Raw genomic sequence first — 43,750 nt, 5'->3', positions numbered from 1 at the left:
CGGCCGTCGATCCGCTTGCCGGTCTTGATGATGCCGCCGCGGACGATGGAGCTTTCCACCGACTTCAGCACATCTTTCAGAACCGTGCCCGGGATACCGTCGGGACGCTCTTCGGTCAGGGCCAGCTCGGCCACGGCCTTTTCCTTCGCCGCGCCCACCGCCGCATAGCGCTCGGTCTTGTCGGTGATGGTGTAGGCCTGGGCGAGATCGGCTTCGACCAGCTCGCGAACCTTGGCTTCCTCGGCGGAATAATCGGCCGGCTGGTAGTCCCAGGGTTCCTTGGCGGCCTTTTCGGCCAGCTTGATGATCATGTCGATCACCGGCTGGAAGGCCTTGTGGCCCGCCATAACGGCGCCGAGCATGATGTCTTCGGACAGCTCTTTCGCTTCCGATTCCACCATCATCACGGCGTCTTCCGTACCGGCCACGACGAGGTCCAGAGCGCTCTCCGGCATTTCGTCGACATGCGGGTTGATGACGTATTCGCCGTTGATATAGCCCACGCGCGCAGCCCCGATCGGGCCCATGAAGGGCAGGCCGGACAGGACCAGCGCCGCCGAGGCGCCGACCATGCCCACCACGTCGGGATCGTTTTCCATGTCGTGGGACAGGACGGTGATCATCACCTGGACTTCATTCTTGAAGCCCGGCGCGAACAGCGGCCGGATCGGACGGTCGATGAGGCGCGAAGTGAGCGTCTCCTTCTCGGTCGGACGGCCTTCGCGCTTGAAATACCCGCCCGGAATCTTGCCCGCGGCGAAGTATTTTTCCTGGTAATTCACGGTGAGGGGGAAGAAATCCTGCCCCTCTTTCGCGGCTTTGACGCCGACGGCGGTGGCGAGGACCGTGGTCTCGCCATAGGTCACCATGACCGCGCCGTCTGCCTGCCGGGCGACCCGCCCGGTTTCGATGGTGAGCGGGCGACCCGCCCACTCGATCGTTTCTTTTTGAATATCGAACATATCGTCTTTCGTACGGATAGCGTCGCGGATTAGCGGCGCAGGCCGAGCTTCTCGATCAGAGCCGTGTAACGGCTCTCGTCTTTCTTCTTGAGATAATCGAGAAGACGGCGGCGCTGGGAAACCATCTTAAGAAGGCCGCGACGGGAGTGGTTGTCCTTCTTGTGGGTCTTGAAATGCTCGGTCAGGTTGGCGATCCGTTCGGTGAGGATGGCCACCTGGACTTCCGGCGAGCCGGTGTCGGCCTTGCCGCGGGCATTGTCCTTGATCAGCGCGGATTTGCGCTCTTGCGTGATCGACATCGTGTTCTCCTAAAACTCTATGTCGCCCCTTTTCAAGGGGTCAGATTGAAAACCCGCCAGGGCTGGAACTTTCCGGCCCTCGCATCGCCGATCGCCACCGCCTGGTCCTTGCAGGTCGCCAAAGCCGCGAAAGAACAGTCCCGGTCCGCGATGAAAAGCGGACGTCGCTGCGATTTCAGCTCTTGCGCCTGACGCGGGAGCAGGACGATCGGACGTCCTTGCTTCAAGTGGAAGGCTTCCTCCTCGGTCACGGCCAGCGCCGGGATGTCGTCCAGCGCGGTCTGAACCGGGAGCAGAGCTTCCGAAGCGGCGCCCTTATGGGCCATTTCTTTCAACACGTCCAGTCTTGTGGATTCCGCCTCGGAAAATGCGCCCACACGCACGCGCCGCAAGGCGGCCACATGGCCCTCGGTGCCCAGCGCGACCGCGAGGTCGCGCGCCAGGGAGCGCACATAGGCACCCTTGCCGCACCGCATTTCCAGAACCGCCATGTCGGCGGTCGGGCAGTCGAGCAGCCGGAGATCGTCAATACGCACCGTGCGGGCGTCCAGCACCACTTCTTCGCCGTCGCGGGCCAGGTCGTAGGCGCGCTCGCCATCCACCTTGATCGCCGAATAGGCCGGCGGAACCTGTTCGATCTCGCCGATGAAACGCTCCAGCACGGCCTCGATGGCAGCGCGACCGGGCCGCACACCAGAGGAAGCCACGATCTCGCCTTCCGCGTCCAGCGTGTCGGTGCGCTCGCCCCATTTCACGGTAAAACGGTAGACCTTTTCACCCTCCATGGCGAAGGGCACGGTCTTGGTCGCTTCACCCAGGGCAATCGGCAGTATACCCGAGGCCAGCGGATCCAGCGTGCCCGCGTGACCCGCCTTCCTCGCATTGAAAAGGCGGCGCACGGCCGAAACCGCCTGCGTCGATGTCATGTCGAGCGGCTTGTCGAGGATCACCCAGCCATGGATGTCCTCGCCCTTGCGGCGTCGGGCCATCATCATCTCCATCTCTCGCCGGGGTTCGGACCCGGTCGCGAAAGGGCGCGTCACTAACCCAGCCCGGCAGGTCCGGCAAGGGGGCTGGCTGATTGGAAATTTTCCCGGCCGCCCGGCTCGTACAGATCGGGCAATTGACCTAGTCTGTCGCGGTCCAGCCCTGCCCGGTTTCGCTCCATGCCCTTTTTGCGTTTCCTTTTTCTCGCCATCATGCTCCTGCCTGGCCTCACCCCGCCCGCCGGCGCGCGGCAGGTGGACCCGGATCTGGAAACCCGCATCCGCGGCACCTTCGGCCCGCTCGCCGAAAGCCGGGACTTTTCCGGTGCGATCGCCTTTTGCTATGGCGACGGCCCGGTCAGCGTGATCGCTTTCGGTTATGCCGACTGGCAGACGGGTCGCGCCTTTTCCGCCGGCACACCTGTGCCCGCCGGCGCGGTGACAGACAGTCTGACACGAGTGCTGGCACAGCGCCTGGTCGACACCGGCCGTCTGTCCCCGGCCGATCCGCTGCGGCGATACCTGCCGGGCGCCGGTGCCGAGGACAGCGTGGCCGAACTGCTCGATCCTGAGACCCGCAGCGATACCCGGCTGATCGAGGTCATCGAACAGGCCGCCCGCGCCCGCTTCGAAACCTTCGCCGCAACGGAGATTCTCGGTCCGCTGGGTCTCGACAACAGCCGGATCACGCGCCGGCCGGCGGCGCTGGCTGTGCTGGCAGAGGCGTATGAGCCGGGACCGCGCCCGCTGGACCTGCGCCCGGCACCGCCGCGGCATCAGACCGGCAGCCCGGAACTCGTCACCACGGCCCCGGACCTGACCCGGCTGGCCCAGGCCGTGCTGAGCCGGCGGATCGACCTGTTCCGTGCCAACGGCAGCCTGATGGCCGGCTGGAGGGTTATCCAGCGCGAGGGCGAGGTGATCTACACCGTCACGGGCAGCCAGCCCGGTTATTCCGCCGGTGTGTCAATCCTGGCCGGACGGGAACTCGCCATCGCCTATGTCGCCAATATAGACTCCTTTCCCACTCCCCGGATCGATGCGCTGCTTCAGGAGCTGGCGCTGGGCGGGCGGCCTGCCGTGGCCGGCCGGCCGGCCACGGCGGCGCTCGAACCGGGGCATTTCGATGCGCTCGGCCAGTACGACAGCGCCGTGTTCGGATCGGTATCTTTGGTACAATCCGGCAGCGGGCTGGATCTGGTTCTGCCGCAATCGGGACGCCGGGATCATCTCACGCCGATCGGCCCCGGCCGCTTGTTCTGGCGCCGTGCCGGGGCCGAACTGGCCTATGAGCGGGACGAGGCGGGCCGTGTCACAGCCCTGACCGGCCGGCGTGTCACACCGGAACCGGGCATGGCGATCCGGCTTGAACGGACCGGTTTGCCACCCTTGGCCGCCCCGAGCGCGGCTGACCCGGCCGATTAGTCGTCATTGCGATCGAGATCCTGACGGACCTGCGGGCGGTTCAGCAATTCGTCGACATGGCTGGCCGTGTCGAAACTGTTGTCGGGATGGAAGTGGAGTTCGGGCGTGAACTTCATGTCGATTTCCCGGCCCAGCCGGCCGCGCAGGAAGGCGCTTGCGCGGTTGAGCGCCTGGGCGACCTTCGTCTGGTCACCCCGGCCCAGCGGCGCGACATAGACCTTGGCCTGGCGCAGATCGGGGGACGGGCGCACCTCCGTGACCGAGATCAGCACACCGTCCAGCTCGGGGTCGCGCATTTCCTCACGGGCCAGAATATCTACCAGCGCATGACGGATCAGTTCGCCGGCGCGCAATTGACGTTGCGAGGGCGCCTTGGACGGGTTGCGATGCTGATGCCGGGCCATGACGGACTCCATCTCTAGCGAAAGCCAGGGGCGCGCGGATTTACGCCTCTTGCCGAACCGTTGCAAGGGCAGTCCGGAATGCGGGAGAGGCGACTCCGGCAGGAACCGCCCCTCCGATCCGGTCGCGAACGCTATCAAGCGTCGAGCTTGCGGGCCACTTCGACGACCTCGAAACACTCGATCTGGTCGCCCTTCTGCAGATCGTCATAATTCTCGAAGGCCATGCCGCATTCGGTACCGGCGCGGACCTCGGGAACCTCGTCCTTGAAACGTTTGAGAGTTTTCAGCTTGCCCTCGTGCAGGACGGTATCGTCGCGCAGCAGGCGCACGCCGCAGCCACGCTTGACCACGCCTTCGGTGACACGGCAACCGGCCACTTTGCCGACCTTGGTAATGTTGAACACTTCCAGGATTTCCGCGTAGCCGATGAAGTTCTCGCGCTTCTCCGGCGCCAGCATGCCTTCCATCGTGTTCCGCACATCGTCGATCACATCGTAGATGACAGAGTAGTAGCGGATCTCCACACCCTCGCGCTCGGCCAGTTCGCGGGCCTGCTTGTTGGCGCGGACATTGAAGGCAAAGATCGGCGCACCGGAGGACTTGGCCAGCAGCACATCGCTCTCGTTCACACCACCCGGCGCGGAATGGATAACGCGGGCGCGTACTTCCTCATTGCCGAGCTTCTCGAGCGACTGCTTGATCGCCTCGGCCGAACCCTGCACGTCTGCCTTTACCAGCAGCGGCATTTCCTGGGTCTGGTCCTGCTTGAGACGGGCCATCATCTGTTCCAGGGACGCTCCGGCACCGCCGCTGACTGCGCCGGCGGCCTGACGTTCCTTGCGCTGACGGTAGTCGGCGATCTCGCGGGCGCGGGCCTCATTCTCCACCACGGCGAAGACTTCGCCCGGTTCCGGCGCCCCGTCGAGACCGAGAATCTCGGCCGCAACCGACGGGCCGGCCTCGTCGAGCTGCTGGCCACGCTCGTTGACCAGCGCGCGCACCCGGCCCCACTGGGCACCGGCGACGACGATATCGCCACGCTTCAGCGTGCCGCGCCGCACCAGCACGGTGGCGACAGGACCACGGCCCTTGTCGACCTGGCTTTCGATGACCACGCCTTCGGCGGCACGATCCGGATTGGCCTTCAGATCCAGAAGCTCGGCCTGGAGAGTGATCGCCTCGGTCAGTTCCTCAAGCCCGGTCCGGTTCTTCGCCGACACGTTAACCGACTGGACATCGCCCGACATCGCCTCGACGACGATCTCGTGCTGCAGCAGATCCGTCAGCACTTTCTGCGGATTGGAGTCCGGCTTGTCGCACTTGTTCACCGCCACGATGATCGGCGTACCCGCCGCCTTGGCGTGATTGATCGCCTCGATGGTCTGCGGCATTACCGAGTCGTCCGCCGCAACCACCAGGATCACGATGTCCGTGGCCTGGGCCCCGCGCGAACGCATGGCCGAAAAGGCTGCGTGACCGGGCGTGTCGAGGAAGGTGATCTTCTCGCCGCCCTTCAGCTGGACCTGGTAGGCCCCGATGTGCTGGGTGATGCCACCGGCTTCGCCGGCCACGACATCGGTCGACCGCAGCGCATCGAGCAACGAGGTCTTGCCGTGGTCAACATGGCCCATCACGGCCACGACCGGCGCGCGCGGCTTTTGCGCCTCGACCGGATCGTCGTCGGCGATGAAGCCTTCTTCGACATCGGCCTCGGAGACACGCTTCACAACATGGCCGAATTCCTCGACCACCAGTTCGGCGGTATCGGCGTCCAGCACATCGTTCACACGGACCATCTGACCCTGTTTCATCAGGTATTTTACAACGTCTACGGCACGTTCAGCCATGCGGTTGGCGAGGTCGGACACCGTAATCGCTTCCGGAACGATCACGTCGCGCGCGACCTTTTCACGGCCGCCGGACGTGTCCTGGCGCCGCTGCTTCTCGCGTTCGCGCGCCCGGCGCACGGATGCCAGCGAACGCTGACGGTCTTCATCGCCATCGAGAATATTCTGGATGGTCAGTTTGCCGCGACGGCGATTGTCGCTCTTGGCACGTGACGGCTGGGGCTTGGCAGCACCGGGGCCGGAACCGGCGCCCTTGCGCTTGACCCGCCCGCCCATGGCCTCCAGCGCCGACGCGGCATCGTCACCATTGTCGCGCTGCTTGTCGCGGCGCGGCTCGTCCTTATCCTTGGCCGGAGGGGCCTTGCGGCGCGGCTCGTCATCGCCCTTCTGGGGAATGTCGGCACCGCCGGCCAGCGCCGCAGCTTCCTCGGCTTCGCGACGCGCCTTATCCTCGGCTTCCTGGCGAGCGCGCTCCTCGGCTTCGCGGGCCTCGCGCGCCTCGCGTGCTTCCTGCTCGCGCTGCTCCTCGAGCTGACGGCGCTCGTCCTCGGCGCGCCGGGCACGTTCTTCGGCTTCCTGTTTCTTCTGCGCCTCGCGATCGGCGGCCTCGGCCCGGGCCCGGGCAATGGCGCGCTGACGGGCGACCAGTTCTTCTTCGGACAGGCCGAGCTGACGCGCCTTGGCCGCGAGCGCGCTTTCACCGCCCTTGCCGCCTGCGGCAGACTTGCCGGAGGCCGGTGCATTGTCCTTGCCCGGCGCTGCCACGCGCTTGCGCTTCTTTTCCACCACCACGGCCTTGGACCTGCCGCGCGCAAAGCTCTGCTGCACGGTACCCGAACCGGATCGTTTCAAAGACAGCGGCCTGCGGCCGGACTTGTTGTCGTCTGCGTCGCTCATACGAGCCTTCCAAATCGGCTTCGTTCCACGCTTCTTTCCGGTAGCCGAATGCCGGAAAGGCGCACTGTTCAAACCTGTCTCCGGTTCGAAGGCTCGCTAAACTAGCCAGCTCCGGCCCGGACGCAACCGCTCTCGCGGCCTAATCCGCATCTGTCACCGCCGCGGGGGCGGACGGGTCGAGCGGACGGAAGCCTGCCAGCTTCCCCATCACCGTCGAAAAGGCCCGCGCCTGCGGTCCTTCCGACATGGCGGCGTGGACAGTCGGCCCGCGCCCCAGCGCCTGGCCGATCTCCTCCGCCGCAAAACACCCGGCGACCGGGATGTCACCCCAGGCCGCCCGCGCCAGCCGGTCGAGCTTCGACCGGCCGTCTGCCGCGCCGTCCGACGCTTCGATGCGCCAGGCCGGCCTGGCTGCCTTGATGGCCAGGCGGACCGCGTCCTGGCCCGCCGCCAGATCGCCCGACCGCCGCGCCAGACCCAGAAGGTTCAGCGCCCGGCCGGACAGCAGACCCTCGATGCGGTCTGCCAGGTCCTCGGGCACGTCGACCGGGCCTCCGAAAGCGCGGTGAAACGCTTTCTTCTTCACGGCCCGATCGACCGGTTCCCGCTGTGCCGTTACCCAGGCTCCGCGCCCCGGCAGGCGGGCAGCGAGATCTGGGACGACGGCGCCATCCGGTCCCAGCGCGATACGGATGAGGTCGCCCTCATCCTTCACCTCGCCGGTGGCCACACAGCGCCGTTCACGGTCCTTGCCCATCGTGGATCGAAAGCTAGTCAGCCTCCTTCTCCGCTTCGGCGGCCTCGTCGAGATCCAGGCCCAGGGCCTCGGCCTCGGCTTCCAGTGCCGCCAGGTCCATGCTTTCCACGTCTTCGACGCCGTAATCCTCGCCGCTCTCCTCTTCCACCTCGGGCTGGGGCAGATCGTCCTCGGAGATCCAGCCGGCCGCGACGCGGGCGCGCATGATCATCATCTCGGCATCCTCGGCGGAAAGATTGAATTCTTCCAGAATGCCGGGCTCGCGTACGCGCTCGCCGTCACGGGTCTCGAACCAGCCGCGCAGATCATCGGTCACCAGCCCGGCCAAGTCATCGACGGTCTTGACGTCATTTTCGCCGAGCTTCACAGCCATCGCCAGCTCGACGCCTTCAATCTCGAGCACGCCATCCTCGACGCCCAGCTCCTTGCGCCTGGCGTCCTGTTCGGCCGCCAGGCGTTCGAGATAGTCGCGGGCGCGAGCCTGGATTTCCTCGGCCGTATCCTCGTCGAAGCCTTCGATCACGGCAATCTCGCCGAGATCGACATAGGCGATTTCCTCGACGTCGGTGAAACCTTCGGTCGCCAGAAGTTGGGCAATGACCTCGTCGACATCAAGGGCGGAGATGAAGAGCTGGGTCCGCTCGGCGAATTCCTTCTGCCGGCGCTCGGACTCTTCCTCCTCGGTCAGAATGTCGATCGACCAGCCCGTCAGCTGCGAGGCCAGGCGGACATTCTGGCCGCGACGGCCGATGGCCAGAGACAGCTGCTCGTCGGGCACCACAACCTCGATCCGCTGGTCTTCCTCGTCCAGCACGACCTTGGCGACTTCCGCCGGCTGCAGAGCGTTGACGATAAAGGTGGCCGGATCGTCCGACCAGGGAATAATGTCGATCTTCTCGCCAGCCAGTTCGGATACCACGGCCTGCACACGCGAGCCGCGCATACCGACGCAGGCGCCGACAGGATCGATCGAACCGTCATTCGAGATCACGGCAATCTTGGCGCGCGAACCCGGGTCGCGGGCCACGGACGGGATTTCGATGATGCCTTCGTAGACTTCCGGCACTTCCTGGGCGAACAGGGCCGCCATGAAGTCCGGATGGGCGCGCGACAGGAAGATCTGCGGGCCGCGAACCTCTTCGCGCACATCATAGATGTAGGCACGCACACGCTCATTGTTCTGCAGGTTTTCCCGCGGAATGCCGTCGGCGCGGCGGATGATACCCTCGGCACGGCCCAGATCGACAATCACGTTGCCGTATTCCACGCGCTTGACGATGCCGGACACGATCTCGCCGACGCGATCCTTGTATTCCTCGAACTGGCGCTGGCGCTCGGCCTCGCGCACCTTCTGCGTGATCACCTGTTTGGCGGTCTGCGAGGCGACGCGACCGAACTCGATGGGCGGCAGCTCGTCGGAGAACACCGTGCCGATCTCGGCAGCAGGATCGATCTTCTTCGCCTGGTCGAGGGTGAGCTCCTGACTCTCGTTCTCGACCTCTTCCACCACCGTCATGTTACGGGTGAGCGAAAGTTCGCCCGTTTTCGGGTCGATCTTGGCGCGGATGTCGTTTTCGGCGCCGTAGCGCGAGCGCGCCGCCTTCTGGATCGCCTCCTCGATGGCCTCGATGACGATGGCTTCGTCGATCGATTTCTCGGCGGCGACCGCACGGGCGATCTGCAGCAGCTCGAGCCGGTTGGCGCTTACACCAATGCTCATCGGGCAATCCCTTTTGCCGTGTTCAGCGACATCATTCGTCTCCTTCAGTCTGCGCGGAGGCATTGCCGCCCCGCGCTTTCAAATCCGCCTCGATCAAGGCGTCCGTCAAAACCAGTTTGGCCTCCGCGATCCAGTCAAACGGGATCAGCGTGGTCTCGTCCTCGCGGTCCATGTCCAGAAGGACATGGCCGTCCTCAATACCGGCCAGAATACCCTTGTAACGCTTGCGCCCCTCGGCAAGCCGGTCGAGCTCGATACGGGCCTCATAGCCCTCCCAGCGCTCGAAATGCGACAGGGCCGTCAGCGGCCGGTCGATACCCGGCGATGATATCTCAAGATCGTATTCGCCGGAAATGGGATCTTCGACCTCGAACACGTCTGACAGCGCGCGCGACAGCCGGGCACAGTCGTCGACATCGACGCCGGTGCCGTCGAGCCGGTCGATCATGATCTGCAGGCGCTGCCGCTTGCCGGACATCACCCGCACGCGCACCACTTCCAGCCCGAGCTCTTCAGCAAGCGGGTCAGCCAGTGCCGCGATACGATCATCCTGCGGGGTCTTGGTCTTCAAGGCGCCCTCGGCTCCATCAACAAAAAGAGCGGCCGCCGGAAGCGACCGCTCGAAAGCATCATCCGATGCGATCGAACTTGGATAGTGAACCGCTTTATACGCGGCATCGCGCAGCGAAGCAAGAGAAGCGCTCATACAGTGCCGGGAAACCGGATAAAGGCAACTTGAAAGTTGCGTGAATCGCCGCGATGCGCCATACTAGCAACTAAAAGGTTGCTTATGACAAATCGTATCGAGAAATCCGTCGTTTTGGACGCGCCCATCGAACGGGTCTGGCAGGCCCTCACAGACCATGAGGAGTTCGGCCAATGGTTCCGGGTCAAGCTGGACGGACCCTTTGTCGTCGGCCAGCCGACGACCGGGCGGATGACCTACCCAGGCTACAATGATGTGAAATGGGAGAGTCTGACCGAGACAATGGATCCGCCCCGCCTCTTCGTGTTTACCTGGCCTTGTCCGGAAGGTCTCCATACAGCACCCGGCGCCCGGGCGTCCCGCATGCGCGTGGAATTTCGCCTGGAGGCCACCGCCACCGGCACCCGTGTCACAGTAACCGAATCAGGCTTCGCGGGCATGCCGGCGGACCGCCGCACCGACGCGATGCGCCAGATCGAGGAAGGCTGGGAAGAGCAGATGCGGAACATCAAGGCATACCTGGATGCTTGACTTGCGCCGTGCTTCCGTCAACCCGGGCCCGGTTGCCATCTTTGCCGCGCTCGGCGAGCCCACCCGTCTGCATCTTTTCAACCGGCTGAGCGACGGCGCAGCGCGCTCGATTACTTCGCTTTCGGCCGACACGAGACTGACCCGGCAAGCGGTGACGAAACACCTGCGGGTGCTGCAAAATGCGGGTCTGGTAAACTGCGACAGGATCGGCCGCGAGAGCCGGTTCAGCCTCCGGCCGGAACCGATCGACGAGTTGCGCGGATATCTCGAGCGGATCTCGGCCCAGTGGGAGGACGCCCTCGGCCGGCTGAAGCGGCACGTGGAAGACTGATCCGTTCCTGCCGGCCTCGGAACGGAGAATGTCTCACACCCGCACGAAATCCATGAATACCGGCGCGCAGTCGCCCAGCCCTTTTTGCTCATAGCGTGTCGTGATGTGGTCGGCCGGGGGAATGCGCCAGTCGTCGGCCTTGGCGGCCGGCCAGTCGAAGCGCTCGTCGCCGGACAACTCGATCATGCAGTGGTCGGCATAGGACTTTACGTCGGTGGCGATGCGCAATTGCCCGCGCGGTTTGAGGATGCGAGCGAATGCGTCGCGCGTGGCGTGCTGCACGAAGCGGCGCTTGGCGTGGCGCTTCTTGTGCCAGGGGTCGGGGAAGAGCAGGAAGATGCGGTCGAGCGAGGCGTCCGCGAAGCGCGGCAGGATCTCGCGCGCATCGCCGCGCCAGAGACGGACATTGTCCAGCGCCGCTTCCTCGACATAAGTCAATGCCTTGGCCACACCGTTGAGGAAGGGCTCGATGCCGATATAGCCGGTGTCGGGATGGCGCGCCGCCTGAGCGGCGAGGTGTTCGCCGCCACCAAAACCGATTTCCAGAACATGGGCAGAGCTGTCCGGCAGCAGACGCGCCGGATCGACCGGACCCGTTTCGGGCAGGGCGATGCGCGGCAAAAGCCCGTCGACCAGGCCCTGCTGGCGCGCCGACAGAGGCTTGCCCTGGGCGCGGCCGAACAGGCGGAATTCGGGACGGTCTTCAGGTGTGCGGGTCATGCCCGGCATCTAGAGCATTTCACGCCGGCGAGAAAAGCCCGCGATGCGGTCGGGCTCAGTGCGCGACCGCTTCGCCGCCGTCTTCCGCGGCAAGCGTGCGGACCAGTTCCAGCACGCGGCGGCGTACCTTGGCGTCGCTGATGCGTGAAAACGCCTCGGCCAGGGAGACGCCGTCCGCGCTCTGGATGAAATCGTAGACCACAGGCGTCTGATCGCCCTCGGCCATACCGGTTGCCGCCGATTTTTCGCCCAGCCCCTCGAAGAAGAACTGGACCGGCACATCGAGCACGCGCGACAGGCGGTACAGCCGGCTCGCGCCGACACGGTTGGCGCCGCGCTCGTACTTCTGGACCTGCTGAAAGGTCACGCCGAGTTCATCGCCCAGCTTTTCCTGGCTCATCTTCAACAATTGCCGCCTCAACCGGATACGCGCGCCGACATGGATGTCGATGGGGTTGGGTCCGCGGGGGTTCGGCTTCGCCATGCAATCACCTCGATTCCGGCCTGCCAGTGGGTCTTGCCACGCCGTCAGGATAGCACAACCATGGCGTGGGCTCATAATCACTTTCAGTTCATGGCTGCGTAACAAACCTGCGCAGAAGGACGGCACGCCGCTGTACGGCGACCCCGGCCATCATCATGATCAGAAGGGCCAGAAGCGGCGTGTCTCCCCACCACATATAGGGGGGCGGGACCAGCGCGGAGGGCAGGCCGACATCGAAAGCCCCTTCTGTGCGCGGCGGGATCTGCACCCGGGCCCGTCCGGCAGGCCCGACCACGCCGGACACGCCGAATGCGGCCGAGCGGACCATCGGCAGACCGGTCTCGATCGTGCGGTAGCGGGCCTGGTTGAAATGCTGGTACGGGCCCGAGGTCAGGCCGAACCAGGCATCGTTGGAAATGTTGAACAGCCAGGCCGGACGCTCGGGTGCCGAACGCACGAATTCCGGAAAGATCGCTTCATAGCAGATCAGCGGCATGACGGGCGGCGCTCCGGGCACGTCCAGGGTTGCGGCCGCCGGGCCCGGCGAGAACTGATAGCGGGTGAACTCGTCGAACCCGATCGCCTCGAGCAGCCAGGACATCGGCACCATTTCCCCGAACGGTGTCAGGCGCACCTTGTCGTAGAGCGTCTCCACGCGCGGCGAGCCATGCGGGAAGCGCATCACGGCCAGGGCGTTGAAATAGTCGTAGCCATCCTCGCCCCGGGCACGCCGGTTGACCCCGGCGAGCAGGACCTGGCCGCCGTCCAGACGCTCGCCGATCAGTCCCAGTGTCTCGCCGTCCTCAAGCATGAAGGTGGGCAGCGCGCCCTCGGGCCAGATCACGTGGGTGACCTCGTCGAGCCCGTCGCGGGCGGTCAGGGCGAGATAGCGGTCGCGCGTACGCTCGGCACCGTCCGGGGCCCATTTCTCCCGCTGGGAAATGCCGGTCTGTACCAGGCGCAAACGCATGTCGGACTGCCCGTCCACATCGATGCCCGACAGGCGCAGGGCGCCGAAACAGATCAGGATGAGACCGATGGAAATGCCCGCGATCAGCGGCATCAGCCGCCGCACCCGCAGCCGCGGCCCGAGTGCCACGGCCGGCGCCGACAGCATGAAAACGGTCAACAGGGTCAGCCCGTAGACGCCGAACCAGGACGCACTCTGGCTGATCGCGCCCCCGGCGGGCCAGGTATACGCCGGCAGGTTCCAGGGCAGACCGCCGAAGAGATGGCCGCGCACCCATTCCAGCGCCGTGATCGCCACGGCAAACATCAGCACCCGCCATTCCGAGCGCTGGGCGAGCAGGACGTAGAGCACGCCCGCCAGCCCCCAGAACGCGGCCAGGAGAGCCGCAAAGAGCGGCACCGCAACCGGTACCATGGCGGCATAGCCCGAACCGCGGGTGATGAAGGCGAAAGCGAGCCAGAACGTGCCGGCCAGGAAATAGCCCAGGCCGAAGATGAAGCCACGCAGCAGTGCCGAACGCAGCGGACGCCCGGTTCGTCGCGCCCCGTCCAGGCTCCAGAGCAGGAGGCACAGCCCCGCCATCAGGGCGGGCCAGACATGCAGCGGCGCCATGGCAAGGGCGGAGATACCGCCGCCGGCAAACAGGTACAGGCGATGGCGCCAGCCACGACGCGATGCCAGCCAGGCGCGCGGCCGCCATATCGGGAGGCGGCGCCAGTTCATGAAACCGGCCCGCCCCCGTCCTCGCTCGCGGCCGGCGGCGCCTTCGGTTTGCGGCTCGGCGCGCGCACGCGCATATGCTTGATGCGGCGGCTGTCGGCCTCGATCACTTCGAACTCGTAGCCTGTGGGATGCCGGATCACTTCGCCGCGTTCGGGCACGCGCCCGATCAGGGTGAAGACCAGACCGCCGAGACTGTCGACGTCATCGTCCTCGTCTTCCGCCGCGATCTCCTCGCCGACCACGGCTTCAAAATCGTCGATCTCGGCGCGCGCATCCACATCCCACACGCCGGGACCGCGCGCCCGGATGGCAGGCGAATCCTCGTCGTCGTGTTCGTCTTCGATATCGCCGACAATCGGTTCGATCAGGTCTTCCAGTGTCACCAGCCCGTCGGTGCCGCCGTATTCGTCGACGACGAGCGCAAGGTGCATGCGCCGGCCCTGCATGCGACGCAGCAGGTCGGTCGCGGTCATCGAGGGCGGCGCGAAAAGGAGCGGACGGGCGATGTCGGGCAACACCACTTTCTGCAGCCAGCCGGCCGGCCGACGGCCGGTCTGGCCGGGCGCGAGATGGGCGATCACGTCCTTGATGTGGACCACGCCGACCGGATCGTCGAGCGTCTCGCGATAGATCGGCAGGCGCGAATGCGCCGCGTCGGCAAAGATGCGCGCCAGCTCGCCCAGCGGGGTGGAGACTTCCACGCCGATAATGTCGGCACGGGGCACCATCACATCGGCCACGCGCAACCGGTCGAGAGCATCGGCTTCGATGGAATGATGGGTCATGGCCGGGGTGGCGGCAACAGGCAGCGGGGTCACGGTTTCAGCGTCTCGGCCATTGCCGAACAGGCGGCGCAGCCAAGATCGGCCGGCCGGACCTGACGCACTGGGAGTATCAGCCATGTCGGGTCGGATCCGGATTCATGCGTTCATTCGGCATAGGGGTCGCCGACGCCCAACCGGGCGAGGGCCCGGCGTTCAAGGTCTTCCATAATCTCTGCTTCGTCATCGTGTTGATGATCATAACCCTGCAGATGCAGGAATCCATGCACGATCAGATGCCGCAAGTGGTCCTCCAGGGCAATGCCCCGCGCCTCGGCCTCCTGCGCGACGACGCCGGCCGCCAGGGCGATATCGCCGAGATGATTGTCAGCATGCTCACCGGCCGGAAAGGAAAGAACATTGGTCGGCCCGTCCTTTGCGCGGAAATCGCGGTTGAGATCGGCGATGGCCGCATCGCCCGTCAGCAGGATGGCAACGACGCCGGCCCGGCGCTCGTCCAGCTCCTCGCAGGCAGCGGCAATGGCGGTTTCGGCCAGACGGGTTTTTCCGCTGATGGCGGTCCAGGCCTCGTCCTCCACGATCAGATCGACAGCGTTCATTGATCCTGCGTGTCGCCGGCCGCGCGGCGGGCATCGTCCTCATAAGCTTCCACGATCCGGGCGACCAGATCGTGCCGGACCACATCAACACGCGAAAACCGCGCAATGGCAACACCTTTGGTCTGCGACAGGATGCCCAGCGCGTGAGCCAGGCCCGAGGGTTCGCGCGGATGCAGGTCGATCTGGCTTGGATCGCCGGTCACCGCCATGCGCGAGCCTTCGCCCAGACGGGTCAGAACCATCTGCATCTGCGCGCGCGACGTGTTCTGCGCCTCGTCGACCACGATGAAGGCCCGGTTCAGCGTGCGGCCCCGCATGAAGGCGATCGGCGCCACCTCGATACGCCCGTCCTCGCGCATCTTCTCCAGCTGGTGCCGGCCCAGCGTGTCGGCCAGGGCGTCCCAGACCGGCAGCAGATAGGGGTCGACCTTCTCGGTGAGGTCGCCGGGCAGGAAACCCAGCTTTTCACCGGCCTCGACGGCCGGCCGGGTGATGATCAGCTTCTCGACCTTGCGCTGGACCAGCAGCGAAGCGCCATAGGCGACCGCCAGCAGCGTCTTGCCGGTGCCTGCCGGGCCGACGCCGAAGATCAGATCGAACGCCTTGTCATTCTTGAGGGCGCGCACATATTCGCGCTGGCCTTCAGTCCGCGCGATCAGGCTGGAACCCCGGGGCACGCGTATGACGCCGTCATCCGATCCGGTTTCCGCATCTTCCGCATCGCGCATACGCAGCGCCGCGCGCACAGCGGCCTCGTCGCAGGTCAGCCCGTGCTCCAGCGACGCGTAGAGGCGTTTGATGACGCGTTTCGCCTCGTCGCGCGCGGCCGCATCGCCGGCCGAGATAACGATCTGGCCGCCGCCGGGCGCGCTCAGCCGCACGCCGAGTTCCTGTTCGATCAGGATGAGAAAGCGGTCGCCCGCACCCGCGAGACCGCGCAGACGCTCCTTGTCGTCGAAAAAGACGGTCTCGGAGGCTTCCCGCCGGGGCTTGGTCGAGCGTGCACGCGCCGGTGTTTTCGCTGCCGTCACGCCGCGCTCCTCTCCCCGCTCGCGAGGCGGCCGCTCAGGGCATTGCGCGAGGCCGCCTCGATGGTCACGTCGGCGATCTGTCCGACCAGCTCGGCCGGCGCATCCACATGCACAGCCTGCAGATAGGGGCTGCGCCCGTGCAGCTGGCCGTCCATGCGTCCGGGCTTTTCAAACAGCACCGGCAGGGTGCGGCCGATCTGGCATTCATTGAATGCCACCTGCTGCGCATTGAGCAGGGCCTGAAGCGCAGCCAGGCGCTCACCTTTCACGGTTTCGTCGACCTGGTTGAACATCGCCGCCCCCGGCGTGCCGGGACGGCGCGAATACTTGAACGAGAAGCAGGACGCATAGTTCACCTCGCGCACCAGCTCCAGGGTCGCCTCGAAATCAGCATCGCTCTCGCCCGGGAAACCGACGATCATGTCGCCGGAAATGGCGATGTCCGGCCGCGCCGCACGCAGTCGCTCGATGATGGCGACATACTCCTGGGCCGTGTGCTGACGGTTCATCGCCTTGAGGATCTTGTCCGAACCCGACTGCACAGGCAGGTGGAAATAGGGCATCAGCTTGGGCGTATCGGCGAAGGCCTCGATCAGGTCCTCCTCCATGTCGCGCGGATGCGAGGTGGTGAAGCGGATACGCTCGATCCCGCCGATCAGCGCGATATGGCGCACGAGCTGTCCCAGCCCCCAGGGGCCGTCCGCCTCGCGGCCGGCCGGCGGTTCGCCATGGAAGGCGTTCACATTCTGGCCCAGCAGAGTGACTTCGCGCACACCCTTGGCGGCCAGCTGGCGCACTTCTGCGACGACCTGGTCGACCGGGCGCGACCACTCGGCTCCGCGGGTATAGGGCACCACGCAGAAAGTGCAGAACTTGTCGCAACCTTCCTGCACAGTGACGAAGGCCGTATGCCCCTCGACCTGGCGTTCGCCCGCCAGCCGGTCGAACTTGTCCTCGACCTCGAACTCGGTATCCAGCGCTTCGCCGCGGGCGCGATGGGCCTGGGCGATCAGTTCGGGCAGCTTGTGATAGGTCTGCGGTCCGACAACGAGGTCGACGACCGGCGCGCGTTTCATGATTTCCGCGCCTTCGGCCTGGGCCACACAGCCGGCCACGGCGATGGTCATGCCGCCGGATGCCGCCTTGCCGTCCTTCAGCGGGCGCAGGCGGCCCAGTTCGGAATAGACCTTCTCCGCCGCCTTCTCGCGGATATGACAGGTATTGAGGATCACCAGGTCGGCGCCGTCGGGTTCGTCCGCCGGCTCATAGCCCAGCGGGGTCAGAACATCCCTCATCCTCTCGGAATCGTAGACATTCATCTGGCAGCCGTAAGTCTTGATGTAGAGACGTTTGCGCGTCGAACTCATGAAACCTTCGTCGGGCCGCATCTGCGGCCTACCCATGCAGCGGCGTCCGGCCATCGGCCGGGAAGCGGGGCGTTATGATGGAAATGGGGCCGAAGCGCAAGGCCCGCAAGACTAATCCGTCTTGCCCGCGCCGGCGAGCGGCGTTTCGGCAACCGCCGCACCGGCCTCCTCGTCCGCCGCCCCGGGATCGTGCTTCCTGGCACCCAGCGCGATGATCAGGGCAACCGCCGTCATGATCGAGGCCAGGATGAAGGGCGCCCCCGGGAAGGCCAGCGGTGCGTCCGGTCCGGAATAATGCTCGAACACGCGCGACATGAAGAGCGGGCCGATCACCATGGACAGGCTTTGCAGCGAGGTCATCGCGCCCTGCAGCTCGCCCTGCGCATTGGGCGGCACGATGCGCGAGACAACTCCCTGAAGCGCCGGCTGGCCGATCCCGGCCAGCGCACCGACCGCGATGATCGGGTAGACGACCCAGCCGGCCGGCGCGAAGCCGTAGGCGGCATAGGAAAAGATCGCGAGTGTTAGCGAGAAGCCGATGGCGCGCCACTCTCCCAGCTTGGGAACGAGAACCCGCGTCAGACCGCCCTGTACCATCGCTGTCGTGAGACCCACCGCCATCAGCGACATGCCGATTTCCGCCGGTCCCCATCCGAACTTGAAATCGGTGTAGTACGACCAGATCGCCGGATAAACGGCATGCGCCAGCAGCATCAGGAAGACCGCGCCCATCATCACCAGGACGGCCGGATATTTGCGCATCTGCAGCAGCGAGCCGAGCGGATTGGCCCGGGCCAGGGAGAAGGGACGGCGGTTTTCGGGGGCCAGGGTCTCCGGCAGCACGACAAGGCCGTAGACCAGATTGCAGCCGGCCAGGATGGCGGCCGCGAAGAAGGGCGCACGCGGACCGAAGAAGTCACCCAGGAAACCGCCCAGGGCGGGGCCCAGGATGAAACCGATCCCGAAGGCCGCGCCGATCATCCCGAACCGTCCGGCGCGTTCCTTGGCCGGGGTGATGTCGGCGATATAGGCATTGGCGGTCGAATAGCTGGCACCGAAAATGCCCGCCAGGATGCGGCCGACCAGCAGCAGCCAGAAGACCGGTGCAAAGCCCATGATGACATAGTCGACGGTAAAGCCGGCCAGCGCGGCCAGCAGGACCGGCTTGCGGCCGAAACGGTCGGACAGGCCGCCGACAATGGGCGCGAAGACGAACTGCATGCCGGCATAGGTGGCCATCAGCCAGGCACCCAGGACAGCGGCGTCATTGGCTTCCAGCCCGGTCAGCACGCCGATCAGCTCCGGCATGACCGGGATGATCAGACCGAAACCGATCATGTCGATCAGCACGGTTACGAAAATAAAGACGAATGCGTGCTTGCCGGGCTTGCGGGCGGGCATGGCGGCTCCTTGCAGGGAGGCTCGGAGCGCCTACTCCTCGGCACTCTTCAGCGGCACGCCGTATAGCTCCAGGCGGTGATCGACAAGCTTGTAGCCCAGCTTGCGGGCGATCGCTTCCTGCAATCGCTCGATCTCTTCATTGACAAATTCCACGACCTCACCGGACTTCAGGTCGATCAGATGGTCGTGATGCTCGTCGCCGACTTCCTCATAGCGCGACCTTCCGTCGCGGAAGTCGTGGCGTTCGATAATGCCGGCATCCTCGAAAAGGCGGACCGTACGGTAGACCGTGGCGAGCGAAATCCGCGGATCTTCCGCCGAGGCGCGGCGATGCAATTCCTCGGCATCGGGATGATCGTCGGCGGCGGACAGCACACGCGCAATGACTCGACGCTGGTCGGTCATGCGAAGCCCCTTCTCCACGCAGAGTTTTTCGATACGGTCGGGCATGGTGCTTCCCTCGTCTTTCCGCCCCAGAGATAGGCGTTCAGATACCGGTCTGTCCATCTTTTCGCAGCCATTTTTCCAGCACAAGCGCATCCGTCCCGTCGGCGTAGTAGTGCCTGCGGCGGCCGATTTCCGAGTATCCGGCTCGGTCATAGAGCCGGCGGGCCGACGCGTTTGCTGTAGACACTTCGAGAAACACCCTTGCCACCCCCTGCGCCGCCATCGCCGCCTCCACCGCCCGGAGCAGCTCGGCGCCCGCACCCTGTCCCCGCCCGGACGGAGCAATGCCGATGGTGAGGATCTCCGCCTCGTCCACCACCTGGCGCAGCAGCGCGAAGCCGGACGCACCGGCAGGGTTCACTGACCACAGAAAGCCCGCCATGCCCGGCATGTGAAGCAGGGCAGCGAATTCGCTTTCCGGCCAGGCGGTGTCGAAACACTGGGCATGAAGGCGGGCCAGCGCACCCGCCGCCTGCGGCGTGACGCGCCGGATGCCCCCGTTCATACCGGCTCGACGCCGCCGGGAAGCTTGGCGTCCGGCGGGCGGGCATAGAAGGGCGAGGGGGGTGCGGCGGCCGGCTCGGCCGCGGCGACGAGGTCCAGCAGGGCGGCCAGGTCGAGCACGTCGTCGCCCGTGACGGCAAATCCCGCAGTGCCGATGACGCCGGTGCCGGGCCCGGCCAGGTGAACGCCCTCCCCCGCCAGCGCCCGGATCCGGCCCGGCACATCGGCCAAGGCAAGGCGTTCCGGTTCGTTTGCTCCGGCCTGCGTCCAGATCTGCAGGATGACTTCGCCGCGCTTGGCATCGTGCAGCACCGCCAGCGGGCGAACCGCGCGGGCCTGGTGCGCAAACACGGCCAGATTGCCTATGCCGACAGCCTGTGCCCCTGTGGCCAGGGCCAGGCCGCGCGCGAAGGCCGTCGCCACACGCGTGCCGGCAAAACTGCCCGGCCCCGTTGTCACCCCGATCCGCGTCAGCTCGCATGCCGCCACGCCCGCCCCCGCGAGCGTCTCCGCCACCATGGGTGCCAGGCGTTCGGCATGCCCGCGCCCGATCATCTCGCTGACGATTACGTCCGGCCGGCCCGCAATGCGCAGGGCAACGGAACAATTCGCGCCGGTGGTATCGATGGCCAGCAGGGTCATGCCAGCCCTTTAGAGGATTTTTGCGGCCTCGTCGAAGCTCAGGCGCGGCAGGCGCGGGAAGAGGTTCTTTGGCGTGCCGTAGCCGATATTGATCAGGAAGTCGGACTTCCAGTCCTTCATCTCCGGATCGCCGGCGAAGAATTCGGCGTCCAGCCTGTCATTGTCAAAGCCCGACATCGCCCCGGTATCCAGACCCAGCGCGCGTGCCGCAATGATGAGATAAGCCCCCTGCAGCACCGCATTGCGCTTACCGTTATCCAGGGTCGATTCGGGCGCGGTGAACCAGTCCCGGGCGCCAGGATTGTGCGGCATCAGCTGGGGAACCTTGTCGTAGAATTTGGTGTCCCAGGCGACGACAACCGTGGCAGGCGCCTTCATCGTCTTGGCCTGATTGCCTTCCATCAGGATCGGCTTGAGCCGCGCCTTGGCCTCGGGCGAGGTGATGAACAGGAAACGCGCCGGCGAGGAATTGGCGCTGGTCGGCCCCATGCGCAGCGTATCGTAGAGCGTCTGCAGCGTGCCTTCGGGCAGCGGCCGGTCCTCGAAATCATTATAGGTCCGTGCTTCGGTCAGGATCTGCTTGAGCGCATCCTCCCCGATCGCGTCATTATGGGTCGGCTTCTCGGTCAGCTCGGCGGACATGATGTGGCTCCCATCCATGGATGAATTCTATCGGCGCGGACCATAGTCACGCGCCCGCGCCTTGGGAATTTCCCGACTGGAAAAAGACTGTGCGGGGGGAGGAGGCCTACTCCACCGCCTCGACGCCCTGGATTTCCGGGATGTAGTGCTTGAGCAGGTTCTCGATGCCGGCCTTCAGCGTCATGGTCGAGGAGGGGCAGCCGGAACAGGCGCCGCGCATGCGCAGGCGCACTATACCGCTGTCGGCCGCGTAGGAGTGGAACAGGATATCCCCGCCATCATTGGCCACGGCCGGGCGCACGCGCGTGTCGATGAGTTCGATGATCTCATTCACCACATCCGCACTCTCGCCGTCATAGGCGGCGTGCGAGACCTCGGATTCGGATGCGCCGAGGATCGGCTCGCCCGACTGCAGACCGTCCATGATCGCACCCAGCAGGAAGGGTTTGATCTGGTCCCACTCGTATTCGTCGGTCTTGGTGACGGCGATGAAGTCCTCGCCGAAAAAGACGCCGGAGACACCGTCCACCAGGAAGAGGTCAGCCGCCAGCGGGGAGGCGTCCGCGTCCTCGGCGCTCTCGAACTCGCGCGGCCCGTCCGGCGAGATGGTGCGACCGGGCAGGAATTTCAGCGTATTCGGATTGGGCGTCGCTTCGGTCTGGATAAACATGGCACGGACCTCCTGATGCGCGATGTGGCGCGCTTTCGAACCCCATTCAACCACACTGGCTGCAGGGATATCAGATCAGCGCGTCGATCTCGGCCTTGTCCATATCCCCCGGCACGACCGCAACGGGAACCGCCCGGCCGGCAAACAGGCCCTTGCCGCGGGCCAGTTGTGTGACCAGGGGGCCGGGCCCCTCGCTGGACGGCGACGCCCCCAGAACCAGGAATGAGATCAGCGGATCGTCTTCCAGCAACTGCGCCAGAACGGATCGCCGGTCGCCTTCGCGCAGGAGCAGTTCCGGGCGTTCGCCGGTGATGGCTTCGGCATCCTCGGCCATGGACTCCAGCAGCATCTCGGCCGCCGTTTCGGCTTCGCGCTTGGCGGTCTCGGCAACGCCGATCCAGTGGTTGAAATCGCTCGGCTCGTGGGTAGCCAATATGGTCACATGCGCGCCTGTCGCCTGGGCCCGGCGCGCAGCGAAATACAGCGCGGTCCGGCATTCGGGACTGTCGTCGGCCACGACGAGGAATTTGCGTGTACTGTGCGGCATGCGCGGCGAGTTTGGCCGCTCTCGGGCGACTCGTCCAGCGAATGCTGCTAAGCCCTGCTGTGACAGGAGATCACATGACGACACCCAGCCATCTCGACCGCCGCAATGCCCGCTCGGAGCCCCTCGAATTCACCCTCACCGAGGACGCGCTGGTCTGGCGCACACAGGACGGCCGGTGGGGCGGCGAAATGCGGTTCGACCGTGTGCAGCAGGTGCGTCTGGCGGTGGAGATCGCGGGCCGGGCCAGCCAGGTGGTCTGCCGCGTCACCGATATCGACGGCCGCGAGGCGGCGTTCGGCTCCATGCGCTGGGCGGGGCCCGGCCACTGGGAGCCAGCCGCCGACACTTTCCAGGTCCTTCTGCGCGGCCTGCATGCCTCGCTCCTGCCCCGTGCGGCGCTAGTCCGTTTTGTCGAGGGCCAGTCTCTCGCCTTCACGGCGACCATGTTCGGCCTCGGCCTCATTCTGGCCGTCGCCGGTGCGGCCTTTTTTGTCATTCTCTTCCTGGTTCAGGAAAATCCGCTGGGGCTGGCCCTGATCGCCGCCATCGCCGCAGGCGGCTGGCTGATGCGCCTGTTCAGGCCGCGCGGCCCGAGGGTCTACGACCCCCGGACCTATGCCGCCGCCGGTCTCAGCGAGACACCGCCCGATCAGTAGTCAGTCGGCATGCCCGGCGGCATGGAGCGGACCTGGAAGGTGACCGGCACGTCGCCGGCCCGTTCGAAAACCAGCGTGCCGTTTACGCTGTCGCCTTCCGCGACCGGAGCGAGACCGTGCACCATCAGATGCCGGCCGCCCGGCGTGAACACCAGCGGCCCGCCCGACGTCAGGTCCTGCGGACCGATCGGCCGCATCTGCATCATGCCCTGGGCGTTCATGGTATGGCCGTGCAGTTCGACGCCGGATGCCCCCTCGATCTGCGCCGAGAGCAGCCGGTCGGCAGAGCCTTCGCTCAGGCGGACCGCGAAATAGGCCGCCGTGACGTCGCGGCCCTGCGGATGCGGCCGCATCCAGGCCGCCCGCACATCAATGACCGGGGCAACGCCATCGTCCGGCACCGGTCCCGGTGCGGCTGCATTGCCGGACATGTAATGAGACCGGCCGGCATGATCCACGCCGGATGCCGCCTCGTCCGCGGGATCCCCGCAGGCGCCCAGTGCCAGGGAAAGGATGAAAGGAAGCGCAATGCGCATGGGATTCTCCTTGTCAGTGCCGCAGATCAGCGTCCGCCCAAAGCGTATTGCCAGCCCAGCGTCAGCGTCCAGTCGCTCTCCATCTGCACGCCGTTGACGTCCTGATGGACCGGAGCCGACAGCTCCGCCGCGAATCGCTGTCCGCGCAGAACGCCCTGCTGGCCCACCCAGTTCACACCGGCCGACAGATCGACCCGCCCACCGCCGGAATTGACCGGATTGGCGGTCTGGACCGGTGCCGCGATACGGGGATCCGCACCGTCTATGGTGCCCACGGACCGCGCCGAGAAGCGTCCGAAAAAGGCCCAGGACGGAAACGGCGACCAGCCGCCCCAGGCCGAGATCCGGCCCTCATCGCCCAGCCGGTATCCCCGGTCATTGTCGTGCACGCGCATTACGGCCGACGCTTGGGTGCCGAACGTCCAGTGCCCCGTTGTTCGCGTCCAAGTGAGGCCCAGAAAGGGATCGAACGAACCCGAACCCAGCTGCATCGGATAGGGCAGGGTGAGGACCGGCGCGGTGTTCATCGGCGAGAGTACACGCCCGGTCTCGTCGATCGATCCGGTGGGCAGCGACAGACCCAGCTGGGCCACGACCCGATCCTCTCCCGCCTCGAACAGGCGGAACAGGGCGGACAGGCGGGTATCGCCTAATCCCTTGGCTGAAGCCGGGAATTCGCCCAGACGACTGGACCCCGCCATGCCCTGATAGGTGACGTGGTCCATGGTCTTTTCGACATGGTTGACCATCGCCATCAACGTGATCGTGTCGCTGGGCGCGTACATGGCGCCGAGCATATGCATGTCCATCGTCATCTTCGTGGGCACAACACGCACGGTCATGGGTCCGGGATGGGGATTGGCCAGGCTGGTGACGATATCGTCAGGCGAGATCGCCTCTTCGCCGGCAAGACTACCGGCCATCTCCATGCGCATGAAACGATAGGATAACATCCATTCGCCCCTGTCATGGACGTGATCGCCCATCACGCCGATGGGCGCATGGGCATCGGCTCGGATGGCATTCGCGTCATGGGCGAAGGCAGGCGCGACAAGGGCCAGCGCGAGCGCGCCGGCTGTCAGTTTGACTTTCATGATCGTACTCGCAGTCGGGTCCGCATCCGGCGGACCGTTTCGTCACAGGGTGAAGGTTCGGGAGGTGACGAAGCTGCGAGGCGGGGCCCGCGGACCGGGGCCGCGTTCGATGAAAAGCGCGCCGGCGTCGGGATCCGGTACGGCCACGGCGATCCGGGATAGCGGGCGGGCCGGGCGGACCGGCACCGCGGCCGGATCGGCCGGCAGGACGGGCGGAGCAAGCAGGCAATCGGGACACGGCCGCTCGGGCGCGGGTTCGGGGTCGGAAGCGTTGCCGGACAGGCGCGCCAGAAGCCGGAGATTGGCCCGGTCCCGGGCCGTCAGTTCGCCGCGGGTGTCCTGGGAACACAGGATCCAGCTGGCATCGCCCGTCGCGCGCGCCAGCGCCTCGCCGGCAAGCGGCGACATCGCGCTCAACAGCGCGAGAGCGGCTGCAAGGACACTAAGGGCGCGAATGCTCAGCATTGTGTGCCCCTTAGCCCAACCATCCCGTTCGGAAAAGTGCGGCAGTGTGTCAGTGCCAGAAACCGACTATGCGCTTGGTTTCGGACACGACCGGGTCGGCCACGGCCCGCGCGTGCTCGGCCCCCTTGGAGAGAATCCGGTCGATCTCCGCCTTGTCCGAGATCAGGCGCCGGAACTCGTCCGAAATCGGCGCGAGATACTCGACTGCCACATCGGCCAGCGCCGGCTTGAACGCACCGAAACCCTGTCCGCCGAACTCGGCGAGGACGTCGGCCTTGGTCTTGCCGGTCAGCGCGGCATAGATGCCCACCAGATTGCTGGCTTCCGGACGCGTTTCCAGACCGGCTTCCTCCGACGGCAGCGGCTCGGGATCGGTCTTCGCCTTCTTGATCTTGCGGGCGATGGCGTCGGCATCGTCCTCGAGGTTGATACGCGAATTGTCAGACACGTCGGACTTGGACATTTTGGCCGATCCGTCGCGCAGGCTCATGATGCGCGCACCGGGGCCCTGGATGACCGGATCGGTCAGCGGGAAGATCGCCTCGCCGTCGCCATAGTCGCGATTGAAGCGCGCGGCGATGTCGCGGCAGAGTTCGAGGTGCTGTTTCTGATCCTCGCCCACGGGCACATGCGTGGCCTTGTAGACCAGGATGTCGGCCGCCTGCAGCACCGGATAGGTGAAGAGGCCCACCGAGGCGCGCTCGGAATCCTTGCCGGCCTTATCCTTGAACTGGGTCATGCGTTCCAGCCAGCCGAGGCGCGCCACACAGTTGAAAATCCAGGCCAGTTCGGCATGCGCGGGCACGGCCGACTGGGCGAAGATCGTGCTCTTGTCCGGATCCACGCCGGCGGCGATATAGGCTGCCGCGGCAGCGCGCACGGCATCGGGCAGCGCCCTGGGGTCGTGCGGCATGGTGATCGCATGCATGTCGACGACGCAGTAGAAACAGTCCAGGTCGCCATTGTCCTGCAGCGCCACCCAGTTCTTCAGCGCACCGAGATAATTGCCAAGATGCAGGCGGCCGGTTGGCTGCATGCCGGACAGGACACGTTGCGGGCCTTTGTAGTCGGCGGGCGTTTCACTCATGGGACTTTGCCTTGCAGGAAGAATGTCGGACGGCGCGTCTTAGCGAGCCCGGGCCCGTGCCTCAAGTGCGGTTGAGCGCCGCACGCACTTCGGAGACGCGCAGGGCACCCGTCAGTATCGAGGCAAGCGCATAGACCACGAGCCCGGCCAGGCAGATGGCGAGCAGGCTCACAAGCGTGGAATCCAGGAGATAGGGCTGAACAAAACCGCGATAGTGCTCGGCGGCTATCAGAAACACCGCCATGATGATACTGGCAGCGAGGATGCGGGGAATACGTCCCTTCAGCCGCGCATCGGGTTCCAGCAGCCCGCGACGGCGCAGGGTGAACGCCAGAAGTGCCGTATTGACCCAGCCTGACACCGAGGTGGCGATCGCCAGCCCGGCAAAGCCCAGGGGACCGAAGAACAGGGTCAGGCCCAGGATCAGATTGATCGTCACACCCACCGTTGCGAACTTCATCGGGGTGACTGTGTCCTGGCGCGCGAAAAAACCCGGCGAGAGCACCTTGATCAGGACAAAGGCAGGCAGGCCGGCCGCAAAGGCCATCAGGGCCTGGCTAACCATCACCGCATCATGCGCGGTAAAGGCATCGCGTTCATAGATGCCCGTCGCGATGAACACGGGAATCGCAGCCAGCGCGGCGGCAGCCGGCAGGGTCAGCGCCATGGAGATTTCCAGCGCCCGGTTCATGGCATTGCCGGCCGCCTGCAGGTCGCCGGCGCGCAGCCGTCCGCTCAGCGTAGGCAACAGCACCACACCCATGGCGATCCCCACCACACCCAGCGGCAATTGATAGAGCCGGTCGGCATAATAGAGCCACGACCTGGCCCCTGCCTCCAGGGTCGCGATCGACGAGGTGACGAGGATGTTGATCTGGGTCACGCCGGCCGCCATCGCCCCCGGCACGCCCAGCACGATCAGCCGGCGCACATCCGGCGTGACGTGCGGCAATTGCAGGGTCAGGCGCAGGCCGGTTGCCCGGCAGGCCGCATGCAGCCAAGCCAGCTGGACGATGCCGGAAACGGTGATGCCGATCGACAGGTGCAGCGCCAGGTCGGCGCCCTGGGCCGGTGACAGGGCGAGAATGCCGATCAGGGTGAGGTTGAGCAGGACCGGCGCCGCCGCCGCAACCGCGAACTTGCCATGAGAATTGAGGACACCGCTGATCATGGCGCTCAGCGACATCATCATCAGATAGGGCATGGTGATCTGGGTGAGCAGCACGGCCAGGGCGAAAATGTCCGGCTCGCCGACAAAGCCGGGGCCCAGCAGATACATCAGCCAAGGCATGGCCAATTGCGCGGCAACGACCAGCACCACCATGGCCGTGACCAGGACCGACACGACCTGGCGTGCAAATCGCTGTGCCTCGGTCAACCCTTCGCCTTCCAGATGGCCGGCATACAGGGGAACGAACGCCGAGTTGAACGCTCCTTCGGCAAAGATCCGGCGGAACAGGTTGGGAAACTGGAACGCGGTCAGAAAGGCGTCCGTGACCGCGCCCGCACCGAGTGCCGCCGCCAGCAGCATTTCGCGCACAAGGCCCAGCACACGGCTGGCCATGGTGAACACGCCCACCACTGCAGAGGATCGCAAAAGCCGCATGCTTATCTCAACACGCTGGCCCTGGCGCGGGCGATGCCGCGCTGGGCCGCTTTTTCGTCAAAGGCGGTTTCGCTGTCACTGAACACACTCAGAAGGCCCGATTTCACCCGCTCGACCACGTCTTCATCCTCGATCTTGCCGCCGCGAAGCGTGACATAGAACACGTCCGTGGCGCGCTCGCCATAACCATCGATCTGGGCCGAATTCAGCGCCAGGCCTTCATCCGCCAGGACATCGGCCAGATCCGCCAGCAGGCCGGGCCGGTCGCGGCCGGAGGCCTCGATCACCGTCGCATGCTCGGCGATCTCGTTGGAAATCGTCACGGCCGGCGTCACCCGGAAGGCCGCGTCGCGCCGTTTCAGCGGCACCGAATGGCGGCGGCGCACCGTCAGCTCGCCGGTGGCGACTTCACGCAGATATCCGACCAGGGCCTGGCGCTGGCGCTCGTCCTGCAGGCCATAGGGCTGACCGCCGGCATCCTGGATGTAGAAAATATCGAAGACATGGCCGGACGTGGTTGTATTGATGGTCGCGCCGACCACGTCCGCACCCATTTCGGCAAAAGCCGCAACAACATCTGCAAAGATCCGGTCGCGGTCCGGCGACCAGAGCATGACTTCCGTCGCCGCCCGGCGCCGGTCGACCCGCACGCCCGCGGCGGTGCGCTCGCCGGCCTGCCAGGCCCGGCGCACGAATGCGGCGTGGCGGAAACGGTCTTCCAGACCGAAGGATACCCAATAGGCATCGTTCAGCTCAGCAACCCACCAGGCCGCAAAAACGGCATCGACGCGCTCCAGCCGCGGCCGGATCCGCGCGCGTTCCGCCTCGGCCTTGTCGGCCAGCGTCTGGCGCGCCATCTGCAGCGCATCGCCATCGCTTTTCAGGACCGCCTCGGTAGCGGCGTATAGCTCGCGGATCAGCTGGGCCTTCCAGCCATTCCAGACACCCGGCCCGACGGCGCGGATATCCACAACAGTAAGGACGGTGAGGAGGCGCAGGCGCTCCACCGTGCCGACGGCAGCAGCAAAGTCGGCCACGGTACGCGGATCCGACAGGTCGCGCCGCTGGGCGGTATCGCTCATCAGGAGATGAGAGCGGATCAACCAGGCAACGAGTTCGGTCTCGTCATGGCCCAGGCCCAGGCGTTCGCACGCCGATAGCGCACGCAGCGAGCCTTCCACGCACTGATCGCCCGAACCCTTGCCGGTATCGTGCAGCAGGATCGCCAGATGCAGCGCCCGCCGGTTCTGGATCAGCGGCGCGATCATGGTGGAGAGGGGATGGTCTGCCGGATGCAGCCCGTCCTCGATCTCGCGCAACAGGCCCAGCGCCTGCAGCGTGTGCTCGTCGACAGTATAGCGGTGATACATGTTGAACTGGGTGCGCGCGACGATGTCGCCGAATTCCGGAATATAGCGGCCCAAGACCCCGGCCTCGGTCATCATCCGCAACACGGCCATCGGTGCGGGACTGTCCAGTAGCACTGCAAAAAAGGCCCGCGCGGCCCGGGGATCGCGGCGGAAATCGTCGTCGATCAGGTGCAGGGTCCGCCCGATCCGGGCCACGGCCTCGGGATGCAGGTCCAGCCGGCGCGAAGCCGCCATGTGAAAGAAGCGCAAAAGCCGTACCGGATCCTCGCGGATCTGGGTGGCGTGAGCGAAATCGAGCCGGCCCTCGCGAACGATGAACTCGCCCACATCCGCACCCTCTTCAGCCTCCATGCCCGGCGGCAGAAAGCGGGCAAGGCCTTTCGGCTTGGCCTTCCAGGCATCGGCCTCCAGCTTGGCACACACCAGCCGGGTCAAGGCGCCAACATTCATGGCGGTGCGGAAATAGCGGCGCATGAAGCGTTCAACCGCGCTCTCCGTCTCGCCATCCTCGAAGCCCATGCGTGCGGCGATTTCCGGCTGCAGGTCGAAGGTCAGGCGTTCGTCCTTGCCGCCGGCCAGGTCGTGCAGGTGAAATCGTACGGTCCAGAAGAAGTCGTCGGCAGCAACGTATTTGCCGACATCTTCAACCGAAAGCAGCCGGGTACCGACCCAGCGTTCGAAAGCGTCGGCACCGTAAAGGAACTGCGCCAGCCAGCGCATCAGTTGCAGGTCGCGCAGCCCGCCCTTGCCGGATTTTAGATTGGGCTCGACCGTATAGCGCGATCGCCCGGCCTTCTCGATCCGCGCATCGCGTTCGCGCAGCTTGGCCTCGACGAAGGCGGGCAAATCGCCGGCCACTACCTCGTCGCGAAAGCGCTGGGCGAGAGAGAGCGTGGCCGACTCGTCACCGGCCAGGTGCCGCAGGCTGAGCAGTGCGGTGCGTTCGGACGCATCCTCGCGCGCCAGTTCAAGGGTTTCGTCGATAGTGCGGCAGGCGCCGCCTCCGACATCGATCTTGATATCCCACAGCGCATAGAGGAATTTCTGCAGGAAGGCATCGGCCTTCTCGCTGTCGCCGGCCGGCTTGATCAGCAGGATGTCGACATCCGAAGACGGCGCCAGTTCTCCGGCGCCGAAACCGCCCTGGGCACACAGGGCGATCCCGGTCGACCCCTCCCTGTCGCTGGCCGCCATGGAATCGAAGAGCGCGTGCAGGCAGACGCTCATCCCGTCCGACAGGGTCTGGGCCGCAGCCGCGCCGCCGCCCGCGCCGGACAGCCGGTCGAAGGCCTGATCGCGAAACCGCTCCAGGGCCGATTTCACATGCGCCAGCCCGGCTGCGCGGGCGGCGGGCGAATTCCATCCATCCTGGGCCAGGGCAGCGGCCAGTTGCGCCCGCAATTCCAGGGCATCGAGCGAGGCGGGCAGGACGGATCGGGTCATCTTGCGATCAATCTAGAGTGCGGCCTCAATCCCGTCACGCCTCATTCGCCAGTGATTTCAGCTGATAGACGAGCTCGAGCGCCTCGCGCGGAGACAGGCCGTCGGCATCGACCGCGGCGAGACGCTCCTCGACCGGCGAGACAAGGGGCTCCGGCCCCGGCTCGGCAACGGCAAAGAGCGGAAGCATGTCCAGCGCTGCGGCCGGCTTTCCGTCCGATTCCAGGCGTTTCAGGATGGATTGCGCCCGGCTGACTGCCTTTCGTGGCAGTCCGGCCCGGCGTGCCACCTCGATCCCGTAGGACCGGTCAGCGGCGCCCGGTCCCACTTCGTGCAGGAAAACCAGCTCACCCTTCCATTCCTTGGCCTTCAGCGAGCAATTTCCGGCCGCGTCCAGATCGTCGGCCAGGCGGGTCAATTCGTGATAATGCGTCGCGAACAGGGCCCGGCAACGATTGACCTCGTGCAAGTGTTCCGCCGCGGCCCAGGCGATCGACAGGCCGTCATAGGTCGCCGTGCCACGGCCGATCTCGTCGAGAATGACAAAACTGCGAGGCGTCGCCTGGTTGAGGATAGCCGCCGTCTCGATCATCTCGGCCATGAAGGTCGAACGGCCGCGCGCCAGATCGTCGGCCGCCCCGACCCGGGAATAGAGCCGGTCGGCAACACCGATGACGGCCCTTTCGGCAGGCACGTAGATGCCCGCCTGGGTCAACATAAGGATGAGCGCATTCTGGCGCAGATAGGTCGATTTGCCCGTCATGTTCGGACCGGTGACGAAGCTCAGGCGAGCCGCATTTTCCCCCGATCCGTCCAATTGGCAGGAATTGGGGGTGAACCGTCCCTCGCCGGACCTCGCCAACGCCCGCTCGACCACGGGATGGCGTCCGCCCTCGACCGAAAAAGTAAATGAATCGTTAACTTGAGGCCTGCATGCGCCGGTCTCTTCGGCCCATTCGGCAAGTGCTGAAGAGACATCGAATTCTGCCAGCGCGCGCGTGGCAGAACGAATTTCGGCGGCCTGTGCCTCCACCCGGTCGCACAGACTGGAAAATGTCTCCATTTCCATGGCGAGAGCCCGCTCGCCGGCGCTGGCGATCTTCGATTCCAGCTCGGCCAGCTCGGTCGTTGTAAAGCGCACCGCATTGGCCATGGTCTGGCGGTGGATAAAGCTGTCCTCACCCATCAGCGTGTCGGCATGCTTGGCCGTCACCTCGACAAAATAACCCAGGACATTGTTGTGCTTGATCTTCAGGCTGGAAACCCCGGTGGCTTCGGCATAGGTCTGCTGTAAGCCGGCCACGACCCGGCGCGAGGCATCGCGCAATTGCCGGGTTTCGTCGATTTCGGGCATCCAGCCTTCAGCCACGAAACCGCCATCGCGTGCCAGAAGCGGCGGCTCGTCGGCGATGGCGCGCTCCAGATCGTTCACCAGCCGGGCAAGGCCCGGCTTGTCGGCCAGGGTCAACGCGGCGATCCCCGCGGCGATCTGCCCGGGCGGAGTGTCGAGCCTTTCGTCCAGCAGCCGGGCCGCGATGGCCTCTCCCTCAAGCAGCGCACCGGACAGCGCTTTCAGGTCGCGCGGGCCTCCCCGGCCCAGAAGCAGCCGCGACAGGGCGCGCTCGGCATCGCCCGCCGTCTTCAGCCGGTCGCGCAGATCGCGCCGGGCCGCGGCTTCGCGCTCGAACCAGGCGATCGCATCCAGCCGGGCCTCGATAGCTGCCACCTCGGTCAGCGGCCGCGCCAGACGTTCGGCCAGCGCCCGCGCGCCGGGCGCTGTGACGGTGCGGTCGATGGCGTCCAGCAATGACCCCTGACGCTCTCCTGACAAAGTCCGCTCGATCTCGAGGCTGGCGCGGGTCGCGGGGTCGATGGCCAATACGCTGCCTTCGCGCGCCTGGCGCGGCGGGGCGAGCTTGGCGGGCGCACCGGCCTGGGACAGCGCGAGATAGTCCAGCAAAGCCCCCAGTGCCGCCCGCTCGGCTTTGGAGAAATCGCCGAAGGCGGTGAGTTCCTGCACACCGAACTGGGACTTGAGCTGACGTTCGGCCGAGGCCACGTCGAACTTGGCGCGCGGCAGCGGTGTCAGCGTGGATCGCGGCGCCAGGCCGGCCGCCTCGGAGAATGCGCTCTCCTCGACCAGGAGTTCGGCCGGGTTCATCGCCGCCAGTTCCGCAGCGAGCGCGGACGGCGACACGACCGACACCGCGAACTCGCCCGTGGACACTTCCGCCCAGGCGATCGCCGCTTCACCGCTTGCCAGACGCGCGAGTGCCGCAATCCGGTTGGACGAGCGCGGATCGAGCAGGCTGTCCTCGGTCAGCGTGCCCGGCGTGACGATGCGCGTGATGGCGCGTTGCACGACCGCTTTCGATCCGCCGCGCGCCTTGGCTGCCTTGGGATCCTCGGTCTGCTCGCCGACAGCGACCTTGAAGCCTGCCCTGATCAGCCGCGCCAGATAGGCTTCGGCCGTCGCCGCCGGCACGCCACACATCGGGATCGGCTCACCCTGATGCTCGCCGCGCCGGGTCAGCGCGATATCCAGCGCCGCCGCCGCGCGCACCGCATCGTCGAAGAAGAGCTCGTAGAAGTCGCCCATACGGTAGAACAGCAGCGCATCGGCCGGCGCCTGGGCCCGCAGATCGAGATACTGCACCATCATCGGTGTTGCGCCCTCGGCGGAGGGAAACGTCCGGTCGGCGGGAATCGGGAGCGTTGTCAGGGCGTTCATGGCGCGAAACGGTGGCGAGGTTTCAAGTTGCGTGCAAGGGTGGGAAGCGGCTAGACGCCATAGCATCGCCAGACATCACAACAAACAGGGACCTACCGGGGATGAGTGACAGAACCAGCCATGTCGAGGACGACGAAGCGCTCGCCTTCCACAAGGACCCCGTGCCCGGCAAGCTCGCCCTGTCCCCGACCAAGCCGATGGCCACCCAGCGCGATCTGTCGCTGGCCTACAGTCCGGGCGTAGCCGCCCCCGTCAAGGCGATCGCCGCCAATCCGGACGCCGTGTACGACTACACATCCAAAGGCAATATGGTCGCCGTGATCTCCAACGGCACGGCCATTCTGGGACTGGGCGATCTGGGCGCGATGGCATCGAAGCCGGTGATGGAAGGCAAAGCGGTGCTGTTCAAGCGCTTTGCCGATATCGACGCCATCGACGTGGAAGTCGAGGAGACCGATGCCGACGCCTTCATCGAATGCGTGAAGCGCATCGGCAACACGTTCGGTGGCATCAATCTGGAAGACATCAAGGCGCCGGAGAGCTTCATCATCGAACAGCGCCTGCGCGAAGTGCTGGACGTGCCGGTTTTCCACGACGACCAGCACGGCACAGCCATCATTTCGGCCGCCGGCATCATCAATGCCTGCCATCTCACCGACCGCCGCATCGAAGATCTCAAGGTCGTCGTCAACGGGGCCGGCGCGGCGGGGATCGCTGTCCTGGAACTGCTCAAGGCGATGGGCGTGAAGCCGGAAAACGCCATTCTGTGCGACTCGAAGGGTGTCATCCATACCGGCCGCGACGGGCTGAACCAGTGGAAGGCGGCCCATGCCGTGGAAACCGGCCGCCGCTCCCTCGCCGATGCGCTGGAGGGGGCGGACTGCTTCCTCGGCCTCTCGGTCGCGGGCGCGGTGACCCAGGACATGGTCAAGGCCATGGCCAGGGACCCGATCATTTTCGCCATGGCCAATCCGGATCCGGAGATCAGGCCGGAAGACGTTCGCGCGGTGCGCGAGGATGCGATCATCGCCACAGGCCGCTCCGATTACCCCAACCAGGTCAACAACGTCCTGGGCTTTCCCTATATCTTCCGCGGCGCGCTCGACGTGCGCGCCCGCACGATCAACGAGGAAATGAAGATCGCTGCGGCCCAGGCGCTCGCCGCCCTCGCCAAGGAGGACGTGCCCGACGAGGTGGCCGCGGCCTATCACGGCTCGCGTCCCAGTTTCGGCCGCGACTACATCATCCCCTCACCCTTCGATCCGCGCCTCATCCACTATGTCCCGCCCTATGTCGCCCAGGCGGCGATGGATACCGGTGTGGCACGCAAGCCCATTCCGGACATGACCGCCTATCGCGCTTTCCTGGCGCGCCGGCTCGACCCCACAGCGGCCCTGCTGCAGCGTATCCAGGGCGCGGTGATGGGTCATGGCCGCCGCATCGTCTTCGCCGAAGGCGAGGAACCGTCGGTGATCCGCGCCGCCTATGCCTTCCAGAACCAGGAATTGGGCAAGGCCGTTCTGGTGGGGCGCGAGGAGATCACACGGGCCAATATGCGCCTTGTAGGTGTGCCGGAGGATGCCATCGAGATCGTCAATGCCCGCGTTTCCGACCGCAATGCCGACTATGCCGATTTCCTGTACCAACGCCTGCAGCGTCAGGGATATCTGCGCCGGGACGTGCAGCGTCTGGTCAACAATGACCGCAATGTCTTTTCGGCCTGTATGGTCAAGCTTGGCGATGCCGACGGCATGATCACCGGCACCACACGCTCCTACGCGGCGGCGCTGGGGGATGTCAGCCTAGTGCTCGATCCGGCACCGGGACAGCGCGTGATGGGTATGTCGATTGCCCTGGCGAAAGGGCGCACCCTGTTCATCGCCGACACCAATATCGCCGAATTTCCCGACAGCGAGGCGCTCGCCGACATTGCCGAGGAAACCGCGGCAACGGCCAAGGGTTTCGGCTTCACCCCGCGCGTCGCCTTCCTGTCCTACTCCACCTTCGGGAATCCCTCCGGCAACCGTTCGGACAAACTGCAGGAGGCCGTCCGACTGCTCGACCAGCGGGGCGTGGATTTCGAATACGAGGGCGAGATGAATGTCGATGTGGCGCTCGATCCGTCACACCGCTTCCTCTACCCCTTCTCGCGTCTGAAAGGCCCCGCCAATGTGCTGGTCATGCCGGCCATCCACGCCGCCTCGATTGCCACCAAACTCCTGCGCGTGGCCGGCGGGGCGACCGTGATCGGGCCGATGCTGGTGGGCGTGGAAAAACCGGTGCAGATCGCCCGGCTGGGCGCCTCGGTCAGCGAAATCACCACGCTGGCCGCCCTGGCCGCCTACGACCCGGAAAAGCACGAAGTGGATACACCGCTGGCGGAGTAGACCGCGGGATCAGTCTACCGTCTCGCGTTCGGCGAACTTGAATTCGCCGCGCGCGGCGGCGGGCCCATAGGCGATCACGACGATCAACAGGACTGCCGCAGGCAGGGTCCAGGCCGCAGTGAGAATGAAGAACATCACCCAGCCGACCGCATCCGCCAGCACGCCGGAAAAACCCGACAGGAATTTCGCGAACAGGGCATAGAAGGAACTGACCCAAGCGTATTGGGTTGCCGCGCTGGCCGGATCGACGAGGCTGGAGAGGTAGGCGATGAAGACCGTCGTGACAAAGCCTCCGGCCAGATTGTCGCCCACGATCGCCACCATCAGCTTCCACGCATCGTCGGGCTGGGCAGTGGCCGCCAGCCAGGCATAGGCGCCGTTGGTGATGAAGGTGATCACCAGGCCAATCACCAACGCCCGCATCAACCCGATCCGGAACGCGACGACACCGCCAATGAACAGGCCGAACATGGTGGCTGCCAGACCCGGTCCGCCCTGTATCCCGCCAACGACCGCGCGGTCGAAATCGAGGTCCGAATACAGCGGCGCAGCCATGACACCCATGGTGAAATCGCTGATTCGGTAAAGCGAAATCAGCGCGATGACCGGGAAGATCCACCAGCCCAGACGCGCAAAGAAATCCTTGAAGGGTTGCCAGACCGCCCGCACGACCTTCAGCGCGAAACTGCCTTCCAGCTCGCGCCGGCCCGCACCGGCCTTGGGCTCTTTCATCAGGAAGACAAGACCGCCGGAAACGACCATCGCCCCGGCCATGGCCAGGAAGGAAATGTCCCAGTCTGCCCATTCCGATATGGCCAGACCCAGACCGGAGGTCATGTAGGCGATGCGGTAGCCGAAGGAATAGGCCGCGGCCATGTTGGCCTGCATGTCATTGGGCGCGGACTCGATCCGCCAGGCATCGATCGCCACGTCAAGCGTGGCGCCGGAATAGGCCAGCAAGAGCGCCGCGATGGCGACCGGAACCAGGCTGACCAGCGGATCGGTCTGGGAAATGACGATCAGCGCGACCACGGTTCCCGCAATCGCCGTCACGATCCAGGACCGCCGGGCACCGAGAAGCCGGTGCAGGACCGGCAGCTTCACGCGGTCGATGACCGGCGCCCACAACCATTTCAGCGTATAGGACAGGGTGACGAAGTAGAAAAACCCGATGGTCGAGCGCTCGATCCCGGCATCGCGCAGCCAGTAGGACAGCTTCTGGAATACCATGTAGAGCGGCAGGCCGGAGGCGAAGCCGAGGATCAGCATCGAGATCATGACCGGTGTCGCATACACAGTCAGGGTCTTCAGCCAGGTCGTCCTTGGCTGCGCACTGGTTTCGGCCATGTCACTGAAACTCCGCGGGGATGGGATCAGCCCATGCTGGCCCGCTTTTCCTTCCGGCACAAGCGCATCAGCACCGCACTGAGCCGGTCGGGATCGAGAGGTTTGGAGAGGAATTCGTCCATGCCCGCTTCAAGGCACAGCTTGCGGTCGGCTTCCGAGGCATTCGCCGTCAGGGCGATCAGCGGCAGGGTGAGGCCGTCCGCCCGGGCCTTGCGCGCGACATCGGGGCCGTCGCAATGAGGCATGCGCTGGTCGAGCAGGGCGGCGTCGAACGCGCCCGTGGCCAGCGCTTCGCTGGCGGCCTCGCCATCGGCCACAAGGGTGACTGATATGCCAAGATTTTCCAGACATTTACGGGCGATCAGCGCGTTCACCGGATCGTCTTCGGCGACCAGAAGGGAAAGATCGGACACATCCGGCTGGAAGGCCGGCCGTTGCCCTGACGCCGCCGGGTCGTCCTCGTGCGCTATCGCGGTCCCGCCCAGGCGCGCAATCAGAGTGGTGGCGCGCACGGGTTTGACGAACCAGCCATCACTGTCGCGAGCCCGGCTTTCCAGAACGGCCTTCTTCTCCGCGGGAGCGACAAGATGCCAGATTCGGTCGGCGCCGGCCGGCATGTCCGGCCCGGTCCAGGCCGCATCCAGCAGGATCTCGCGCCCGCCGATCCGGTCCATTTCGCCCGCATCGGCGACGCAAACCGCGTCGGCGCCGAGCGCGGTCAGCTGATCGGCGAGGCTGGCAGACAGAACCGGCTGGGCCGACACCACGGCCACGCGCTTGCCGGCCAGCGGCGCCGTGTCCGGCGCCTCCAGGACGGGCAGGTCGAAGACCACCCAGAATTTCGCGCCTTCGCCGAGGCGGCTTTCCACACCCATGGTGGACCCCATCGCCTCGACCAGACGGCGGACCATGGCCAGGCCGAGACCGGCCCCGCTTTCCGCACCGTTGCGCTCGGCCGCACCACGCTCGAAATGCTCGAAAAGCTTGTCCTGGTCAGCCTCGGAAATACCCGGTCCCGTGTCACTGACATAGATGGCGAGGCGGGCCCGGCCGTCCGATCCCGGCGCATTGGCGACATCGATGCGCACCCCGCCCTCGCCGGTGAATTTTACGGCATTGCCGATGAGGTTGAACAGGATCTGCTTGATCCGCGCCGCGTCGCCCTCGATCCGGGACGGCGCGCCGGCGGCGTGAACCACACCGATCTCCAGACCCTTTTCCTGGGCCCGTGGCGCCGCGAGTTCGACCGTGTCACGCACCAGGGCAGCGACATCGACTTCTTCGGGGCGCAATTCCAGCTTTCCGGCCTCCAGACGCGACAGGTCCAGAATATCGTCGACCATGGCCAGCGCATGCTCGGCCGAGGCCGCCATGGAGCGGATATAGTCGGCCTGGTCGGGCCGCAGCGGCGTGGCTTCCATGAGGCGTGCCACCCCCAGCGCTCCGGCCAGCGGCGTGCGCAGCTCGTGGGTGACGGCGGCGAAGAAGAGGGACTTGGCGCGCTGGGAGGCTTCCAGGTCCTCGTGCGCCTCGCGGCGGCGCGTCACATCGCGCCCGACCGAGATCACGCCCTTGCCGCCCGGCAGCAGACGTTCATCCCATTCGATCCACAAGGGTCCCGACCGGGTGCGCATGAGCATTTCATAGCGGCGCGCATCGCCGCCGGAGATCGGCGGAGCCACGGAGAACCAGCGCCCGACCCAGTCCGAACGCGCACCGCCGAAGGCATCGAGGAAAGCCGAATTGACGTAGAGGACCCGGCCGCCAAAGCCGCGCAGTAATATCAGCTCACCAGCCGCATCCAACGCAAGCGGCAGCAGGCCGTCCAGCGCGTCCGCATCGGCCGTGCGCATCGATCCCGCGGATCCGTGGGGGCGATCATCCTGAGTCATCGACGGTTTTTCTAGCAAAAACCGGTTAACGAAGCGTCGTGACGCACCATCCTTCACGGCGCCGGGCGGCGGTCACGACACAGCCGGGCGCCCGGGTGGATTCCCGGCACACCGCGCGCCTGGCCGTCCGCACCGGTGCCCCCTCCCCAACCTGACCGCGCCGCTTGCCGTGCTGGGCCCGCCGCCACGCCGCCCATCGTCCGCGGGGGGGTCGGACAGGCCTGCCCTATTGTGCCGCCAGCGCCTGACCGCTGACCGCCTGGGTGGCCGCGGCCAGTCCACGCCGGCAGGCCAGCGCCTCGGCGATATGGATGCGGCGCACACCGTCCTGGCCCTCCAGATCGGCAATCGTGCGGGCGACGCGCAAGACGCGGTGATAGGAGCGCGCGGTGAGATTCTGGGCCATGGCGGCCTCGTTGAGCAACGCCTCTCCGGCCCGGTCGGGCGCAGCGACATGGTCGAGAATGTCGGTCGGCAGATGGGCGTTGAGATGACCGCGTCCGGCCTGGATGCGCCGGGCCTCGGCAATACGGGTCGCCGCTTCGGCCGTGCCTTCGGGCGGGGCCGGCAGGGCGAGGTCCGCGGGCGTAACCGGCGGCACATGGATCTGCAGGTCGATCCGGTCGAGCATCGGACCGGAAATCCTGGCCTGGTAGTCGATCGCGCATCGCGGCCCACGCCGGCAGGTCCGGCCGTCCGCCCCGCCACCGCCGCAGCGGCAGGGATTCATCGCGGCAACCAGTTGGAACCGGGCGGGATAGGCGATATGCGCGTTCGCCCTAGCCACGGTGATCGATCCCGTTTCCAGCGGCTGCCGCAGGCTGTCGAGCACCTGGGGATGGAATTCGGGCAGTTCGTCGAGGAACAGCACGCCGCGATGGGCCAGCGACGCCTCACCCGGGCGCGCCTTGGTGCCGCCGCCCACCATCGCCGCCATGGAGGCCGAATGGTGCGGCGCCCGATAGGGCCGGCTGCGCGTAAGCCGCCCGCGTTCGAGCAGGCCGGCGACCGAATGGATCATCGACACGTCGAGCAGTTCGTCCGGTTCCAGCGCCGGCAGCAGGCCGGGCAGGCGTTCGGCCATCATCGACTTGCCCGATCCGGGCGGGCCGACCATCAGCAGATTGTGGTGCCCGGCCGCGGCAATCTCCAGCGCCCGTTTGGCGCCTTCCTGGCCCTTGACCTGACGCAGGTCGGGCAGGGCTTCAGCCTCGGCGAGTTCGCCCGGCACCGGCCGGGCCAGAACCTGGGTGCCCTTGAAATGATTGATCAGCTGGATCAGCGTGCCCGGCGCCAGGATGGGCAGATCGCCCCCGGCCCAGGCCGCCTCGGCGCCGCTGGCCTCCGGACAGATCAGCGAGAGCTGCGCCGCATTGGCCGCAACGGCCGCGGGCAGGGCGCCCGGTGCGGGACGGATGCGGGCATCGGCCCCCAGCTCGCCGAAGACCAGATGTTCTTCCGCCGCATCCTTGGGAAGGATGCCCATCTCGGCCAGCACCGCCACAGCGATGGGCAGGTCGAAATGCGAGCCCTCCTTGGGCCGGTCGGCCGGGGCCAGGTTGACGATCAGACGTTTCGAGGGCAGCGAAAGCCCCAGCGCCGCAAACGCCGCCCGGACCCGTTCCCGGCTCTCGGTTACCGCCTTGTCGCCAAGTCCGACCACGGAGAATATCGGCTGCTGACCGGCCGCAACCTGCACTTGCACATCAACGATGCGGGCCTCGGCCCCCTCGAAGGCCACGGAGGTTGTGCGGGCCGCCATGAATTCCTCCTGCCATACCGCCTGTTTGAATCAATGTGCAGCCGCTTCGTGGCCCATTGCCACCGGTCGCGGACAGTTCGGCGCAATGGCACGCCCCGAATCCTAAATGCCGGTCAGCATTGGGTTTTCCACAGGCCGCACCGCCTTATGGATCATATAGGGAACAAATACTGAACGATATGGAACAACACGTCAAGCGTGTATTTGTGCTAGGGTTCCAGGCGACGGTCCACGCTGTCCCAGAAAGCCGCGCAGGCATCGACACCGGAAAAGCGTCTGAGTTCCTGCACGCCGGTGGGCGAGGTGACATTGATCTCTGTTAGTTTGCCGCCAATCACGTCGATGCCGACGAGGACCAGGCCGCGCTCGCGCAGGAGCGGGCCGATGGCCGCACAGATGGCCTTGTCGGTGGCGTCCAGCTCGCTGGGCTCTGCACGGCCGCCCACATGCATGTTGGAGCGCGTCTCGCCCTTTTGCGGCACGCGGTTGATCGCCCCGACCGGCTCGCCATCCACAAGCAGGACACGCTTGTCCCCCATGGACACCGCCGGCAGGAAGGCTTGGGCCACCACCGGTTCCCGGGAGCTGGCGAAGAACATTTCCAGCAACGCAGCGAAATTGCCGTCACCCGGCTTGAGCCGGAACACGCCGGCCCCGCCGGCCCCGTAGAGAGGTTTGACGATGATGTCGGAATGGGTATCGCGAAACGCTTTGAGAGCGGCGATGTCGCGGGTGATCAGCGTGGGCGGGACGAGGTCCGGGAATATCAGCGGCAGGATCTTTTCCGGGCTCGACCGCACCCAATGCGGGTCGTTGAGCACCAGCGTCCGCCCCTTCAGCGCCTCGAGAATATGCGCCGCGGTCACATAGGCCATGTCGAAGGGCGGATCCTGACGCATCAGAACCACATCGACATCCTCGGCCAGATCCAGCATGACCGGGTCGCCCAGATCGGCATGTTCGCCCTGGACGTGCTTCACCCGCACCGGCCGGGCCCGGGCCAGTACACGGCCCTGCAGCCAGGCCAGCTGTTCGGGCTGGTAGACATACAACTCCGCCCCGCGTGCCTGCGCCTCCTCCATCAGGGCGAATGTCGTGTCGGCATCGACATTCACGTCTTCGACCGGGTCCATCTGGACCGCTACGCGCAGGCTCATTGGGACGTCTCCGGGCCACCCAGCAATTGCGGACCGGAGTTAGGGGTTTGCGCCAGAGGGTCAAGCCCCGGCATGGCCTGGCCCGCACACGCCTCGGCACGGCGCTCGCCCCGGGCCGGCAGATTGCTCGGCATGCCGGCGACGCGGACATAGGATATCACCTCGTCCACGCCATCTACCAGCGAGGCATGGGTCGTGGCCCGCTCGAGCTCGCCACGATTGCGTGCCACGCCCAACAGGTAGACCCGGCCATCACGGGTCTCGACGTTGAAATTGATCGAGCGGACATTGCGGTCGGAGACCAGGCGGGCATTGACGCGGGCGGTGATCTGACCGTCCCGGGCGCGGTCGCGGAACCCCTGTCCCGGACCGACCTCCAGCTCGTTGGCAACATTGCGCACGGCCACGGACGACCAGGCGATGCATTCCGCCATCAGCCGGTCGTCCTCGCGCGGCACACGGCCGGTCAGGAGGGCAATCCCCTCGGTTACTTCCACATCCACCCCGCCGAGCGCGAACCCCTCCTCACGCAGCATGGCGGACTTGATCGCGACCGAAGCATTGGTGTCGTCGAAGGAGCGTCCGATCGATCGTTCCGGCAGCACCGTCGAACATGCCGTCAGCGCGGCGAGCAGAACCGGAAGGCAAAGCAGGCGGATCATCACACTCTCCTGTCGAATCGCACCCCCGCGAACACTACGCTACAGGACGCGCGGTACCAGCCCCCGGTTCCGCCGCCGGCGCCGATCACAGCAGATCGGCCGCGCCGTCGTCCGGTATCCAGGCGGCACGATGATGCACCGGCAGGCGCCCCGGCGCGACCAGAAACAGGTCATAACGCGGATACAGCATGCGAAAGCGCTCGTGCCGCGCCATCCACAGGCTGGCGGCACGTACGATACGGCCGCGCTGACGCGGCCCGATCGCCCGGGCGGCATCGGCCAGCCGGGCTCGCGCCTTCACCTCGACAAAGACGAGGTATTCCCCGCGCCGGGCCACGAGATCGATCTCGCCCGCCGGCGTGCGGGCGCGGCGATCGAGCAGGTGGTAGCCCTTGGCCGCCAGCCAGGTCATGGCCAGGTATTCGGCCCAGCGGCCGCGCGCCTCCGCGGCCTGCCGCTTCCGGCTCAAGCCGCCCCGCCTTTCAGCGCCAGGGCCCGGGCATAGACATCCCGCCGCGACCAGCCGGACACCGCCGCCACCTCGGCCGCAGCGTCCTTGATGCGCATTTCGCCGAGCACCGTTTCCAGCGCCTTGTCGATCCGCGCTGCATCCCAGTCGTCCGCAGCGGCCGGGCCGACCACGATCACCACTTCCCCGCGCGGCGGTCCGGCCTCTTCATAGTGCGCCGCGAGCTCGGCCAGTGTGCCGCGCCGCGCCTCCTCGTGCAGCTTGGTGAGTTCGCGGCAGACCGCCGCGGGACGATCGCCGCCGAGAATCCCGGCCATGCTGGTCAGGGCCGCCGGCAGCCGCGACGTACCCTCATAGATCACCAGCGATCCCGGCACATGGCGATAGGTCTCCAGCCAGGCTTCGCGCGGACCGGTCTTTTGCGGCGGAAAGCCCGCGAAGGTGAAACTGTCGGTGGGCAGGCCGGCGATGGCCAGAGCCGTCAGTACGGCGGAGGCGCCCGGGATCGCGACGACATGGCAGCCGCGCTGGACGGCCTCGCGTACCAGTTTGAAACCGGGATCGGAGACCAGCGGCGTTCCCGCGTCAGAGACCAGGGCCAGCGAGGCGCCGGCGTCCAGATCGTCCAGGATCTGCGGGCGCACCTGTTCGCCATTGTGGTCGTGATAGGCCTGCAACTCGGCCCGGATGCCATA

General features: G+C 66.0%; 40 protein-coding genes and 1 pseudogene (1 of these 41 only partly in view). 5 read left to right on the top strand and 36 right to left on the bottom strand.

All coding sequences use genetic code 11. The annotated features are described in order from the left end of the window. The 3 genes and pseudogenes from Q1U94_RS06275 to truB form a co-directional block, all read right to left on the bottom strand. Nucleotides 1–962 (bottom strand): annotated as a pseudogene (locus Q1U94_RS06275) (polyribonucleotide nucleotidyltransferase); the annotation flags it as partial. Nucleotides 963–991: 29 nt separating this feature from the next. Next, nucleotides 992–1,261, bottom strand: a complete 270-nt coding sequence (gene rpsO, locus Q1U94_RS06270) for a 30S ribosomal protein S15 (protein WP_300542779.1) — start codon at nt 1,259–1,261, stop codon at nt 992–994. 32 nt (nt 1,262–1,293) lie between these two features. After that, entirely contained in the window at nt 1,294–2,250 is a 957-nt protein-coding gene (truB, locus tag Q1U94_RS06265) for a tRNA pseudouridine(55) synthase TruB (RefSeq protein ID WP_366917267.1), read from the bottom strand. Between the two features lie 177 nt (nt 2,251–2,427). Between truB and Q1U94_RS06260 the strand changes: the two genes are divergently transcribed. Then, nucleotides 2,428–3,672, top strand: coding sequence for a serine hydrolase domain-containing protein (locus Q1U94_RS06260; protein ID WP_300542776.1), 1,245 nt, complete (start codon nt 2,428–2,430; stop codon nt 3,670–3,672). Here Q1U94_RS06260 and rbfA read toward each other — a convergent pair. The 5 genes from rbfA to rimP all read right to left on the bottom strand — a co-directional run bounded on the left by rbfA (nt 3,669) and on the right by rimP (nt 9,868). Beyond that, a complete protein-coding gene (gene rbfA, locus Q1U94_RS06255) occupies nt 3,669–4,076 on the bottom strand; it encodes a 30S ribosome-binding factor RbfA (RefSeq protein ID WP_300542775.1) in 408 nt (135 codons plus the stop codon). The genes Q1U94_RS06260 and rbfA overlap by 4 nt on opposite strands. A gap of 134 nt (nt 4,077–4,210) precedes the next feature. Next, nucleotides 4,211–6,820, bottom strand: coding sequence for a translation initiation factor IF-2 (gene infB / locus Q1U94_RS06250; RefSeq protein WP_300542774.1), 2,610 nt, complete (start codon nt 6,818–6,820; stop codon nt 4,211–4,213). 139 nt (nt 6,821–6,959) lie between these two features. Beyond that, entirely contained in the window at nt 6,960–7,577 is a 618-nt protein-coding gene (locus Q1U94_RS06245; RefSeq protein ID WP_300542773.1) for an RNA-binding protein, read from the bottom strand. 13 nt (nt 7,578–7,590) lie between these two features. Then, complete coding sequence (nusA, locus tag Q1U94_RS06240) at nt 7,591–9,297, bottom strand: transcription termination factor NusA (protein ID WP_300542772.1); 1,707 nt, start codon at nt 9,295–9,297, stop codon at nt 7,591–7,593. Between the two features lie 31 nt (nt 9,298–9,328). Beyond that, entirely contained in the window at nt 9,329–9,868 is a 540-nt protein-coding gene (gene rimP / locus Q1U94_RS06235; protein WP_300542771.1) for a ribosome maturation factor RimP, read from the bottom strand. Nucleotides 9,869–10,087: 219 nt separating this feature from the next. Here rimP and Q1U94_RS06230 point away from each other — a divergent pair, with 219 nt between their 5' ends. Then, the gene (locus Q1U94_RS06230; RefSeq protein ID WP_300542770.1) at nt 10,088–10,534 is read left to right on the top strand and encodes an SRPBCC family protein; all 447 of its coding nucleotides are present in this window, start codon (nt 10,088–10,090) and stop codon (nt 10,532–10,534) included. A 1-nt stretch (nt 10,535) separates the two neighbouring features. Continuing rightward, the gene (locus tag Q1U94_RS06225; protein WP_300542769.1) at nt 10,536–10,865 is read left to right on the top strand and encodes a metalloregulator ArsR/SmtB family transcription factor; all 330 of its coding nucleotides are present in this window, start codon (nt 10,536–10,538) and stop codon (nt 10,863–10,865) included. Between the two features lie 33 nt (nt 10,866–10,898). On the opposite strand, the gene trmB is transcribed toward Q1U94_RS06225, so the two are convergent. The 14 genes from trmB to Q1U94_RS06155 all read right to left on the bottom strand — a co-directional run bounded on the left by trmB (nt 10,899) and on the right by Q1U94_RS06155 (nt 22,394). Further along, nucleotides 10,899–11,585, bottom strand: coding sequence for a tRNA (guanosine(46)-N7)-methyltransferase TrmB (trmB, locus tag Q1U94_RS06220; RefSeq protein WP_300542767.1), 687 nt, complete (start codon nt 11,583–11,585; stop codon nt 10,899–10,901). A 55-nt stretch (nt 11,586–11,640) separates the two neighbouring features. Then, nucleotides 11,641–12,069 (bottom strand): helix-turn-helix transcriptional regulator, encoded by a 429-nt coding sequence (locus Q1U94_RS06215; protein WP_300542766.1) that lies wholly within the window; start codon nt 12,067–12,069, stop codon nt 11,641–11,643. An 88-nt stretch (nt 12,070–12,157) separates the two neighbouring features. Then, entirely contained in the window at nt 12,158–13,762 is a 1,605-nt protein-coding gene (gene lnt, locus Q1U94_RS06210; RefSeq protein WP_300542765.1) for an apolipoprotein N-acyltransferase, read from the bottom strand. Further along, nucleotides 13,759–14,664: a hemolysin family protein gene (locus Q1U94_RS06205; RefSeq protein WP_300542763.1), complete on the bottom strand. Its 906-nt coding sequence runs from the start codon at nt 14,662–14,664 to the stop codon at nt 13,759–13,761. The genes lnt and Q1U94_RS06205 overlap by 4 nt, the downstream gene beginning before the upstream one ends. A 26-nt stretch (nt 14,665–14,690) precedes the next feature. Continuing rightward, entirely contained in the window at nt 14,691–15,143 is a 453-nt protein-coding gene (ybeY, locus tag Q1U94_RS06200; RefSeq protein WP_300542761.1) for an rRNA maturation RNase YbeY, read from the bottom strand. Then, a complete protein-coding gene (locus tag Q1U94_RS06195; RefSeq protein WP_300542759.1) occupies nt 15,140–16,174 on the bottom strand; it encodes a PhoH family protein in 1,035 nt (344 codons plus the stop codon). Before Q1U94_RS06195 ends, ybeY begins: the two co-directional genes overlap by 4 nt. Further along, nucleotides 16,171–17,541 carry a tRNA (N6-isopentenyl adenosine(37)-C2)-methylthiotransferase MiaB gene (gene miaB, locus Q1U94_RS06190; protein ID WP_300542757.1) on the bottom strand — a complete coding sequence of 457 codons (1,371 nt, stop codon included), beginning with the start codon at nt 17,539–17,541 and terminating at the stop codon, nt 16,171–16,173. Before miaB ends, Q1U94_RS06195 begins: the two co-directional genes overlap by 4 nt. 111 nt (nt 17,542–17,652) lie before the next feature. Then, nucleotides 17,653–18,942 (bottom strand): TCR/Tet family MFS transporter, encoded by a 1,290-nt coding sequence (locus Q1U94_RS06185; RefSeq protein ID WP_300542756.1) that lies wholly within the window; start codon nt 18,940–18,942, stop codon nt 17,653–17,655. A gap of 30 nt (nt 18,943–18,972) precedes the next feature. Further along, complete coding sequence (locus Q1U94_RS06180) at nt 18,973–19,392, bottom strand: Fur family transcriptional regulator (protein WP_300542754.1); 420 nt, start codon at nt 19,390–19,392, stop codon at nt 18,973–18,975. Between the two features lie 37 nt (nt 19,393–19,429). Beyond that, complete coding sequence (gene rimI / locus Q1U94_RS06175) at nt 19,430–19,894, bottom strand: ribosomal protein S18-alanine N-acetyltransferase (RefSeq protein ID WP_300542752.1); 465 nt, start codon at nt 19,892–19,894, stop codon at nt 19,430–19,432. Then, nucleotides 19,891–20,535: a tRNA (adenosine(37)-N6)-threonylcarbamoyltransferase complex dimerization subunit type 1 TsaB gene (gene tsaB / locus Q1U94_RS06170; RefSeq protein ID WP_300542750.1), complete on the bottom strand. Its 645-nt coding sequence runs from the start codon at nt 20,533–20,535 to the stop codon at nt 19,891–19,893. Before tsaB ends, rimI begins: the two co-directional genes overlap by 4 nt. Nucleotides 20,536–20,544: 9 nt before the next feature. Continuing rightward, nucleotides 20,545–21,177 (bottom strand): malonic semialdehyde reductase, encoded by a 633-nt coding sequence (locus Q1U94_RS06165; protein WP_300542749.1) that lies wholly within the window; start codon nt 21,175–21,177, stop codon nt 20,545–20,547. A gap of 106 nt (nt 21,178–21,283) precedes the next feature. Next, on the bottom strand, nt 21,284–21,847 hold the full coding sequence (locus Q1U94_RS06160; protein WP_300542748.1) for a NifU family protein: 564 nt from the start codon (nt 21,845–21,847) through the stop codon (nt 21,284–21,286). Between the two features lie 70 nt (nt 21,848–21,917). Next, nucleotides 21,918–22,394, bottom strand: coding sequence for a universal stress protein (locus Q1U94_RS06155; RefSeq protein WP_300542746.1), 477 nt, complete (start codon nt 22,392–22,394; stop codon nt 21,918–21,920). A gap of 74 nt (nt 22,395–22,468) precedes the next feature. Here Q1U94_RS06155 and Q1U94_RS06150 point away from each other — a divergent pair, with 74 nt between their 5' ends. Continuing rightward, on the top strand, nt 22,469–23,050 hold the full coding sequence (locus tag Q1U94_RS06150) for a hypothetical protein (protein WP_300542745.1): 582 nt from the start codon (nt 22,469–22,471) through the stop codon (nt 23,048–23,050). Here the strand turns inward: Q1U94_RS06150 and Q1U94_RS06145 are convergent. The 7 genes from Q1U94_RS06145 to mutS all read right to left on the bottom strand — a co-directional run bounded on the left by Q1U94_RS06145 (nt 23,044) and on the right by mutS (nt 33,379). After that, complete coding sequence (locus Q1U94_RS06145; protein WP_300542743.1) at nt 23,044–23,586, bottom strand: copper chaperone PCu(A)C; 543 nt, start codon at nt 23,584–23,586, stop codon at nt 23,044–23,046. The two genes, Q1U94_RS06150 and Q1U94_RS06145, sit on opposite strands and share 7 nt — an antisense overlap. Before the next feature lie 26 nt (nt 23,587–23,612). After that, nucleotides 23,613–24,680: a hypothetical protein gene (locus tag Q1U94_RS06140; RefSeq protein WP_300542742.1), complete on the bottom strand. Its 1,068-nt coding sequence runs from the start codon at nt 24,678–24,680 to the stop codon at nt 23,613–23,615. Between the two features lie 42 nt (nt 24,681–24,722). Then, the gene (locus Q1U94_RS06135; protein WP_300542741.1) at nt 24,723–25,145 is read right to left on the bottom strand and encodes a hypothetical protein; all 423 of its coding nucleotides are present in this window, start codon (nt 25,143–25,145) and stop codon (nt 24,723–24,725) included. Nucleotides 25,146–25,194: 49 nt separating this feature from the next. Continuing rightward, a complete protein-coding gene (gene trpS, locus Q1U94_RS06130; protein WP_300542740.1) occupies nt 25,195–26,232 on the bottom strand; it encodes a tryptophan--tRNA ligase in 1,038 nt (345 codons plus the stop codon). 61 nt (nt 26,233–26,293) lie between these two features. Beyond that, nucleotides 26,294–27,838, bottom strand: a complete 1,545-nt coding sequence (gene murJ / locus Q1U94_RS06125) for a murein biosynthesis integral membrane protein MurJ (RefSeq protein ID WP_300542739.1) — start codon at nt 27,836–27,838, stop codon at nt 26,294–26,296. Between the two features lie 2 nt (nt 27,839–27,840). Then, nucleotides 27,841–30,651 carry a [protein-PII] uridylyltransferase gene (locus tag Q1U94_RS06120; RefSeq protein ID WP_300542738.1) on the bottom strand — a complete coding sequence of 937 codons (2,811 nt, stop codon included), beginning with the start codon at nt 30,649–30,651 and terminating at the stop codon, nt 27,841–27,843. Between the two features lie 34 nt (nt 30,652–30,685). Next, nucleotides 30,686–33,379, bottom strand: a complete 2,694-nt coding sequence (gene mutS / locus Q1U94_RS06115) for a DNA mismatch repair protein MutS (protein WP_300542737.1) — start codon at nt 33,377–33,379, stop codon at nt 30,686–30,688. Between the two features lie 101 nt (nt 33,380–33,480). Here mutS and Q1U94_RS06110 point away from each other — a divergent pair, with 101 nt between their 5' ends. After that, nucleotides 33,481–35,766 (top strand): NADP-dependent malic enzyme, encoded by a 2,286-nt coding sequence (locus tag Q1U94_RS06110; RefSeq protein ID WP_300542736.1) that lies wholly within the window; start codon nt 33,481–33,483, stop codon nt 35,764–35,766. Between the two features lie 9 nt (nt 35,767–35,775). On the opposite strand, the gene Q1U94_RS06105 is transcribed toward Q1U94_RS06110, so the two are convergent. The 7 genes from Q1U94_RS06105 to rsmI form a co-directional block, all read right to left on the bottom strand. Continuing rightward, nucleotides 35,776–37,113, bottom strand: coding sequence for an MFS transporter (locus tag Q1U94_RS06105; protein ID WP_300542734.1), 1,338 nt, complete (start codon nt 37,111–37,113; stop codon nt 35,776–35,778). A gap of 26 nt (nt 37,114–37,139) precedes the next feature. Beyond that, complete coding sequence (locus Q1U94_RS06100) at nt 37,140–39,005, bottom strand: ATP-binding protein (protein ID WP_300542733.1); 1,866 nt, start codon at nt 39,003–39,005, stop codon at nt 37,140–37,142. 226 nt (nt 39,006–39,231) lie between these two features. After that, the gene (locus tag Q1U94_RS06095) at nt 39,232–40,767 is read right to left on the bottom strand and encodes a YifB family Mg chelatase-like AAA ATPase (RefSeq protein WP_300542732.1); all 1,536 of its coding nucleotides are present in this window, start codon (nt 40,765–40,767) and stop codon (nt 39,232–39,234) included. Nucleotides 40,768–40,976: 209 nt separating this feature from the next. Next, entirely contained in the window at nt 40,977–41,924 is a 948-nt protein-coding gene (gene gshB / locus Q1U94_RS06090) for a glutathione synthase (protein WP_300542731.1), read from the bottom strand. Then, nucleotides 41,921–42,586, bottom strand: coding sequence for a BON domain-containing protein (locus Q1U94_RS06085; protein WP_300542729.1), 666 nt, complete (start codon nt 42,584–42,586; stop codon nt 41,921–41,923). The genes gshB and Q1U94_RS06085 overlap by 4 nt, the downstream gene beginning before the upstream one ends. Nucleotides 42,587–42,671: 85 nt before the next feature. Next, a complete protein-coding gene (locus tag Q1U94_RS06080; RefSeq protein WP_300542727.1) occupies nt 42,672–43,055 on the bottom strand; it encodes a YraN family protein in 384 nt (127 codons plus the stop codon). Further along, nucleotides 43,052–43,750, bottom strand: the 3' portion of a protein-coding gene (gene rsmI, locus Q1U94_RS06075) for a 16S rRNA (cytidine(1402)-2'-O)-methyltransferase (protein WP_300542726.1). Its footprint extends 201 nt past the window's final position; the window shows 699 of its 900 coding nt (coding positions 202–900); the start codon falls outside the window, past its right edge — the gene reads right to left on this strand; the stop codon is at nt 43,052–43,054. Before rsmI ends, Q1U94_RS06080 begins: the two co-directional genes overlap by 4 nt.

The organism is Maricaulis sp. (assembly GCF_030149515.1).
Taxonomy (GTDB): Bacteria; Pseudomonadota; Alphaproteobacteria; order Caulobacterales; family Maricaulaceae; genus Maricaulis.
Note: the sequence above shows the minus strand (reverse complement) of the source record. Positions and strands in the feature narration are given on the sequence as shown.

Bases quoted from the DNA above. Each gene is read 5' to 3' on its own strand.
- Q1U94_RS06185 (WP_300542756.1), bottom strand. From the start codon at position 18,942: ATGCCCGCCCGCAAGCCCGGCAAGCACGCATTCGTCTTTATTTTCGTA.
- Q1U94_RS06215 (WP_300542766.1), bottom strand. From the start codon at position 12,069: ATGGCGAAGCCGAACCCCCGCGGACCCAACCCCATCGACATCCATGTC.
- Q1U94_RS06155 (WP_300542746.1), bottom strand. From the start codon at position 22,394: ATGCCGCACAGTACACGCAAATTCCTCGTCGTGGCCGACGACAGTCCC.
- Q1U94_RS06180 (WP_300542754.1), bottom strand. From the start codon at position 19,392: ATGCCCGACCGTATCGAAAAACTCTGCGTGGAGAAGGGGCTTCGCATG.
- mutS (WP_300542737.1), bottom strand. From the start codon at position 33,379: ATGAACGCCCTGACAACGCTCCCGATTCCCGCCGACCGGACGTTTCCC.
- Q1U94_RS06205 (WP_300542763.1), bottom strand. From the start codon at position 14,664: ATGGCTGATACTCCCAGTGCGTCAGGTCCGGCCGGCCGATCTTGGCTG.
- Q1U94_RS06135 (WP_300542741.1), bottom strand. From the start codon at position 25,145: ATGCTGAGCATTCGCGCCCTTAGTGTCCTTGCAGCCGCTCTCGCGCTG.
- Q1U94_RS06260 (WP_300542776.1), top strand. From the start codon at position 2,428: ATGCCCTTTTTGCGTTTCCTTTTTCTCGCCATCATGCTCCTGCCTGGC.
- truB (WP_366917267.1), bottom strand. From the start codon at position 2,250: ATGGCCCGACGCCGCAAGGGCGAGGACATCCATGGCTGGGTGATCCTC.
- ybeY (WP_300542761.1), bottom strand. From the start codon at position 15,143: ATGAACGCTGTCGATCTGATCGTGGAGGACGAGGCCTGGACCGCCATC.
- infB (WP_300542774.1), bottom strand. From the start codon at position 6,820: ATGAGCGACGCAGACGACAACAAGTCCGGCCGCAGGCCGCTGTCTTTG.
- Q1U94_RS06105 (WP_300542734.1), bottom strand. From the start codon at position 37,113: ATGGCCGAAACCAGTGCGCAGCCAAGGACGACCTGGCTGAAGACCCTG.
- trmB (WP_300542767.1), bottom strand. From the start codon at position 11,585: ATGACCCGCACACCTGAAGACCGTCCCGAATTCCGCCTGTTCGGCCGC.
- Q1U94_RS06245 (WP_300542773.1), bottom strand. From the start codon at position 7,577: ATGGGCAAGGACCGTGAACGGCGCTGTGTGGCCACCGGCGAGGTGAAG.
- trpS (WP_300542740.1), bottom strand. From the start codon at position 26,232: ATGAGTGAAACGCCCGCCGACTACAAAGGCCCGCAACGTGTCCTGTCC.
- Q1U94_RS06095 (WP_300542732.1), bottom strand. From the start codon at position 40,767: ATGGCGGCCCGCACAACCTCCGTGGCCTTCGAGGGGGCCGAGGCCCGC.
- Q1U94_RS06160 (WP_300542748.1), bottom strand. From the start codon at position 21,847: ATGTTTATCCAGACCGAAGCGACGCCCAATCCGAATACGCTGAAATTC.
- gshB (WP_300542731.1), bottom strand. From the start codon at position 41,924: ATGAGCCTGCGCGTAGCGGTCCAGATGGACCCGGTCGAAGACGTGAAT.
- nusA (WP_300542772.1), bottom strand. From the start codon at position 9,297: ATGAGCATTGGTGTAAGCGCCAACCGGCTCGAGCTGCTGCAGATCGCC.
- miaB (WP_300542757.1), bottom strand. From the start codon at position 17,541: ATGAGTTCGACGCGCAAACGTCTCTACATCAAGACTTACGGCTGCCAG.
- Q1U94_RS06140 (WP_300542742.1), bottom strand. From the start codon at position 24,680: ATGAAAGTCAAACTGACAGCCGGCGCGCTCGCGCTGGCCCTTGTCGCG.
- Q1U94_RS06085 (WP_300542729.1), bottom strand. From the start codon at position 42,586: ATGATCCGCCTGCTTTGCCTTCCGGTTCTGCTCGCCGCGCTGACGGCA.
- Q1U94_RS06110 (WP_300542736.1), top strand. From the start codon at position 33,481: ATGAGTGACAGAACCAGCCATGTCGAGGACGACGAAGCGCTCGCCTTC.
- Q1U94_RS06230 (WP_300542770.1), top strand. From the start codon at position 10,088: ATGACAAATCGTATCGAGAAATCCGTCGTTTTGGACGCGCCCATCGAA.
- Q1U94_RS06150 (WP_300542745.1), top strand. From the start codon at position 22,469: ATGACGACACCCAGCCATCTCGACCGCCGCAATGCCCGCTCGGAGCCC.
- rpsO (WP_300542779.1), bottom strand. From the start codon at position 1,261: ATGTCGATCACGCAAGAGCGCAAATCCGCGCTGATCAAGGACAATGCC.
- Q1U94_RS06100 (WP_300542733.1), bottom strand. From the start codon at position 39,005: ATGACTCAGGATGATCGCCCCCACGGATCCGCGGGATCGATGCGCACG.
- Q1U94_RS06145 (WP_300542743.1), bottom strand. From the start codon at position 23,586: ATGCGCATTGCGCTTCCTTTCATCCTTTCCCTGGCACTGGGCGCCTGC.
- rimI (WP_300542752.1), bottom strand. From the start codon at position 19,894: ATGAACGGGGGCATCCGGCGCGTCACGCCGCAGGCGGCGGGTGCGCTG.
- rbfA (WP_300542775.1), bottom strand. From the start codon at position 4,076: ATGGCCCGGCATCAGCATCGCAACCCGTCCAAGGCGCCCTCGCAACGT.
- Q1U94_RS06165 (WP_300542749.1), bottom strand. From the start codon at position 21,177: ATGTCCGCCGAGCTGACCGAGAAGCCGACCCATAATGACGCGATCGGG.
- Q1U94_RS06120 (WP_300542738.1), bottom strand. From the start codon at position 30,651: ATGACCCGATCCGTCCTGCCCGCCTCGCTCGATGCCCTGGAATTGCGG.
- tsaB (WP_300542750.1), bottom strand. From the start codon at position 20,535: ATGACCCTGCTGGCCATCGATACCACCGGCGCGAATTGTTCCGTTGCC.
- lnt (WP_300542765.1), bottom strand. From the start codon at position 13,762: ATGAACTGGCGCCGCCTCCCGATATGGCGGCCGCGCGCCTGGCTGGCA.
- murJ (WP_300542739.1), bottom strand. From the start codon at position 27,838: ATGCGGCTTTTGCGATCCTCTGCAGTGGTGGGCGTGTTCACCATGGCC.